Genomic DNA, 56,927 nt, shown 5'->3' with positions numbered 1-56,927 from the left:
CGTCATGGTCGCCGTCGCTGGGGTATGACTCGTGGGTGCGATTGATCCCGGCGCTTTCGTCGAGGCTGGCGCCGAGATTGAAACGGGTTCGCTCGTCCCCGCCGGATAAGCCTAGGCTGCGCTCCCAGGTCTGGTTGCTGCCAAACGCCGTGTGCAGGCGCGGTTGCAGGCCCTGTTCGCCGCCACGGCGGGTGAAGATCTGGATTACCCCGCCAATCGCATCGCTGCCATAAATCACCGAACGGGAGCCGCGCAGCACTTCCACGCGCTCGACCTGATCGATGTTGATGTGCTGCAGGTTGCTGTCGCCGGAGGTCGAGCTGCCGATGCGCTGACCGTCCACCAGTACCAGGCTCTGGGCTGATTGCGTGCCACGAATGTAAACCCCTGGCACACTGCCGCGCCCGCCGGCCTGCGAGACTTGCACGCCCGGTACACGGCGCAGCAGGTCGGTGACGCTATCGGGTTGCAGGCGATCGATGTCGTCGCGGGTGAATACGGTGTTGGCGGCGCTGCTGTCGTTGCGCGCTTCGACCTGGCGGTTGGCGCTGATCAGCACATCGGGCAGCTTCAGCGCTTGATCGCGTTCGAAGGTGTCGGCGAGGGCGTTTGCGATTGGCAGAAGAAACAGGGGCAGGACGAGGCGGGAGAACTTCATGGGTGGTCCGTTGGTGTTTCGTGGTGCACACAAATCAAATGTGGGAGCGGGCTTGCTCGCGAAGGCGTCGGTACAGCCAACATTGATGTTGGATATACCGGCCTCTTCGCGGGCAAGCCCGCTCCCACAGGGTTTTGCGTTTAGATGTTGAGCAGTTGCAGGCGCTCGCGGATCGAAGCCTCGATCCCGGCTTCATCCAGCCCGCACTCGGCCAGCATTTGCGCAGGCTTGGCGTGCTCGACGTAGATGTCCGGCAAGCCCAGGTGCAGCATCGACTTGAGGATGTTTTCCCGGGCGAGGAATTCGCTGACCGCGCCACCGGCGCCGCCCATGATCGCGTTTTCTTCGACAGTGACCAGCAGCTCGTGGCTGCCGGCGATTTCGCGCACCAGCGCTTCATCCAGCGGCTTGACGAAACGCATGTCGACCACGGTCGCATCCAGCGTCTCGGCGACTTTCAGGGCTTCGGCCAGTTGCACGCCGAACACCAGCAGGGCGACTTTGCTGCCCTGGCGGCGGACGACGCCTTTGCCGATCTCGATCGGTTCGAGGTCTTTCTCGATGGTCGCGTTCGGACCATTACCGCGTGGATAACGCACAGCCGCCGGGCCTTCGTACAGGTGACCGGTGGTGAGCATCTTGCGCAGCTCGTTTTCATCGCTCGGGGTCATCACCAGCATGCCGGGGATGCAGCGCAGGAACGACAAATCGAAGCTGCCGGCGTGGGTCGGACCGTCTTCGCCCACCAGGCCTGCACGGTCGATGGCGAACAGCACGTCGAGATTCTGCACGGCGACGTCATGCACCAGCTGGTCGTAGCCGCGCTGCAGGAAGGTTGAATAGATGGCCACTACGGGTTTGGCGCCTTCGCAGGCCATGCCGGCCGCGAGGGTCACGGCGTGTTGCTCGGCGATGGCCACGTCGAAGTAGCGCAGCGGGAAACGTTCGCTGAACGCGACCAGGTCAGAGCCTTCCTTCATTGCCGGGGTAATCCCGACCAGGCGCGGATCGGCAGCCGCCATGTCGCACAGCCATTCGCCGAACACACCTGAATATTTCGGCCCGCTGGCCTTTTTCGGCGCGGTGGCCGGGGCGTCCAGCGGTTCGAGTTTGGTGATGGCGTGGTAACCGATCGGGTCGACTTCCGCCGGGGCGAAACCTTTACCCTTCTTGGTGACGACGTGCAGGAACTGCGGACCTTTCAGGTCGCGCATGTTGCGCAGGGTGGCGATCAGGGTCGGCAGGTCGTGGCCATCGATCGGGCCGATGTAGTTCCAGCCCAGCTCTTCGAACAGCGTGCCGGGAACCAGCATGCCTTTGGCGTATTCTTCGGTGCGGCGAGCGATTTCCCAGGCACCGGGCAGGCGCGACAGCACTTTTTTGCTGCCTTCGCGCATGCTCGCGTAGGTGCGACTGGAAAGGATCTTTGCCAGATAGTTCGACAAGCCGCCGACGTTGCGCGAGATCGACATGTCGTTGTCGTTTAGGATCACCAACATGTTGGCGTCCACTTCCGGCGCGTGGTTCAGCGCTTCGAACGCCATGCCCGCGGTCAACGCGCCGTCGCCGATCACCGCGATGGCCTTGCGCTCGCTGTTCTGCAGACGGGCGGCAATCGCCATGCCCAGCGCGGCACTGATCGAGGTGCTGGAGTGGCCGACGCCAAAAGTATCGTATTCGCTCTCGGAACGGCGCGGGAAGGCAGCGACACCGTCCTTCTGGCGTAGGGTGCCCATGCGCTCGCGACGACCGGTGAGGATCTTGTGCGGATAAGCCTGATGCCCCACGTCCCACACCAGCCGGTCGTCCGGGGTGTCGAAGACGTAATGCAGCGCGATGGTCAGCTCGATCACGCCCAGGCCTGCACCGAAATGCCCACCGGTCTGACCGACCGTGTAGAGCAATTCCAGGCGCAACTCATCGGCCAGGGTTTCCAGCTCGGCTTCGCCTAACCGGCGCAGGCCGTCCGGCGTGTTCGCGCGGTCGAGCAGGGGCGTGGTCGGGCGCTTGCGGGGAATCTCATGAAACGTCGTGGGCATCAGGCGAATCGTTATAGGTATAAAAGATGCGGCAGTTTACCTGATGCTTCGCCCCCTGCCCACGCGTTGGTCTTTTTTGGCGGATTCGCCTTCAACTGCGGCGATCGACGATATACCGGGCCAGATCCCGCAACGGCTCGGCCGCCGCGTCAAACGGTCGCAGGGCGTGCAGGGCCTGGTCGCGCAACTCCAGGGCATAGGCCTTGGCGGCGTCGAGGCCGAGCAGGGCCGGGTAGGTCGGCTTGTCCCGGGCAATGTCCGCGCCCTGGCGTTTGCCGAGGGTGGCGGTATCGCTTTCGACGTCGAGAATGTCGTCCTGGACCTGGAATGCCAGGCCGATGGCCTGTGCATAAGTCTGCAGGGACTTGAGTTCGTCTTTCTCGGCACGACCGCTGGCCAGGGCGCCGAGTTTGACGCTGGCTTCGATCAGCGCACCGGTCTTGTGCCGGTGCATGTATTCCAGGGCTTTCTGGTCAAGCTTCAGGCCGACCGAACCGAGGTCGATGGCCTGACCGCCGACCATGCCTGCCGGGCCCGCCGCCAGTGCCAGGGCGCTGACCATTTGCAGGCGGATTTCGGCATCCGACGTGCTCAGGCGCGGGTCTAGCAGGGCGCTGAAGGCCAGGCTCTGCAAGCCGTCGCCGGCGAGAATCGCGCAGGCTTCATCGAATTTCTTGTGGGTGGTGGGCTGGCCGCGACGCAGATCGTCATCGTCCATGGCCGGCAAATCGTCATGCACCAGTGAATAGGCGTGGATCAGCTCCACCGCACAGGCGGCACCGTTGGCTTGCTCAGGCTTGCCGCCCAACGCTTCACACGCGGCGTAGGCCAGCAGGGGGCGCACGCGTTTGCCGCCATTCATCACGCTGTAGCGCATGGCTTCGTAAAGCCGCGCCAACTCGGGGCCTGGTGCCGTGAACAGGGTTTCCAGCGCCGCATTGACGCGGGCCTGGCTGGTGGCCGAGTACGCTGCAATCATTCTGGCTGATCCGCGTCGAAGGGTTCCTCGGCCAACTCGCCATCACGCTCGAGCAGTACCTGAACCTTTTGCTCGGCCTGGGCCAGCGCCGCCTGGCAATCGCGGGTCAGACCGATGCCTTGCTCGAAAGCGGCCAGCGAGTCCTCCAGCGACAATTCGCCATTCTCCAGACGCTCCACCAGCGTTTGCAGGTCGGCGAGGGACTGTTCGAAATCCAGTGCAGCTTTTTTGCGGGCCATGGCGGCGATTTCCGGTTGACGTTAAACCGGCGCGACACTAGCAGATAGGGGGTTTATGGGCAAACTCACAGACGACGCACGCCCCCGTAGGAGTTGCCGGGTTATCGTGATTCCCACCGCAATTTCGAAGCAATCCGATTGTTAAAAAACACCCGAATGGCTAACCTTCGAGCCCTATACGACCTGGCAGTCACGGGTCTTTCAGACGAAACGCAGTATTCCCATCTGTAACGCGCCCAGGATCAGGCGCAAGGTTTCGTCATGCATGGCAGGAGGCGTCGCATGCGCTTATTTCTTTTGCTGCTGATCGGGCTGTCTATCGCGCCCTCGATTCTGGCCGCGCCGAATGCCGGGTTGTCGGAACCGGTGGGCGGCTGGCGCTACAACGGTTTGCTGGATCGCACGGAAAACCCGCAAGTCGCCTATCCCACGCCGCCCATCGACCGGGGCGTGCAGCGCAATCGCACGATGATCGAAGGCCAACTCAAGGCCCTCGGCACTCAGCGTGGGCCGCACACGCTGGCGGTCAACGGCAATCCCTTGAATCTGTACACCGACGACCAGGGCCGTTTCGCCCGGCCCTATGCGTTCGGCGCCGGTTCCAACAGCGTCGAAGTGCGTAGCGTTGAAGGCCAGTCGCTCAAGCGCGTTCAATTCTATGAAGCCAACAACCTGCGGACCCCGGCGCGGATTCGTGTGGTGCTGGGCTGGGACGACCCGAAGGCCGAACTCGATTTGCACATCATTACCCCCGACGGCCAGCACGCTTTCTGGGCGCACTCGGCGCTGACCAATGGCGGCGGCCTCGACCCTGACGGCGTCGATGGCCCGGGTCCGGAGATGTTCACCATGACCGCGTCGCTGCGCGGCACCTATCTGGTTTACGTGAACTATTGGGGCAACTTCGGCAGCGGCGGCTATAACTTCGATGAGACCGGCAACCAGAACGAGGTGATTACCTCGCAGATCAACCTGGTGCTCAACGAAAACACCGTCGATGAAAAACGCGAGACCTTCATCGTGCCCCTGCGTGCAATCGGCGACCTGTTGCTGGTCAAGACTTTCAACTATTAAGCATCCCGCTCCACGGATGAACATCGGGTTTTGTGAACATGAGTGATAGCACTGTTACTCCGGCCGCTGGCGCACCCGCGGCCAAACCTTCCCTGCATTGGCCGACGCTGCTGATCGGAATATGCCTGGTCGCTGGCGTGGCCGGTGGGTTGGGGTGGCTCATGCACAAACCCAAGGCGCCGGCGCCTGAGTTGGCCAGTGACAAACTGGGTATGGGTCGCCCGGATGGTTTGCTGGAAACCCATTCCTTGAGCCAATTGCCCAAAGACCTGCTCGCGGTGCCCTTCCTCAAGGAAACCCTGACCGAAGATTTCGTCTTCTACTACGAAACCCACGCCGATCGCCTCGGCCTGATCGGCAGTCTGCGGCGGATCATCTACGAGCATGACCTGAAGTTGCAGGACACCCTGATCGAGCAACTGTTCGACCAGCCTGCCGACGTAGCGTTGTGGCGCGGGGCGGACGGGCGGCTCAAGGATTTCCTGCTGGTGATGGATCGCGGCGGACTGGCCAAGGTGCTGGAACCGTTGGCCAAAGTCGCGCTGGACGACTCGCAGCTGAGCAAGGTCGCTGAGGTGAAGGTTGGCAGTGAAGACGTGCCGCTCTATCAGCTCAGTTACAACGCCAGCAAGGCGCTGTTGTTCGCATCCCATGGCGACAAACTGGTGGTGCTGTCCAATCCGGCGAAACTCTACGATCCGCAAAGCGGTGCAATGGAGGAACCGGGCAGCGTATCGACCACGGCGGTTGCTGCGCTGCTCAATGGCGAAAAACTGTTTCCCGAAGCCTTCGGCCTGCCACCTCGTGCGCCGCAGGTGAAACAACGCCTGTCGGTGAATGCCAGCGTGCTGGCCATGGGTTACCAGCGCTTCATTCCGAACTTCGCCGGCCTGCGTTTCGACATGGACGACAAAGGCTGGCACAGCTTCCTGGCCATGGATGAACTGGAGAATCAGCCGGATTTCGATTTCAAGCCGATCTGGCAAGCCATGCCCATGGGGGCCAGCGCTTGCGTAGCGTTGCCACTGGCTGCCGAACAACAGAAACCGCTGCTGGTGAAACTCGGTGCCGAGGAGAAGGTGGCCCAGGCACTGACCGAACACATGGCCGGCGCGGCGGGGCTGTGCTGGTATGCCGATTCGCGGTTGTACACGCCCTTGCTGGTGGCCAGCCTCAACGATGACGACGGCGGCAAACTCGATGGGGATCTGGGCAAGCTGTTCGGCTCGATGGTCGGTGCGCACGAGAGCAATGTCGAGGACGGTGCCTTCCCGGTGGTGGAAAAACAGGAAGGCCAGAGCCATCAATGGCAACGTCAGGTCAGCTCCAGTTTCGGTCCCTATTCGGCCAGGGAAGCTCAAGATCCCGATGCCATCACCGGCAAGGCGTTCATGAAAGTCAGCCTGGCGCGGCATGGTTCTACGTTGCTGTTTTCCCTCGACGACAAGCTGGTGGACAAGGCTCTCGGCACCCTCGACAAACGCTTCCCGCCGATAGCCGACGTTGTGCCCAAGGATTTGCTGATGCCAGTCTATTTCGGTCCCGATTCCATGGCGCAACTGATGCAGCAGGAAACCCTCGACAGCCTGCCCCAGGACATGGAACCGGTGTTCTACAACGCCGCGCAAACCTTCCTGATTCCGAAGCTGCGCACGCTCGGTGGCTATGGCAAATACGCTCTGACCTTACCTGAAGGCAGCGAGCCAGACGGCCACTGGCAGTGGCTGCCGCTGGAGTGGAAAGCGCTGTGACGGCATTGATCCGCAGTCTCGGTCTGCTGGCGTTGTTGCTGAGCGCAGGTGCCCGCGCTGTCGAGGCACCATCGCTCGACCCGCAGCAATCCCAGGTGTTTCGTGCCTGGTTCGTGCGCATCGCCCAGGAGCAACTGAGCCAGGGCCCGAGCCCTCGCTGGTATCAGCAGGATTGCGCCGGGCTGGTGCGCTTCGCCGCCAATGAAGCGCTGAAAGTCCATGACGACAAATGGCTGCGCAGCAATGGCCTGTCCAATCGCTACCTGCCGCCGGAGCTGCAATTGAGCGACGCCCAGCGCGGTCTCGCCCAGCAATGGCAGCAGGGCGGCGGCAAGGTCGGGCCGTACGTCAACGCGATCAAATTGATCCAGTTCAACAGCCATCTGGTCAGCCGTGATGTGTCACAGGCACGCCCTGGCGACCTGATGTTTTTCGATCAGGGCGACGACCAGCACCTGATGATCTGGATGGGCCGCTACATCGCCTATCACACCGGCACCACCACACCCACCGACAACGGCATGCGTTCGGCAAGCCTGCAGCAACTCATGACATGGAAGGACACCCGATGGATACCCGACGCAGCCAACCCCAACTTCATCGGCGTCTATCGACTGAATTTTCTCTCCCAATGACCGGTGCCCGCATGCTGCGTTTTCTGTCTCTGATGTTGGTGTGGATGCTGCCACTCTCGGTGGTTAACGCCGATGACTCGGTCCCGGCCAGCGGCTATGCGCCTGTAGCCGGCGAGAGTTTTTTCCTGCTGGCCGACAGCAGTTTCGCCAGCGATGAGCCGGCGATGGTGCGCCTTGAAGCGCCGGGCCGCGACTATCGCCGGTTTCGCATGGAACCCTATGGCGGCGCGGACATTCGGGTGTATCGCATCGACAAGCCGCTGGACTTCCTCAAGCGCCAGAAGAATCTGCATCGGGTGGTCAGCGATGGCCAGTTCAAGGGTGAAGGTCTGTCCAACACCCTCGCGTACCTGTGGGACAACTGGTATCGCAAATCCCGCCGGGTGATGCAGCGGGCGTTTTCCTACGAGTCGCGTAAACAAGTCACCGAGGAAGTGCCGGAACTGAAGATGGGCAATGCGATGGCCACGCCAACGCCCTACGATGCACAGCCGCAATTCGCGTTGATACCGGGCTTGCCGGTGGTCAGCCAGTTCCGTTACCCGTTGTGGCAGGCCAAGCCGATCCAGCCACCGGCGGGGGTGAACCTGGCCGGATCTTCCAGCGAGTTTGTCAGTGTCGCACCGGGCAATGTGTACATCCCGTTGGGCACTCTCAAACCGGGTCTTTATCTGGTGGAAGCGCTGATCGGCAAGTACCGCGCGACCACCATGGTGTTCGTCTCCAACACCGTGGCGGTGAGCAAGATTGCCGGTGACGAATTGCTGGTGTGGGCCGCGCGCAAACACGAAGGCAGCTCGGTGCCGAAGGTCAATGTGCTGTGGACCGACGGCCTGGGTGTGATGAGCAGCGGCGCCACGGATAGCGACGGCTTGCTGCGCTTGAAACACGTCAGCCCCGAGCGTTCCTTCGTGATCGGCGAAGACGAAGAGGGCGGAGTGTTCGTCTCCGAGAACTTCTACTACGACAGCGAAATCTACGACACCAAGCTCTATGCCTTCACCGACCGGCCGCTGTATCGGCCGGGGGATTGGGTGTCGCTGAAAATCGTCGGACGTGAATTCAAGAACGCGCGGGACTCGGTGCAGCCAAGCGCTGCCGACGTCAATGTGAGCGTGCTCGATGCCACCGGCACGGCGCTGCAATCCCTCGATCTGAAGCTCGACTCCAGGGCCGGCACCCAAGGCCGCTTCCAGTTGCCGGACAATGCCGTGGCCGGTGGTTATGAACTGCGTTTCAGCTACAAGGACCAGACCTACAGCAGCGCCTTCCGCGTCGCTGAATACATCAAGCCGCACTTCGAGATTTCGCTCAATCTGGCCAAGCAGGATTACCGCACCGGCGAGCCGGTCAAGGGCAACCTGGTGCTGCTGTACCCGGACGGCAAACCGGTGGCCAATGCGAAATTGAGCCTGAGCCTGCGCGCCCAACAGCTGTCGATGGTCGACAACGAACTGCAATACCTCGGGCAATTTCCGGTGGAGCTGACCAGTACCGAACTGAGCACCGACGCCAAGGGTAATGCAACGCTCGACCTGCCCGCCGCCGACAAGCCGAGTCGCTACATGCTGACCGTATTCGCCAGCGACGGCGCGGGGTATCGGGTCAAGACCACCAAGGAAATCCTCATCGACCGTGGCGCGGCGAACTTCCGCTTGAGCGCGCCCCGACGCTTCAGCGCGGTGGGCGACAAGGTTGCGTTCAGCTACACCCGCGAAGGCGAGCAGGCGCAAGCCGTTACACCGGGCAGCTACGGCTGGGTACGTCTGGAAGACCAGAGCAGCGGCGAAGGCAAACTCACGGCAACCGACAAAGGTTTCACCCTGGCCTTTGACCGGCCAGGCACCTACAACCTGACACTCAAGGATGACCACGGTCGCGTGGTCGGCGCCACCGGGCATTCGGTCACCGGCGAAGGTGTCAAAGCCGTACCCGGTACCGTGGAAATCGTCCTCGACAAGCCCGAGTACATCACCGGCGATGAAGCGCTGGCGCTGATTACTTTCCCGGAACCGGTCAACGATGCCTTGTTGTCGCTGGAGCGGGACAAGGTCGAGGCGACCGCGCTGCTGTCCAGGGGCGGTGACTGGCTGAAGACGGAAAAACTCAGCGATACCCAATACCGTGCGCGCATCCCGGTGAAGGACGGCTTCGCGCCGAACCTGACCTTCTCGGTGCTGTACACCAAGGGCGGCCAGTACAGTTTCCAGAACGCCGGCATCAAGGTAGTAACGCCACAGATCGACGTGGCCATCGCCACCGATAAAGATACCTATCAGCCGGGCGAAACCGTTTCGGTGGACCTGACGACTCAATTTGCCGGTAAGCCGATCCCGGCGCACCTGACAGTCAGCGTGGTCGATGAAATGGTCTACGCGCTGCAACCGGAAGTGGCGCCGAGCATCGACCAGTTCTTCTATCACCCTCGGCGCAACAACGTGCGCACCAGCGCCAGTTTGTCGTTCATCAGTTATGACGTCGCCTTGCCGGGCAGCCCCGGTGCACCTGGCAAAGCCAATCGCAGTGAGCGCGGCGTGAAGGTGCTGGAGCGGCCGCGTCGCGAGGACGTCGACACGGCGACGTGGCAGCCAGAATTGCTGACCGACGCCAACGGCAAAACCCGTTTCACCTTCAAGATGCCCGACTCACTGACCCGCTGGCGCATCACCGCCAGGGCCATCGCCGATGACGGTCAGGTCGGGCAGAAGAAGCAATTCGTACGCTCGGAAAAACCGCTGTACCTGAAGTGGAGCGGGCCGAGCCGATTCCGCGTTGGCGACAAACCGGACCTCGGTGTGTTCGCCTTCAGTCAGGCCGAGAAACCGGTCAAGGCCGAACTGGTGACCCGTTACGCCGGCAACGAACAGCGCCTACCTGTCACCCTGAACAGCGGCATCAACTACATCCCGTTGCCGGCGTTTGAACTGGCCAATGGCGAGTGGAGCGCCGAGTTGGTGCAGGACGGCAAAACTGCTGACGCGTTGACGGTGCACCTGAGCGCGACCGGTGAAGGCTGGCGGGTGACGCAATCGCAGAGTCTCGATGTGAGCAGCGGCGATACACCACTGTCTCTGCCGGCAGACGCGACCGATATTCGCCTGCGCCTGGATGACAGTCCGCAAGCGTTGTTCCGTTCGGCCCTCGACGACCTGTTGAGCTACCCCTACGGTGGCGTCGAGCAGACCGCCAGTCGCCTGTTGCCGTTGAGCATTGCCTACCCGACGCTGGCGGCGAATCCGCAGATCCGCGATCGCTTGCGCCTGATCATGCAAAACAGTCGCCTGCGCCTGGTACAAATGGCCGGTCCTTCGGCGAGCTTCACCTGGTGGGGCATGGACGGCGAGCCGGACGCGTTTCTCACCGCCTACGCCTATTTCGCCGACTGGCACGCCAGCCGGGTGCTGGACCTGAGCCTGCCGCCGGAGCACTGGCAGCGGGTGCTGGAGGTCTACGCCAAACAGGCGAACAACACGCCGCTGCTGCAGCGGGCGCTGATCCTGTCGTTCGCCAGGCAGATGCAGTTGCCGGTCAACACCTTGCTCAGTGGCCTGATGGACGATCTGGCGAAAGCGGGTGAGGGCAGTGCCGCGAACCTGATGGAGGACGGTGAAGACAGCCTCGTCATGAGCGATCCGGACTCCGCATTGGGGCTGGCTGCCGCGCGAGTGCTGACGGCCTCGCTGGCCAGGCAGGCAAAGGTCGCTTTGCCGGATGCGTTCAACCGGCAACTGGCCGACGCGCAGCAACGTCTGGCGGTCAGTTCCCAGCCGTTTGCCGAAGCGCTGAACCTGTCGCTGCAACCCTTCGATCAGGCTCACGCACAGGCGTTGCTGCAACGCCTGTTGCCGCAGCAATCGACCCTGGAACGGGCATTGGCGCTCACCTGGCTGCAACGCAGCATCGAGCAGGCATCGCCCACCATTGCATTGGCCCCGGGTGAAGGCTGGAAGAAACAGTACGGGGTTTCTGGTGAGATGTATTGGACGTGGCAAGGGCCTGCGCCAGTGCCGGCGGTATTGACGCTGAACGGGGTTCAGGAGCGTCCGCTGCGCGCTGCATTGAGCTACCGGAGCCAGCAGCCGACGGTCGATCCGATGGCCGTGACCATCACCCGTCGCCTGTCGCGATTGGTGCCGGGGGATGAAGCGTTTACCTTCAAACTCGAAGCGGTCGGCAACGCGCCGCTGTCCAGCGACAGCCTCTATCTCGACGAAGTGATCGTCACTAGCAAAGCTACCAGACCGCTGCGCTACGGCCTGCTGGAAGTGCCGCTGCCACCGGGCGCCGATGTCGAGCGCACGACCTGGGGCATCAAGCTCTTGGGCAAGGCTGGCAGCGAACCGACATCGCTGGAGAAGGCGCGTTTCGAGCCGGGGCAAATGGCTTACGCCGTTCCGATCGATGCCTTGAGTGGCGAATTGCGCCTGCGGCATCTGCTACGTTTCTCACAGAAGGGGCAGTTCAACTTGCCGCCGGTGCGATTCACCCAGGTGTATGCGCCGCAGCATCAGGCAATGGAACAAAAGGCAGCCCTTGGCCAGGTCACGGTTCACTGACGTGCACAGGTTGCTGCTGGGGTGGCTGCTGTGTTTGATCCCTGTGCTGGCGACAGCACAGGACGAACTGCTGCGCCTGGCCTTCAAGGGCGATTTACTGTCGTTGAGCCGAACTCAGGTGATCGCCCGCGAGCCACTGCCGCAGACCTTGCAGACACCACTGGGCAGTGTGTGGAAGTTGTTCGTCTACGCCTGGCTGGTCGATACCGGTGCGCGTGAGCCGGCTTACGAATGTCGCGGCCACTCGAAGGAAGAAGTCTATTGCTGCACGGCGGGCGGCAGGATCGAGCGCGATCAGGCGTTGGTGAAGTCATGCGGTCTGTATTTCGAACCCGCGCGACTGGGCATCCGCGAGGCCGACTGGCGAGCCTATTGGCAGACACGGCAGGCGCCACCATGGTTGCTGGATTTGCCTTCGTTGCAACCGGCTACCCGGGTTTCGGTGGCGCAGCTGTTGAAGGTGTTGGCCGTGCTGCCGGCACAGGATCAAGCCCGACGTGTGTTGCTCGATGTGGTGCTCAATGCTGTTGATGGCCAAGTCGTCGGCGAACTCGGAAGCCGCCTGCGGGTGAAGACCTGGAGCTGGTTGGCGGATCAGGATGCCACGTCACGCCAGGGCGGATTTGCCGGTTGGACGGCGGATGGTGCACCGGTCTGGGCCGGGGGGCGGGGCACCAGTCAGCGGGTACTGCGTGATTACGCCCAGGCATTGTCCACGGTGATTCCTGTTGCCTGGCCTGCGGATGCAGGGAAGTGCGTAGAAGTTGATCTGTTCTCCCGCTATCCACTTCGGCGTGTGCTGTCACAGGGCAGTGTGGTGTCCTCCGGGGCGTTACAGGGTGACTACCGCGTCGAATTCGCCAACGGCAATGCGCTGGATATCCACAGCGATGGCGAACTCTTTCTGCTGAACGACAAGCTCGTCGCCCGGCTGGATCGCGAAGAGTACGTCGCCCGTGTGCTCCAGCGCGAAGCCACTGCCGAGCCGGTCGAGGCCGCCAAAGCCCTCGCGGTGGCCATCCGCACGTACCTGCTGCAAAACGCCACGCGCAGTGGTGATTGCCTGAGCATCGATGACAGCAGCAACCGTCAGCGGGTCGCGCCGCGTCCGGCATCGACCGGGTCACGCGACATCGCCGCATGGACCAGCGACCTGGTCCTGGCCGGCAGCACCGTTACCTATCATTCCGATCAACCCGGCCCGGACAAACTGTCCTGGCAGCAAGCCGTCGAACAGGCCCGTGCCGGCCAGCGCTACGACGCCATTCTGCTGCACGCCTACCCACGCGCCAGTCTCAGTCGCTGGGACAACCCGGTCGCGTCCTGCGAAGCGTTGCCCGCCGCACAAGACTGGCTGCAGAAACAACGGCGCGGCTGGCGTGTGCGGTTGGAAGGCGAGGTCGGCTACAACGAAGTCAGCACCTTCGCCGTATGCCGCCTGGCCTTCGGACGCCCCTATGTCGACCGCGAACGCCAGCGTATCTACGTGCGTGGCGTGCTGACGCTGCAAGACCGCCTCGACCTGACCCACGAATACCTGCACCTGGCCTTTGAGGCACACCCCAACGGCCAGGATGAAACCTACATCGAAGGGCTCGCCCGCCACCTCTTGCTGGAATAGGCCATGAAACTCCGTTATCCACAGGTCTTGCTGTGTCTCTGCTCGCTGCTGGCGTTGCCATCAGTGATGGCGGCGGACAGCGTCAAACTCGACACCCCCGCAGGCGGCTGGCGCACCGGCGCGCCCGAGGGCGAGGGGGAAAGCTTCCGGCAGGTCGTCAACTACCCGGCTTCGTCGGTCAACACCCCGGTAGGGCAGGCCAACACCGCACGCATCAGCGGCCAGATCAAAGCCACAGCGAAATCCACAGAGCCCGGCCGGCTGATCGTCAACGGGGTGAGCATGCCGCTGAAAATCGACCCGGCCGGCCGCTTCGATCGCCCGTTCTCATTCCCCAACGGCAGCAACAGCGTCGAAGTTCGCAACCCCGATGGCCAACAACGTCACCGCACGCAATTTCTCAACAGCAGCGGCGGTGCGACCCCGGCCAAGTTACGTGTGTTACTGGCATGGGACAGCGACAACACCGACCTCGACCTGCACCTCATCACCCCCGACGGCGCGCACATCTGGTACGGCGACCGCATCGTCCCCAACGGCGCAGCGCTCGACGTCGACGTCACGACCGGCTACGGCCCGGAAATCTTCGCCATGCCCGCACCGATCAAGGGCCAGTATCTGGTGTATGTGAACTACTTCGGTGGCGGCTACAGCAGTGATGAACAGGGGCAGGAAGACGCGGTGCAAGCACTGACCACCGCGCAGGTGACGGTGATTACCGAGGAGGGGACGCCGAGTGAAAAAATGGAGACGTTCCTGGTGCCGATGCGGGCGGTGGGGGAGTTGACGTTGGTGAAGTCGTTCAGCTATCCGTGAGGTCGAGGTACAACTTGCGCAGCGTTTGCACACGATTGCGCCCGTGATCCTTGGCGCCATACAGCGCTTCATTGGCCTGTGAAAGCAGGCTCGAAAGCTCGTAGCCCGACTCGCCGGTGGTGACGACGCCGATACTGACACTGAGCATCCCCGGCTCCAGCAGCGACAGCCGGGAAAACGCCTGGCGGATGCGTTCAGCAATCTGAACCGCCTCCTGCTCATCCGCCCCTTTGAGCAGGCAGGCAGCCTTGAACTTATCCTCCATGTGTAATCCACTTGACAGAGTCCATGCCCTTAGTAATATCGTTTTGATATTATCTCGGCATAGGGACTGCATGAGAACAGCCGAAAAAATTGCTGCTGATCCATTCTGAACAATGAGGTCGGGGTAGTCAGGCGTAGTGGAATGGAGTCAAAAAGCCTCTACGCCCCCCCAGCTTTCATCAGCCATCTGTGAACGGGCGCAGTAAATCCCCTTGGTTTCGTAGATACATCTAATAGTCGACTATTGATCGAACCTGGCTAGTCGCCAATGTCGGCTTTGGACTGTAACCACGCAAGTTGAGCCGGATTGAGAATAGTATGCGCACCGATTTTTTAAACCAAGCAAGAGTTTGACATGAGCATGTACGAGGATTGGTTGCGCCTCGAGTTACTGCTTGAAGTTTAGCCTGTGGCAGAAGCCGCTTTTTTAGCAGTAAAGACAGGAGAGTCTAAATGGCAACAGTTAATGGAAAAACGGTAACCGGGTCCACCATCTATGGAACCACCGGCTATGATATAATTTATGGCGCCAACATCGCCGAAGTTATTTATGGCGGAACGGGTGACGATAGCATTTATGGCAATGATGGTAACGATACGATCTATGGTGGCAGTGGGTCGGACGCCCTGGATGGCGGCAACGGCAACGATATCCTGGACGCGGGCACTAGCAGTAATAGCGTCCTTACAGGCGGCGCAGGGGCAGATACTTTCGTCATAAATCGTGGAGCCAGTTATATAGGGCAAACCATCACGGATTTTGACGTATCCGCAGACCGGCTGGATCTTCGTCAGGTCGGTATCTCCGACATCGAGACACTTAATCGCCTGTTTGAAGTCAACTACGATGACAAGCTTTTATTCACAATCAATACTAACGGTTATTATTCGAAGACCACGCTGAACAATCTTTGGGCCACCGGGATCGGGGAGTTGGACGCGTCCAATGTGCTTCTCAATACGACCGTCAAAGACGATACGCTGACCGCAACCTCCAGGAGCGACCTGTTCGGAGGGTTGGGTAATGACAGGCTTACAGGTTCCTCGTCCAGCGACCGCCTTTTTGGCGAAAGCGGCAATGACACCCTCTTCGGCATGAATGGGAATGACCTTTTGGTCGGTGGTGCCGGCAACGATACCCTGAACGGTGGCGCCGATGAAGATGTGCTCGAAGGCGGTAGTGGCAACGATATCCTGAACGGTGGCACTGGGAGGGATGAGCTCATCGGCGGGGCTGGTAGCGACGTATTCATCGCTCAGCGGGCGAGCAATTACTACGACTCGACCCGAGTCATCGATTTCAGTCTCGCGGAGCAGGACAAGCTCGATGTCCGCAGTTTCGGGATCAGTGATATCGAAAGCCTCAAGCGCTTGGTTGAGGCGGTGAACGACAAAGGTGGCGACGTCATCACAAATAGGTACGGCGGCTACTCGGCTGAGCTGGTGCTCACGGGAGTATCGGTTGCCGACCTGACAACGACCAATCTGCTCCTCAATACGAGCACGGCCAACACAAATCAGTTCGCCACCGGCAGTAGCGATTTGTTCGGCGGCCTTGGCAACAACCGTCTCGTTGGCTCCTCGTCCCACGATCGCCTGTTCGGCGAAGGCGGCGCTGACACCCTGGAGGGGGGCGATAGTTACGACCTGCTTGTGGGTGGCAGCGGTAACGATAGTTTGTTCGGTGGCAATGGTAACGACACACTGGAGGGCGGCATTGGCGACGACAAGCTCGATGGTGGCGACAACAATGACATCCTCAAGGGCGGCGTCGGTAACGATACGCTGAATGGCGGCCTGGGCGACGACGTGTTATCGGGCGGCACCGGTAATGACTTGCTGATCAGCAGCCTTGGCGACGACTTCCTGGACGGCGGTGAGGGCATCGATACCCTGTCCTACGCAGCAGAGGGATTGACGCTCAACGTCGATCTCAACCTCACGGGCGAGCAGCGTGTCCAGGCATCCCGTTACGAGGATGATCGAATTCTCAATATCGAAAACGTTATTGGCGGTTACGCGAACGATCGCCTGGTGGGCAATGCCTATAACAACAGCCTCGATGGTGGCAATGGCGACGATACACTCAGTGGTGGACTTGGTAATGACGTCCTGCGTGGTGCGGCTGGCAATGACACCATAAACGGGGGTAGCGGCGTGGACACGGCCACCTACGAGGGGGCAGCTTCCGGGGTCAAGGTCGATCTGAACATTAAGACTGCCTCCCAGAATACACTCGGTGCAGGAGTCGATCGCCTCCTCTCCATCGAAAATCTCACCGGATCCAGCTACGCCGATACGCTCAAAGGCGATGCGGCAGCCAACGTGTTAACGGGCGGACTAGGCAAGGACACCCTCACCGGCGGCGCTGGCAGCGATATTTTCGACTTCAATTCGTTGTTGGAGACAGGGACGATCAGCTCCACCTGGGATGTCATCAGCGACTTCGTGCGCGGTAGCGACAAGATTGACCTGTCGACGCTGGATGCCAACACCGCCACGACCGCCAATGACGCCTTTTACGCGATCATCGGTAGCACGACCGCCTTTACTGCTGCCGGGCAATTGAAGGTTGCCAATGGCGTGCTCTACGGCAACACGGATGCGGACAACACCGCCGAGTTCGCCATTCAGATCACCGGCGTCACGAGCCTCTCGACTTCGGACTTCATACTTTGAATGTGGGGGGCAAATAGCCCCTCATCGAGCCAAGGTTCTGAACGACCCTGACCATTTCATCAAAGCTGTTCAGTTATGGAAGTTTGAATCCTTGATCAGCAGAAAAATCCGGAGCCTCCTAACCAGGTTCCGGATTTTTTATGTACAAGTACCCGCCAGATCAAGCCGAGGAAGCGACTCAATTGATGCTCAATCGGGCGGAGACGCTCTGTGAGGCTGCCTGGCTATAGGCGTGAGCCATGGACGGCACAGATCGTTGGTGCCACACACACACACACCTACGTGGATTTCGGGCATTAAAAAGCCGGCTTGTGGCCGGCTTCTCGGGGACTGGCTTGGATCATTTTTGGTAAACCGCGCCAGCCTTCAAAACGTACACCCGGATCTTGCGTCCGGCTGTGGGACCTGGTGAGAAAGTCATCTGTCAGGTCAGCGCATCTGAGCCGCGGTGCGGGTGGATGCGCAAATGTGGGGCGCAGCATACGCAGGTTTGGCGCAAATTCCCAGCGGGAAGTGCCGTGCAGAGCTGTTCGGCCACCTGGGTGGATGGCCGATGGGCGTTGTGGCGCGTTTAAAGAAAGGGCACGGCCGGCCGCCGTTTGTTCAGGGTCGACCACCAGAACACCCAACCCAGTACCCTGATGTTCTGCTCCTCGATTTGTGCCGCCCGGAAGATTTCATCCGGGTACTCGGCGCGGTTGTGGCTGCGCAGTCGCAGGGAGTTGCCCGGTAGTCGGTGCAGGTACTTGATGCGCAGCATGCCGTCATGTTCGATGGCGTAAATCTCGCCATCGACAATCTGGGTCAGGCCACGGTCAATCGCCAGGGTTGAACCGTCTTCAATTTTTTCCCCCATGCTGTTGCCGCTCATGAAGGCGCAGATGGCGTCGGCGTGGTTGATTTCCAGTGAATCGAGATGGCTGCGGGGCAGGCGGATGGATGTCTCGGGATCTTCTATGACGTGGGTTTTGTTGGATCCCGGGGCGATGACAGCTTCTTTGTAGAAAGGCAGTTCGACGTCGACTGGCTCGATGACCGTATAGATACCGCGGATGGTCTGGGCGTCGAAGGTGTTGCCGGACTCCTCGATCAGACGCAGGTGCCGGGCGTCTTTCGAGCCTTCGCCGGTTTTCAGCCAGTCGCTGCTGACGGAGAGTTTTCGGGCGACTTCTTCCATGCAATGGGCAGGCACGCCGCGGGTGTACCAGTTATGTACATTTTGCGGAGCCGTACCCAGAAAGTCGGCAAATCCGGTGGTCGTGATGTTCGCTGCTTCGAGGAGCGCTTTAAAGCGTGGGCCGCTAGTGTTCTTTTTCATGAACGCGAGTCTACTGGCGGCTGGTAGGGGTTTGAATAAACGCCTCGTTCAAATTTCGTGGGTAATTTACGACCGGATGTAAGACGTTCTTGAGGAATTTTAAACAGGCAAAAACCAAGGCCGGACAAGGCTAAACGTCCTGTTTAAAGCCCTTATCAAGTGCCCACAAAAAACCCCGGATATACCGGGGTTTTTCTTGCAGTCTGTCGCTGGAAGCTCGCGGCTTCTCTTAACCTTTATAGGCTGCAACCGACTTGGTGATCGCGTCGCGGGCGGCGTCTGCACCGGCCCAGCCTTCGATCTTCACCCATTTGCCTTTTTCGAGATCTTTGTAGTTCGCGAAGAAGTGCTCGATCTGCTGGATCAGCAGTGCTGGCAGGTCGGTGTATTCCTTGACGTCGACGTACAGCTGGGACAGCTTGTCGTGCGGAACTGCGATGACTTTGGCATCGCCGCCGCCGTCGTCGGTCATGTTCAGGATGCCGACCGGGCGAGCGCGGATCACCGAACCAGGAGCAACCGGGTAAGGGGTCACGACCAGCACGTCGAGGGGATCACCGTCGTCAGCCAGGGTGTTCGGGATGTAACCGTAGTTGGCCGGGTAGAACATTGGGGTGGCCATGAAACGGTCAACGAACAGGCAATCGCTGTCTTTGTCGATTTCGTACTTGATCGGCGCGTGGTTGGCCGGAATCTCGATCGCGACGTAGATGTCGTTCGGCAGGTCTTTGCCAGCCGGAATCTTGCTGTAGCTCATTGGGCGTTGCCCCCGTTAGTTGACCAGAAACACTTGGCCGGATTGACCAAAAAGTGGCGGCGATTATAGGCATATTCCTGTGTCGACGCCATGTACCAGAAGTCGTATGGCGCTCACTGGTGTGCCTGATAGACAGGGTCATGCGCCTGAAGTTGCTTCAACCTCGTCAGCGGGTCCTGGCGATAGAACAGCTTCAGCTGCTGGTACACCCGTGGATAAGCCTCGTACAGCAAATCCGGGGCGCTGAAGAAGTATTCGCTGGTGACGGCGAAGAACTCGGCAGGGTTTTCGGCGGCGTACGGGTCGATGGCGGTTTCAGCGTCGGGATTGCGTTCCAGTTGCCGATCAAGGTCGTCGTAGGCCTCTTGCATGACCTTGGCCCAGTCGCTGACCCGCATGTCGGGGTGCAATGGCGGCAGGCCGTTGGCGTCACCGTTGAGCATGTCGAGTTTGTGCGCCAGTTCGTGGATCACCAGGTTGTAGCCTTCCCAGCCTCCGCTGGCCATGACGCCGGGCCAGGCGAGGATGATCGGGCCTTGCTGCCAGGCTTCACCGCTGTGCTCACCGTCCCATTCATGCTCGACGCCGCTGGCGTCGCGATGGCGTTGGGGGCTGAGGAAGTCATCGGGGTAGAGAATGATTTCGTGGAAGCCCTGATACCAGTTCAGGTCGCCGAGGTGAAGCAGCGGCAGTTGCGCCTGGGCAGCGAGCAGCAAGCGTTGCTCCTGATGCAGTTCGACACCGGGCAGGGCGCTCAGGTGCTTGTCTTCGAGGAACAGCACGCAGGCTTCGCGCAGCCATTGGTCTTCGGCGGCACTGATGCCATCGAGAAAGCTCAGGTGATGGCGCACCCGTTGCCACATGTCATCGGCAATCGGGTGCCTGGCCAGGGTGCGTCGGCGACGCCAGGCGCTCAGGGACCACATCGTGTCAGCGCGATTCGGCTTTGGAGCTCGAGCCGGCAAGGCGGCTACGCACCATGCCGATGATCATCGGCACCAGCGACAACAGGATGATGCCCACAATCAGCAGCGACAGGTTCTTCTTGATGAACGGTACGTTGCCGAAGAAATAACCGAGGGTCACCAGGCCACCGACCCACAGGATGGTGCCCAGCACGCTGAAGGCGAAGAAGCGCGGATAGGGCATTTTCCCCACACCGGCGACGAAGGGGGCAAAGGTCCGGATGATGGGCAGGAAGCGCGCCAAAGTCACGGTTTTGCCGCCATGCTTGTCGTAGAAGTCGTGGGTTTGTTGCAGGTAGTCGCGGCGGAAAATCTTCGAGTTCGGATTGCTGAACAGTTTTTCACCCGCCGTTCGTCCGATGATGTAGTTGGTGCTGTCGCCCAGAATCGCCGCCAGCATCAGCAGGCCGCCGAGCAGTACCGGGTCCATGCCGCCACCGGCCGCCACGGCGCCGGCGATGAACAGCAGGGAGTCGCCCGGCAGGAAGGGCATGACCACCAGGCCGGTTTCACAAAAGATCACCATGAACAGAATGGCGTAGATCCATGCCCCGTAGTTGGCTACAAGCATGTCGAGGTAGACGTCGAGATGCAGGACAATGTCGATCGGGTTGAAATCCATGGATAGCACCTGTGGTATTGGCCCGACTCTACAGGCCTGTGCGGATGACTTCGCGTAAGACTACGGATAGGGGTAGTTTTTCTTACAAGCCGGGAATATCGGAATTATACGAGGCGACTGGTGAAAATCGCGTCGAGATTGTACCGGGGAATGTCATGACAGGGCTGATGTTTGATAACGAACGGGAGGAGCGAGCCTGCTCGCGATGCCATCGCGAGCAGGGTGCAGGTGATTCAGAGTTCGTCGCTGATCGGCAGCACATAGTTCTTGAATTCGGTGTCTACCTTGAATCCGATGGACTCGTAGGTTTTCTGCGCGATTTCGTTGTTGCTGCTGGTGGAAACGCGCATGCGTACGGCATTGGTTTCCTTGGCCATTTTTTTCGCGGTACGGATCAGGTTGTCGGCCACCAACTGGCGGCGGGCGTCCTCTGCGACATAAATATCGTTGAGGATCCACACGCGTTTGAGTGACAGCGAGGAGAAGCTCGGATAAAGCTGACAGAAGCCCATCAGCTTGTTGCTGTCGTCATCGGACAGCGCCAGGTAGATCACCGACTCCTTGCGACGCAGGCGTTTTTCGAGGAACGCCCGGGACGAGTCCGGATACGGCAGGGAGCCATAAAACTCGCGATATTTGACGAACAACGGGGTCAGCAGGTCCAGGTGTTCGAGGGTCGCTTGAATAATCCGCATGGTAGGTCTCGTCTTCAAGTGGCTGTCTTACGTCTCTGACGGCGATGGGAAACCCTTGGCGGCCGTGCCACGATCCTGCCTTAAACTGGTACGAATGTGCAATGCGGAAGCGGTTCAGGCATTCGGCGGCCCAAGCAGGAAATTATCTTTCATGTCGGCTCCCGCATCCGACTCCAGGGTCTGAACCTGTGCTTCATCCTTCAGATTGACCCCCGACAACTGCCGTCGGCAGGCTTCGCGCATCAAATACAGCAAACGGTGTGCCGCCATGCCATAACTCAGGCCTTCGAGCCGCACGTTGGAGATGCAATTACGGTAGGCATCGGTAAGGCCGACCTTGGGATTGTAGGTGAAATATAATCCCAGGCTGTCCGGAGAGCTGAGGCCAGGGCGTTCGCCGATGAGGATGACGGTCATTTTCGCACCCAGTAACTCACCGATTTCGTCAGCGATCGCCACGCGCCCCTGTTCCACCAATATCACCGGCGCAACAGTCCAGCCTTCGGCTGCAATCTGTTCTTCGAGGCGTGCCAGAAAGGGCAGGGTGTGGCGATGAACGGCCAGTGCCGACAGGCCGTCGGCGATCACAATCACCAGATCGATCCCGCCAGGATGCGCCGCAGCGTAATCACGCAGGGTCTTTGCCGACTCGTCACTCAGCTTTCGTCCCAGGTCCGGGCGTTGCAGGTAACTGTTGCGGTCGATCGCTGCGCTGTGCAGCAAAAGGCTTTGGTGTCCGCGTTCGGCCAGTTGTGAGTTGAGTGCCGCGTGATCGAACGGCAAGTGCACCGCATCCCGTGCCTGGGCGTGAGCGTACTGGAAGTCCAGTTGCGCGCGGGTGGGAATGCTGGTGCCGGTTCGGCCCAGGGCAATTCGCGCCGGTGTCAGGCGTCGCAGTTCCAGCCATGGGTTGTGGGGATCGAAGGGTAGTTTATCCATGTCATTGCTCATCCCAATTGCGCCAAGGCCTGCCGAAAGGCCGGCGGCAGGCTGTCACCGAAGAGAATCCTGCCGTCCGATTGAGTGAAGATGCCCATTTTCGCCAGCCACTGCTCGAACTCCGGCGCGGGCTTCAACCCCAGGGTCTGCCTGGCGTAGAGCGCATCGTGGAACGAGGTGGTCTGGTAGTTGAGCATGATGTCGTCGGAACCCGGGATGCCCATGATGAAGTTGATCCCGGCGACACCCAGCAGGGTCAGCAGGGTGTCCATATCGTCCTGGTCAGCTTCGGCGTGGTTGGTGTAGCAGATGTCGCAACCCATGGGCACACCGAGCAATTTGCCGCAGAAGTGGTCCTCCAGGCCAGCGCGGATGATCTGTTTGCCGTTGTACAGGTATTCCGGACCGATAAAGCCGACAACGGTGTTGACCAGAAACGGGTTGAAGTGACGCGCGACGGCATAGGCGCGGGTTTCGCAGGTTTGTTGATCGACGCCATGGTGAGCATTGGCCGACAGCGCGCTGCCCTGGCCGGTTTCGAAATACATCAGGTTCTGGCCCAGGGTGCCGCGATTCAGGCTCAATCCGGCGTCATAGCCTTCCTTCAACACACTCAGGTTGATGCCAAAACTGGCATTGGCCGCTTCGGTGCCAGCGATCGACTGGAACACCAGGTCCAACGGGACGCCGCGATTGACCGCTTCGATCGACGTGGTGACATGGGTCAGCACACAAGCCTGGGTCGGGATTTCGTAGCGCTGGATGATTGCGTCAAGCATCTCCAGCATCGCGCAAATCGAGGCGATACTGTCGGTGGCCGGGTTGATGCCGATCATCGCGTCGCCATTGCCGTGCAGCAGGCCGTCGAGAATGCTCGCGGCGATGCCGGCCGGTTCGTCGGTGGGGTGGTTCGGTTGCAGTCGCGTGGACAGGCGCCCGCGCAGACCCAGGGTGCCGCGAAACTGCGTGACCACGCGGATTTTTTGTGCCACCAGCACCAGATCCTGCACACGCATGATCTTTGATACGGCGGCGGCCATTTCCGGCGTCAGGCCGGGTGCCAGGGCGCGCAGGACCTGTTCATCGGCGGCATCACTGAGCAGCCAGTCGCGAAAACCGCCGACGGTGAGGTGGCTGACGACCGCGAAGGCCTTTTTGTCGTGGGTGTCGATGATCAGGCGCGTCACTTCATCGGATTCGTAGGGAATCAGTGCTTCCTGCAGAAAGTGGCTTAGCGGAGTGTCGGCCAAAGCCATCTGCGCGGCCACCCGCTCGCCATCGTTGAGCGCGGCGACGCCGGCCAGAAAGTCTCCGGAGCGGGCCGGGCTGGCCTTGGCCATCACGTCCTTGAGGCTGTCGAAGCGGTAAGTCTGGGCGCCGACGGTATGGGCGAATGTGGCCATGGGGCGGTGTCCTCCAATAATTACTGCAATCTGCTCTTTCTGTGGGAGCTGCGTGCACTTCAATCATGCAGGCGCCGGGCAGCGGGCCCGGCACCGGTGCATCTAGATACCTTCGAGCATAGCGTCCGCCGGTGCTTCGGAGCGCTGCCGGGCGGTCAACTGGAAGTACAGGTAACCGGCGATCATGAACCCGAGGAAGATCAGGCCGATCAAGGTGTTGAACCACGCCATCGCCACCAGGCACACCACTGCCAGGAACAGCGCGATCCCCGGTACGATCGGATAGCCCGGCGCACGGAAGGTGCGTTCCAGGTTCGGCTCGGTTTTACGCAGTCTGAACAGGCTCAGCATACTGATGATGTACATCACGATGGCGCCGAATACCGACATGGTGATCATCGCCGCCGTCAGGGTCATGCCTTGCAGATTGACCAGTCCATCGCTGTAGATGGCCGCAATGCCGATCACGCCACCGGCCAGAATGGCCCGGTGCGGCGTCTGGAAGCGCGAGAGTTTGGCCAGGCCTTTGGGCAAGTAGCCGGCGCGAGCCAGGGCGAAGAACTGGCGTGAATAGCCAAGAATGATCCCGTGGAAACTCGCCACCAGGCCGAACAGCCCGATCCACACCAACATGTGCATCCAGGTCGAATTATTGCCAACCACGGCCTTCATTGCCTGGGGCAGCGGATCGTTGATGTTCGACAGTTGGCGCCAGTCGCCGACGCCGCCCGCCATCACCATCACTCCAATGGCCAGGAACACCAGGGTCAGAATGCCGCTGACGTAGGCCCTGGGGATGGTGCGTTTCGGGTCCTTGGCTTCCTCGGCGGCCATGGCTGCGCCTTCGATAGCGAGAAAGAACCAGATCGCGAAGGGAATGGCGGCGAAGATGCCAGGAATCGAGCCCATCGTGAACTCATTGGCACCCGACCAGCCGTTCAGTACGAAATTGCTGAAACTGAAGCCCGGGGCGACCACGCCCATGAACACCAGCAATTCAGCGACGGCCAGCACGGTGACCACAAGTTCGAAGGTGGCCGCGATGCTGACGCCGAGGATATTCAGGCCCATGAACACGAAATAGGCGCCAACGGCGGCGATCTTCGGGTCCAGTTCCGGGTATTGCACGTTGAGGTAGGCGCCGATGGCCATGGCGATGGCCGGTGGGGCAAAGACGAACTCGATCAGGGTAGCGATGCCGGCGATCAAACCGCCTTTTTCACCAAAGGCCCGACGACTATAGGCAAATGGCCCGCCGGCGTGGGGAATCGCCGTCGTCAGTTCGGTGAAGCTGAAAATGAAGCAGGTGTACATCGTCGCCACCATCAATGCGGTGACGAGAAAACCCAGGGTGCCTGCGGTGCCCCAGCCGTAACTCCAGCCGAAGTACTCGCCGGAAATCACCAGGCCGACGGCAATGCCCCATAGATGCAGGGTGCCGAGTGTGGGTTTGAGCTGTGTGGAAGAAGTAGTCATAAGTCCTCTCTATTTTTTATTGTTCGATCTTTTGGACTTTCGGGTGTGACGGCTTGGGTGAAACGCTGAATGACGGGTACGCAAGGCCCGTGCCAGAGCGGCCAGGCTTTGTGTGTTGGGTCATCACGGACGCCTTCGCGAGCAAGCCCGCTCCCACATTGGACTTGTGTCGGTTACCTGATGCGGGTTTACACAAAACCCCTGTGGGAGCGGGCTTGCTCGCGAAAGCGGTGGAAAGGGCGCCACAAAAACACCTGTAGCGCCCCGGTTTTTAGAAGAAGCCCAACGGATTGATGTCGTAGCTCACCAGCAGGTTTTTGGTCTGCTGATAGTGATCAAGCATCATCTTGTGGGTTTCACGGCCGACGCCGGACTTCTTGTACCCGCCGAACGCGGCGTGCGCCGGGTACAGGTGGTAGCAGTTGGTCCACACCCGACCGGCCTTGATGGCGCGGCCCATGCGGTAGGCGCGGTTGATGTCGCGGGTCCAGAGGCCGGCGCCGAGGCCGAACTCGGTGTCGTTGGCGATGGCCAGGGCTTCGGCTTCGTCCTTGAAGGTGGTGATGCTCACCACCGGGCCGAAGATTTCTTCCTGGAACACACGCATCTTGTTGGTGCCCTTGAGCAGCGTTGGCTGGATGTAATAGCCGCTCGCCAGGTTGCCCTCGAGTTTTTCCACCTTGCCGCCGGTCAGCAACTCGGCACCTTCGCCCTTGGCGATTTCCAGGTACGAAAGGATCTTGTCGAATTGCTGCTCGGACGCCTGGGCGCCGACCATGGTGTCGGTGTCCAGCGGGTCGCCGCGTTTGATTTGCAGGACCTTCTTCATCACGACGGCCATGAACTCGTCGTAGATCGACTCCTGCACCAGCGCGCGGGAAGGGCAGGTGCAGACTTCGCCCTGGTTGAAGAACGCCAGCACCAGGCCTTCGGCGGCTTTCTCGATGAAGGACGGTTCGGCCTTCATGATGTCTTCGAAGAAGATGTTCGGCGACTTGCCGCCCAGCTCCACGGTGGACGGGATGATGTTTTCGGCGGCGCATTTCATGATGTGCGAGCCGACCGGGGTCGAGCCGGTGAAGGCGATCTTGGCGATGCGTTTGCTGGTGGCCAGGGCTTCGCCGGCTTCTTTGCCGAAGCCTTGCACGATGTTCAGCACGCCCGGTGGCAGCAGGTCGCCGATCAGTTCGACCAGCACGGTGATGCCCAGCGGGGTCTGCTCGGCGGGTTTGAGCACCACGCAGTTACCGGCAGCCAGGGCCGGAGCGAGTTTCCACGCGGCCATCAGGATCGGGAAGTTCCACGGGATGATCTGGCCGACCACGCCGAGGGGTTCATGGATGTGATAGGCCACGGTGTTGCCGTCGATTTCGGCGGCGCTGCCTTCCTGGGCGCGGATGCAGCCGGCGAAGTAGCGGAAATGGTCGGCGGCCAGCGGGATGTCGGCGTTGAGGGTTTCGCGCACGGCCTTGCCGTTGTCCCAGGATTCGGTGATTGCCAGCAGTTCGAGGTTCTGTTCGATGCGGTCGGCGATTTTCAGCAGCACCAGCGAGCGCGCCTGGGCGGACGTGGCGCCCCAGGCGTCGGCGGCAGCGTGGGCAGCATCCAGGGCCTTGTCGATGTCTTCGGCCGTGGAGCGGGGGAATTCGGCAATCGGTTGGCCATTCACTGGCGAGGTATTGGTGAAGTACTGACCTTTGACAGGCGCGACGAACTCGCCGCCGATGTAGTTACCGTACTTGGCTTTGAACGAAACGATAGCGCCTTCAGTACCGGGGTGAGCGTAACGCATGGTGGTCTCTCCTTGCTTTTGTGCTTATAGGGAGTCGCGCATGTGCGCTTGCTATAAGCGTAGAGCAAGGGGCGGGCCAGTGCGTTGCAGCTCAGGCAAATCAAGGCCTTGCGCGTTTTTTGTCGGACGGATGGAGTGCGGCTGTGACGCTTTCGGTACAGCTGGCGTGACACTTTGTACCGATTCTGACACGACCTGTGACCGAGCGGTCTTGCCAGCATTGCAATGCTGGCCCGGCTGGAGGATGCTCGGGCAATCACAAGGACTGACGCGGCAGCTCCTACAGGGAGCGTGTAAACCTTTCGGGGGGAGAATAATAAGAAATGCACGACAACCATTTGAGTCGCCATGCCCAGCAAGTTCTGACCGTTACTCAGGGCAAGGCCCACCTGCATGGCCCTGGCAGTGATCCGTCCATCGCCCGCTCCTGGCTGCGCTGCCTTGAGGACTATCACCTCGACCCGGCGCTGAGCATCGCACCGACGGTGCTGGAACACGGTCGTGTCCTTGAAAGTCGCGAACGCTTGCAGCAAGTGCTGCACATCGCTGGCAATGAAATGACCAGCCTGCACCAGCAACTCTCCGGTGCCGGCCATGCAGTGCTGCTGACCGACGCCCGCGGCGTGATCCTCAATTGCGTCACCGCGCCTGCCGAACGACAGATTTTCGAGCGTGCCGGGCTCTGGCTCGGCGCCGACTGGAGCGAGGCCTGCGAAGGCACAAACGGTATCGGCACCTGCCTGGTGGAGCGTCAGTCGCTGACCATCCATCAGGACGAACACTTTCGCGGCCGCCACACCGGCCTGACCTGCTCGGCAAGCCCGGTCTTCGATCCCCATGGCGAATTGCTGGCGGTGCTCGACGTGTCGTCGGCGCGGCGCGATGTGTCGCGGCAAAGTCAGTTCCACACCATGGCGCTGGTCAATCTGTCGGCGAAGATGATCGAGAGCTGTTACTTCCTGCGCTGCTTCGACAACCAATGGCTGCTGCGTTTTCACTTGCAGGCCGAGTCCGTCGGTTTGTTCAGCGAAGGGTTGCTGGCGTTCGACGGGGAAGGGCGCATCTGCGCGGTCAATCAGAGTGCGCTGAACCTGCTGGGACATATTCGCGGCGGCTTGCTGGGTAAACCGGTGGAAGCGTTTTTCGATTGCTCGCTCGATGAGTTGCTGGGGCGGGCGAGTATCAATGCCGCAGCCAGTTGGCCATTGCGTACCCGTGATGGTCGCAAGCTGTTCGCGGTATTGCGCGGCGAGGCGCGGCGGTCGCTGCCGATTCCAATGGAGCCTGCTCCCAAGGCTGCACTGGCACCGCGCCTGTCGGGCATTTGCCTGGATGATGTGACCTTGCAGGCCGACTTTCGCAAGGCCTTGCGCGTCTACGAGCGCGACGTGCCGTTGCTGATCAACGGCGAAACAGGGTCCGGCAAGGAGGCCTTCGCCAAAGCGCTGCACCACGCCAGCCAGCGGGCGGAAAAGGCCTTCGTCGCCCTAAATTGCGCGGCCATTCCCGAGAGTCTGATCGAAAGCGAGCTGTTCGGTTACCGTGGCGGCAGCTTCACCGGTGCACGCAAGGAAGGCATGCGCGGCAAGTTGCAACAGGCCGACGGCGGGACCTTGTTCCTCGATGAAATCGGTGACATGCCACTGGCCCTGCAGACGCGATTGCTCAGGGTGCTGGAGGACCGGCAGGTGGTGCCGATCGGTGGCGAGCCGGAAGCGGTAAACGTGCGAATCATCAGTGCCACCCACCGTAATTTGCTGGATCGCGTGCAGGACGGCAGCTTCCGCGAGGATTTGTATTACCGCCTCAACGGACTTGAAGTCGCGCTGCCGGCTTTGCGTGATCGCAGTGATAAATCGCAGTTGCTCGACTTTTTACTGGCCGAAGAGGCGCACGCAGAAGCGGTGTGGATTGACGGGCCGGCACGCGAGGCTTTGTTGGGATTTGCCTGGCCGGGCAACGTACGCCAGCTGAGAAATGTGCTGCGTACGCTGGCAGCCCTGTGTGAGGACGGACGGATCGGTCTGGAAGATTTGCCGGCCATGATTCGTTCGGCCAGGCCGGCGATGGCGCAGGCTGTCGAGGAGCCATCGGAGCATCCGCTGGAGGATGCCGAGCGGCTGGCGTTACTCAGTGCGCTGGAGCAGACGCGCTGGCATATGACGCATACGGCGCAGCAGTTGGGGGTCAGTCGAAATACCCTTTATCGCAAGCTGCGCAAGCACGGGATTGCCCGGTAAGCTGCGTCGCCCCCAATCGCGGGCAAGCCCGCTCCCACAGGGTCTATGGGGTCTTTGTGGGAGCGAGCCTGCTCGCGAAGGCGTCTTTGGATCTGAAACATCAGGTGCGATTTTCCCCTCCCTAAGCTAACCTGCGACCAAGTTTTACGAGGTCGACTATGCACATTCATATTCTTGGTATCTGCGGCACTTTCATGGGGTCAATGGCGGTTCTGGCCAAAGAACTGGGCCATCACGTGACGGGCTCCGATGCCAACGTCTATCCGCCGATGAGCACTCAGTTGCAAGCCCAGGGCATCGAGTTGACACAAGGCTATGCCCCGGCGCAACTCGATCCGGCCCCTGATCTGGTGGTGATCGGCAACGCCATGTCCCGGGGCAACCCGGCGGTGGAGTACGTGCTGAACAAAGGCCTGCCGTACGTTTCCGGCCCGCAATGGCTGGCGGATCACGTGCTGCAAGGTCGTTGGGTGCTGGCCGTTGCCGGTACGCACGGCAAGACCACCACCAGCAGCATGCTGGCCTGGGTGCTGGAGCATGCAGGCATGGCCCCGGGCTTCCTGATCGGCGGCGTACCGCAAAACTTCTCGGTGTCGGCACGCCTGGGTAATACACCCTTCTTCGTCATCGAAGCCGACGAATACGACAGTGCGTTCTTCGACAAGCGCTCCAAGTTCGTACATTACCGCCCGCGCACGGCAATCCTGAACAACCTTGAGTTCGATCACGCGGACATTTTCCCGGACCTGCCGGCCATCGAGCGGCAGTTCCATCACCTGGTGCGGACCATCCCGAGCGAAGGCCTGGTGATTCATCCGACCACTGAGCCGGCGTTGCAGCGCGTCATCGAGATGGGCTGCTGGACTCCGGTGCAAACTACCGGTGCCGGCGGTCAGTGGCAGGTCAAGTTGCTCAGTGAAGATGGTTCGAAGTTCGAAGTGATGTTCGAAGGCGTCGCCCAGGGTGTGGTCGAATGGGACATGACCGGCCAGCACAACGTCGCCAACGCCCTGGCGACGCTGGCCGCCGCGCGCCACGTCGGTGTGGTGCCATCCATGGGCATCGCCGCGTTGAGCGCCTTCAAAAGCGTGAAACGCCGGATGGAGAAAGTCGCGGAAGTCCGTGGCATCACCATCTATGACGACTTCGCTCACCACCCGACCGCCATCGCCACCACGCTCGACGGCCTGCGCAAGCGCATCGCCGATGCACCGTTGATCGCGATCATCGAGCCACGTTCCAACTCCATGAAACTTGGCGCGCACCGTGACGGACTGCCGGAAAGCGTGGTCGATGCCGATCAGGTGATCTGGTACGCACCCGCCAACCTCGGCTGGGACCTGGCGGGCACTGCAGCGCTGTGCACTGTGCCGTCGATTGTCAGCGATTCCCTTGAGGGCATCATCGATCGTGTGAAGAGCCAGGCCCAACCCGGCACTCACGTGGTCATCATGAGCAACGGCGGCTTCGGCGGCCTTCACGGCAAGTTGGCCGAGGCACTCAAATGAACAACGGCCCGGACCGCATCACCCTGGCGATGACCGGTGCTTCAGGCGCCCAGTACGGTTTACGCCTGCTCGACTGCCTGGTGCGGGAAGATCGTGAAGTGCACTTCCTGATTTCCAGGGCGGCGCAGTTGGTGATGGCGACCGAAACCGACGTCACGCTGCCGTCCAAACCGCAGATGATGCAGGCATTCCTCACCGAATACACGGGGGCCGTCGCCGGGCAGATTCGGGTGTATGGCAGGGAAGACTGGATGTCGCCGGTGGCCTCGGGTTCCGGCGCGCCAGCGGCAATGGTGGTGGTGCCGTGCTCCACTGGCACGTTGTCGGCGATCGCAAGCGGCGCCTGCAACAACCTGATCGAGCGTGCCGCCGATGTGACGCTCAAAGAGCGTCGCCAACTGATTCTTGTGCCTCGCGAGGCGCCGTATTCGAGCATTCACCTGGAGCACATGCTCAAGTTGTCGAACATGGGCGTGACAATCCTGCCGGCATCACCGGGCTTTTATCATCAGCCGCAAACCATCGACGACCTGATCGATTTCGTCGTGGCACGGATCCTTAACCTGCTGAATATTCCTCAGGACATGCTGCCGCGTTGGGGTGAACATCATCTGACCAGCGATGAATAAGCTGCTGGTGATGGTGCTGGCGCTGCAATTGGCCGGGTGCGCCACGGTGCGTACCCTCGATGCGGCCAAGCCGGGGGCGCCGGTGGTGTACGCCGGGACGCGACTGGATTTGTATGCGATGAATGGCGGTTGTTGCGCGATGGACCGTTTCGGCGCGCAAGCGCCGAGCTATCCGGGCGTTGATCTGCCGGCCAGTGCGTTGCTCGACACACTGCTGTTGCCGCTGTCGTTGCTGACGGTGATCGGGGTGAGTTTTCAGGCAACGGGTGGGTTGTAAGGGCGTGGCGAGGGGGCTTGCCCCCGTTGGGCTGCGGAGCAGCCCCAAAACCGGCCATCTCCTTTTTTCTGATAAACCGCGAGTTCCATACTTACGACTGCTACGCAGTCGAACGGGGGCAAGCCCCCTCGCCACAGGTCCGCGGATTATTTGCCGAGTTTGCGCAACTCATCCGACTCGACAATCCGCACGCCGTCCTGCTCTTCGAGTGCAAGACGCCACATGGCGCGGGCCAGTTGGCAGGCTTCGATGCCGTGGTATTTGCCGGGAATCAGGCGTGACAAGGGGCCGGCGACTTTCTCGGCCAGGCGCGGCTCAGCGCGATCACCCAGTAACAGCGAAGGGCGGCAAATAGTCAGCTGCGGCCAGTCCTGCGCGCGCAATGCGTACTCCATTTCGCCTTTGACCCGGTTGTAGAAAATCGAGGATCTGCGATCGGCTCCCAGAGCACTGATTACGATCAGGTGTCGTGCGCCCATCTCCCGTGCGCGTTTGGCGAATGCCACCACCATGTCCAGATCCACTGCGCGAAACGCCTGCTCCGAGCCTGCCTGCTTGATCGTGGTACCCAGGCAGCAATAGGCAATATCGACCCGCCCGTTCAGTTGCGGCAGGAACGCCGTCGGGTCGCCGACCGGGTTTTCCAGGTGCGGGTGTTCGGCCAGTGGCCGGCGTGAGGGGGCCAATACCCGGGTGATCGTTGGCTCGCTGAGCAAGCGATCGAGCAGATGTTCACCCGTCAAACCGGTGGCTCCGGCGAGCAGCACGTGCTGAGGCGTCAAGTACATAGTGTTTCTCCCTTGATACTGTTCAGCTTAGTTGCTGTTTGCATCCTTGCTTTGCATGGATGAACTTTGCAGCGCTTTTCGTGCCTGTTGTTTGCGCAATAGTTGCCAGTGCGAGAGGACGGTTTTCGGTGCCCAGATCTGTGGTTCGGATGCTTCGAAGCCGTCCGCCAGCTCACGCTCGGCGACAGTGGCCTTGGCCCGTTTGAAGGCTTGTTCCAGATCATCGGTCTGGTTCAGAGCCTGGACGAACAGGGCATCGCCGAAGTAGGTGAAGTTGGCTTCCTCCGAGCAGCCGAAGGAGACTCGGTCGGCCCGCGAGGCCGTTATGATCAGGGTCCGTTCATCCTTGAGGGCGGGGATGAAACCGCCGGAGTAGCAGGACGAAATCACGATGATCTTGTCGCGGTTTTTCAGCGGGGCGAGAACAGCGGCCAATTCGTCGGCTGGCAGATCGGCCAGTTCCATGCGCGGCTGGTCCAGTACCAGTTCGTGTTCGCTGGTGCCATGGCTGGTCAGGTAGATGAAAATCAGGTCTTCCGGACCGCTGCGTTCGGCCAGCGCCAGGGTGGCGCGACGCAGGTTCTCCCGGGTAGCCATCGGGCGGTCGGCGAGGTGGTCACGATGGTTCACCAGGCGGATCTGGCCGAAGGCGCCGAAACGGGTGGAGAGCATATTGGCGACGTAGTCGGACTCGCGCAGAAACACGCTTTGCTTGCCATCACCGCCCAGGGTCAACGAATACAGCTCCACCGCCGGGGTCGAGGGCGGAATGTTGGCCAGCGCTGCGTCGAGCAAGCGCCCCTGTGCCAGCAGGCCGAGCTCGAGTGTATCCGGCAACAGTTTGCCCTCGGCGTCGCGCACGCGCTGGCCATTGATCCAGGTGCCGCTGAGCACAGTGCCATCGGTCAGCACCAGTGTGCCACGGCCCTGGTAACTGTCGTTGTCGAACTGGCCGGTGTAAAAGCTGCCGTCGGCGAGGTTCAGCCGGCCCTGGCCGGAAAAGCGCCAGTCGTTGAAGTGGCCGATGTAGTGGCTGCCGTCAGTGCCGATCAACTCGCCCTTGCCGTTCAGCGAACCTTCCTTGAACTGGCCCAGCCACACATCGCCGTCGGCGTTTTCGTAGCGGCCTTTGCCGTGCAGTTGATTGTTCTTGAAACCGCCGACATAGATGTCGCCATCGGCGCTGTTGAACGTGCCGTTGCCTTCCAGTTGGCCGTCGACAAAGTGCCCGGTGAACTGATTGCCGTTGCCGTCACTGCGCTGGCCTTCGCCGTTGGGTTTGCCGTGGGCGAACTGGCCCTGATAGGAGCTGCCGTCTTCGAGTTCGAGGCGACCCAGGCCGGCGTATTGATCGGCCTTGAATTCACCGCGGTAACTCATGCCGTTTTCTTTGAGCGTGCCTTCGCCGTCACGGCGGCCAGCCTTGAAGCCGCCGCTGTAGCTGTTGGCGTTGGTGGTCAGTGCTCCCTGGCCGTCGAACAGTCCCTGATTGAACTGCCCGCGATAGACTTCGCCATTGCTGCCATGCCATTCGCCCTGGCCCTGCCACTGGCCTTTGTCGAACTCGCCGGCGTACCAGCTGCCGTTCGGGTAGTCGATGCGACCCTTGCCTTGCAGCAAGCCATTGACCAGGTCACCGCGATAGCGTCCGCCGTCCGGCAGGCGTGCGTCGGGGGGCAAAGGAGATTCGCCGTCGCCGCAAGCGGTGAGCATCAGGGTCAAGGCAAGGAGTGCAAGTGGGCGCATAGCGGATTCCGGGCAATTAGGCGAAGGAGTATGCCGCAGCCATGGGTCCTTATATAGGGCGAGGTACCGCAAGAGGGCGCGAAACAGCAGGCGCTGCTTCGCATCCCGGAAGGTTTACACGAAGCACAGGGACAGGGGTTCGGCGATATACGCCGGCTTGTCCGAACCTTCGATTTCCAGGGTGGTGGTGGCCTTGAGCAGCCATTGGCCGGGTTTCTTCTCGATGACTTCGGTCAGGTCGACCTTCAGCCGTACCCGCGAATTGACCTTGACCGGCTGGATGAAGCGCACGCTGTCGAGGCCGTAGTTGACCACCATCTTCAAGCCTTCGGGCATGACGAGGATGTCTTCCATCAATTTCGGAATCAGCGACAACGACAGAAAGCCGTGAGCGATAGTGCTGCCAAATGGCGTTTGCGCGGCCTTGACCGGGTCGACATGGATGAACTGAAAATCCCCTGTGGCTTCGGCGAACAGGTTGATGCGGTCCTGATCGATGGTGAGCCATTCGGAACGTCCAAGTTCCTTGCCGACATAATCTTTGAGCTCTGCAACTGGAACATAGGGCATTGAGACTCTCCTTGGGTTCATCGGTTTTATAGTTTTGAGTTGGGGGGATTTGACCTCCCGGCTTACCACTTTAGATCAACATGGCTGAACGCTGCGGTCAACTGGCCATGCTTTTGGCGAATGCCGGTCCATAGCGCGAGCATGCTTATAATGCCAAGCCAATGCGGGTGATGGATTTTGCGGGAGATCTTTGATGCTGTTACGGGGCCTGACGTGGCTGGTGCTGTTCCAATTGCTCGGCACGGCGATCAATCATTTGTTTCTGCCTGTGCTGCCGGGGCCGATTGTGGGGTTGCTGCTGTTGCTGGTGTACCTCATCTGCCGCGGACAGGTCGGCGAGCCACTGAACCTGGCGGCCGGCAGCCTGCTGCGTTACCTGCCGCTGTTGCTGGTGCCGCCGGCCGTGGGCGTGATGGTGTATGCCGCTGACATCGCGGCGGACTTCTGGGCCATCGTCGGTGCGCTGGTGTTGTCGCTGTTGCTTTCGATGGCCTTCGCCGGGGTGCTGATGCAGCGCATGGTCAAGCGTCACGCTCACACCGAGGACAACCAATGATCTTCGACTGGCACGGCGCCTGGGCCTCGGTGATTCACCATCCATTATTCGGCATCGGTATCACCCTGGGTGCCTATCAACTCGTCCTTGCGGCATTCGAGAAAACCCGCTGGATCTTTTTGCAGCCGGTGCTGGTCTCCATGTTGCTGGTGATCGGCGTGCTGGTGGGTTGCGGCCTGACTTACGCCGAGTACCGCAAGAGCACCGAGATCCTGAGCATCCTGCTCGGTCCGGCCACTGTCGCGCTGGCGGTGCCGCTTTATCTCAACCTGCGACGGATTCGGCAGTTGTTCTGGCCGATATTTACTACGCTGGTGATAGGCGGGGTGGTGGCCACGGGGATGGGTGTGTTGCTGGGCTGGTGGTTCGGTGCCGAGCACATGATCCTGATGACCATGGCGCCGAAGTCGGTGACGTCGCCGATTGCGATGCTGGTGGCTGAACAGATCGGTGGGGTCGCGGCGCTGGCAGCGGTGTTCGTCCTGATTACCGGTGTGATAGGGGCGATTTTCGGCCCGGCCCTGTTGACTCGTCTCGGCGTGCACAGCCCGGAAGCCAGGGGCATGGCACTGGGCATGACGGCCCATGCGGTCGGCACGTCGGTGGCGTTGCAGGAAAGTGAAGAGTGCGGCGCCTTCGCGGCGCTGGCGATGAGCCTGATGGGTGTGGCCACGGCGGTTTTCCTGCCGCTGGCGGTGTCGATGGTCGTGTAAGGAAATGTCTATGAGTCTGCCGCTTTTTCCGTTGAACACAGTGCTGTTCCCAGGTTGCATCCTCGACTTGCAGATCTTCGAAGCGCGCTATCTGGACATGATAGGCCGCTGCATGAAGCAGGGTGGCGGGTTCGGCGTGGTGTGCATCCTCGATGGCGAAGAAGTCGGAATCGCCCCGGCCGGCTACGCGCTGGTGGGTTGTGAAGCGCTGATCACAGATTTCAAACAGCAGGACAACGGCCTGCTGGGGATTCGGGTGCAGGGCGGGCGGCGCTTTCACGTTTTGCGTACCGAAGTGCAACGGGATCAGTTGACCGTCGCCGAGGTCGAGTGGCTGGAAGACGAGCCGGAGCAACCGCTGCAGGACGAGGATGCCGATCTGGTGGCGTTGCTCAAGGCCCTGGCTGAACACCCGATGGTCGAAGCCTTGAACATGGGCACGGAGGCGACCGGGCAGCAATCGCTGGCTAATCAGTTGGCGTACCTGCTGCCTTTCGCCGAACTGGACAAGATCGACCTGCTGCAACTCGATGATCCACAGCAGCGACTGGATGCGATTCAGGCGTTGCTGGATGAATTGCAAGGTGAGTTGTTTGCTTAATTGTTTTGTTCTAATTTTAAAGGTTGGAGGTCTTGTAGTTGGGAGTTGTTCTATTTAAGTTCTCCGTGTGCCCCAGGTTTGGGGTTGTTAATAACAAGGAGAGTTTAAATTATGAACAATGATGTTGATGAGTTGGCTATGGTTCATCCCTCGCAGGAGAAAGAATCTTATTTGATTCGGTTCATTGTCTGGAGTCAAATGGCCGATGAGTTGCTTGAGGTCAATCCGGATGCCAGATATGTTGACGTCAAGGATAAGGTGGGAAAAGAGCTTGGTACGATATTTCGACAATATTATGGGCGTCTGGATAAGTATCTTGAGATCCGCGCTGAGAGCGTTATGAATGAGCTCCCACCTTTGAGTTAAATGTTTGTTGTTGCAGGTCGGTGGGTCGCTTCAAAGGTTAAAATCAAATGCCTGCTTGTAAAATAATCCCGGTCAGTGCGATCGGGATTGTTTTTTTGGAGGGGGTAAGTTGCTGTGCCGCGTAAGTAACGCGCTTAATAAGCATATCTCAACATCGTATGCGGCAAATGCCGCAACACGAAGAACCCGAACAATGCCACCAAGGCTGGGAGCACCAGCCACCAGACCTTGGGCGGCAAGACGTTGAGCGGTTCCTTGCGCTGGATCAGCCACAGACTGGCCCCGCAGACACACGCCGCCAGCATTGCGCCGGCCAATACATCCGTCGGCCAATGCGCACCGAGGTAGACGCGCGAAAGTGAAATCGCCAGTGCGGGCAGGCATCCCACCAATAACCAGGTCAGGCGCATCCGGGGCGGTTGCCTGCGGCCGGCCAGAACGGCGAGAGTGAGGAACAGCGCGAAAGACCCTGAAGCATGGCCGCTGGGCATGCTGTAGCTGGTGAGCGGATCGCTCAACACTTCGGGGCGCAAGCGGGCGAAAAAGTACTTGGTCGCGGTATTGGCCAGTGCCGTGAAGAGCAGTGTGCTGCCCGCGAAAATCGCGTGCCGCCATTGCCGCATCAGCAGTAGTAAACCGGTCAGCAGCGCACTGAACAACAACATGTTGCGGAATTCGCCGATCAGCGTGAAGACTACCGCCACTTCATCCAGCAACGGTTTACGATGTTCCTGCACCAGTGTCATCACGCCTTGATCGAGTGCGGACAGGTGCGAATATCCGATAAACAGCCCCGTCAGAATCAGAAGACTCATCCCTGTAATGAACAGCGTCGCGCGGCGATGTCGGCGCAGGCTGCTGGTCGCGCTCAAGCCAACCATCAGAGCAATGCTGCCGGCAACAACCCCGGCCTGGAGCCAGAAGCCTTCGGGCAACGGCAAGCGGATTGCCGCGCCCGTGGCCCAGCCAGGCATCAGATAAGCCACCGACCAGCCTGCGCCGGCCAACAGGCTGACGGCGAAGAAGCGCGGGAAAGGCATGTCGCACATTCCGGCCACCATCGGCAGCATTGGCCGCAGGGGCCCGATAAAGCGCCCAACCAGCAGGCTGGCGATGCCGTAGCGCTGGAAATATGACTCTGCCCCGGCGATCCATTCCGGATGATGGCGCAAGCCCGGCAGGCGCCGGATGTTCTGATGGAAGTGCCGCCCCAGAAAATACGAAACGACGTCACCCAGCACCCCGGCGACGAAACCCAGCAAGAGCGTCTCACTGAGTGTCAGCGCGCCACTGCCTGCCAGTACCGCCACGGCGAACAGCAACACCGTACCGGGAACGATCAGCCCGGCAATCGCCAGGCATTCCACAAAGGCTACGATGAATACCGCTGCTGCCAGCCATTGCGGGTTGAGCGCCAACCATTCGGTCACGCTATCGAGCCATGGGCCCATAAGAACCACTCCATCAAATGTTCAATTGCTTCCAGGGGATAAGTGCAACGTTGAATACGCCACTGACCCCCTGTGGGAGCGGGCTTGCTCGCGAATGGGACCCTCCAGGCAACATCATTGTCGCCTGACACACCGCCTTCGCGGGCAAGCCCGCTCCCACATGAGGTTCTGTTTGCATCAAGTCTGAGTCAATTTCAGGACAGCACAAAATAATCGCGACCTTCGACTTGCCCTCGACGCAGCGGGTTCCGCGTGCAGTAAGCCGCGTAGGTTCCGTCGACGAAGCGGTACATCAGGTGTTCATCGCGTCCGTGGGGGATGCCCAGACGTGTGGTCTGGATGATGTGGGCGGGCGTCTGGCCGACATGCTCCACCAGCAGCACTTCATGGTCGAAGCGTTTGGCGTCCCACACCGGCACTTTCAGACCCAGCGCCTTGCAGAGCAGGGTTTGCCCGGCGCAGAGCTTTTGTGACGGGCGAGGGTGACCCTGGGCGTCGGGATTGTTCAACAGCATCTGTGCCAGGCTCGCCGGCCCGCTCAATTCATCGACCCACGGATAGGCGGACTTGATCAGCACGGCGTTGCCGGGCCCCTGGGCGCTGAAATTAAGGGAATCTCCGCCCCGGGCGTAATACATATAGATGTGGCCGCCATCCAGAAACAAAGCCTTACGCTTTTCTGTGTAGCCGAGGGACGCGTGGCTGCCTTTTTCCGCGTAGTAATAGGCTTCGGTCTCGATGACCCGGGCGCTGAGCCACAGGTCGCCGACTCGATGGCGAATGATTTTGCCCAGTAAGTCCCGGGCCAGAATTTGCGCGTCACGGTCGAAAAACGCGTCCGGGAGGCCCGCGGGCAGGCCCACGGCGGACGCTCGAACAGTCAGGTTGGACATGATGACCGGCATTTGTCAGGGCTGAATGAGTCGTGATGATAACAATTTGAAGCTTAATCCCGGCTGAACGTCGGCAAATACCCCTCCATTTCGACCATCCGCCCGTCACCGCTGTTAGTCCCGGGACGCGACAGCTATAATCTGCCGCTTTACTCTTTACCAAGACCTTATCAAAGACCACGCCAGACCATGACTGAGTCCGTTCTTGATTACATGACCCGCCTGGGTTGCGCTGCCCGCGAAGCTTCCCGCGTGATCGGCCGCGCCAGCACCGCGCAGAAAAACCGCGCCCTGCTGGCCGCTGCCAATGCGCTGGACGCTGCCCGCACCGAACTGACGGCGGCCAATGAGCTGGATCTGGCCGCCGGTCGCGCCAATGGTCTGGAACCGGCCCTCCTTGAACGTCTGGCGCTGACACCTGCGCGTATTGACGGCATGATCGTCGGCCTGCGCCAGGTGGCGGCCCTGCCGGACCCGGTCGGCGCGATCCGCGACATGAGTTTCCGTCCGTCGGGTATTCAGGTCGGCAAGATGCGCGTGCCACTGGGCGTGATCGGGATCATCTACGAGTCGCGGCCGAACGTGACCATCGATGCCGCCAGTCTGTGCCTGAAGTCCGGCAACGCGACCATCCTGCGTGGCGGTTCAGAGGCCATTCATTCCAATCGGGCCATTGCCGCCTGCATCCAGCGCGGCCTGGCCGAAGCCGATCTGCCCGCCGCTGTGGTGCAAGTGGTCGAAACCACGGACCGCGCTGCCGTCGGTGCGTTGATCTCCATGCCTGAATACGTTGATGTCATCGTGCCCCGTGGTGGCCGAGGCCTGATCGAGCGCGTAAGTCGTGATGCCCGCGTGCCGGTGATCAAGCACCTGGACGGCATTTGCCACGTTTACGTGAGTGAGCACGCCGACCTGGCCAAGGCCCAGCGCATCGCGTTCAACGCCAAGACGTATCGTTATGGCATCTGCGGTGCCATGGAAACGCTGCTGGTGGATCAAACCGTCGCCAAGGATTTCCTGCCCGCGATGGCCGCCCAGTTCCGCGAAAAAGGCGTCGAGCTGCGCGGTTGCGAGCGTACCCGGGCGATCATCGATGCCGTGCCGGCCACCGAGGAAGACTGGAGCACCGAGTACCTGGCGCCGATTCTGTCGATCCGCGTGGTCGACGGTCTGGAACAGGCCATCGAGCACATCAACCGTTACGGCTCTCACCACACCGATTCGATTGTCAGCGAACACCAGGGCGACACCCGGCGTTTCGTGGCTGAAGTCGACTCGTCGTCGGTGATGATCAACACCCCGACATGCTTCGCCGATGGCTTCGAATACGGATTGGGTGCCGAGATCGGCATTTCTACTGATAAGCTGCACGCCCGTGGCCCGGTGGGCCTCGAAGGACTGACCTGCGAGAAGTACGTTGTGGTCGGCGACGGGCAACTGCGCGGACAGGAGCCGGTCTGACTTGGGCGACTTCGACCCGTCAGCCCCGGTCATTGTCAGCGAGCCAGCCCCTCGCCGCATTGGCGTGCTGGGCGGAACGTTCGATCCGGTGCACATCGGCCATTTGCGCGGTGCACTGGAAGTCGCCGAAACCCTGGCGCTCGATGAGCTGCGTCTGACACCCAGTGCCAGGCCGCCCCATCGGGACAAGCCGCAGGTGTCGGCAAAAGACCGTCTGGCGATGGTCGAGTGCGCGGTGGCCGGTGTGGCGCCGTTGGTGGTGGACGCCCGCGAATTGCAGCGGGACAAACCGTCCTACACCATTGATACCCTGGAACTGATGCGCGCCGAACTGGCCGTATCCGACCAGGTTTTTCTGCTTTTGGGCTGGGACGCTTTTTGCGGCCTGCCCACTTGGCACCGCTGGGAAGAGTTGCTCCAGCATTGCCATATCCTGGTGTTGCAACGCCCGGATGCCGACAGCGAACCGCCGGATGCCTTGCGCAACCTGCTGGCAGCGCGCTCGGTGAGCGACCCGCTGGCCCTCAAAGGGCCGAGCGGACAGATTGCATTCGTCTGGCAGACACCGCTCGCGGTATCCGCCACCCAGATCCGTCAACTGCTGGCCAGCGGTAAGTCGGTACGTTTCCTGGTGCCCGACGCGGTCCTGGCCTACATCGATGCGCACGGGCTCTACCGTGCGTCGAACTGAATAGGAGTGCCTCAAGGCACGTGGCAACAACGTGTATTGAAGCGCCCGAACAAACGAGCAAAACGAGTTTTATATGACGAGCAACAACGAAAGCAAAGTAAAACGCAAAGGCACATTCAAGAGCGCCCCGCTGCCGGAAAAGGTCCTCGCCGCCGAGCCGCCTAAGGGCGACGAGCTGGTCAAGATTGCCGTAGCCGCCCTGGAAGACGTCAAGGCCCAGGACGTGCTGGTGATCGATGTTCGCGACAAGCAGAGCATCACTGACTACATGATCATCGCCACCGGTACCTCCAACCGCCAGATCGGCGCGATGCTGGACAAGGTTCGCGAGGCCGTCAAAGCCCTGGGCATCAAGCCGCTGGGTGAAGAAGGCAAGGGCGACAGCGACTGGGTGCTGTTGGACATGGACGACGTGATCGTTCACATGATGACTTCCAACGCCCGTCAGTTCTACGACCTGGAGCGCCTCTGGAAGGGTGCCGAGCAGAGCCGTGCGGCCGATGGCAAGCACCACAGCCCTGAAGTTGGTCACGAGCACTTCAACAAGCTCAACAAAGACCAGGAATAAGGGACCGCTGTGCGACTGCGACTGATCGCCGTCGGTTCACGCATGCCCAAGTGGGTGGAAGAAGGCTGGCATGAATATGCCAAGCGTCTTCCGTCCGAACTGGCGCTGGAACTGGTGGAAATACCGCTCAATACCCGTGGCAAGAATGCCGACGTGGCCCGCTTCATCCGTCAGGAAGGCGAAGCCATGCTGGCCAAGGTCGGGCCGAACGAGCGCGTTGTCACCCTCGAAGTCCATGGCAAGCCCTGGAGCACCGAGCAACTGGCGGTCGAGCTCGATCGCTGGCGGCTGGACTCGCGCACCGTCAACTTCATGGTCGGCGGCCCCGAAGGGCTGGCGCCGGAAGTCTGTGCCCGGGCTGACCAGCGCTGGTCGTTGTCGCCGCTGACCTTGCCGCACCCGCTGGTGCGGATTCTGATCGGCGAACAGTTGTACCGTGCCTGGACCGTGCTGTCCGGTCACCCTTACCACAAGTAGTTCTGCCCTCTCATGACCCAGCCGATCCGCATCAAGGACCACGAAAAAGACGCCCGTCTGGTGCGTGGCCGCGTCGTGTTCGGGGCCATTGCAGTGGTGGCGCTGATTGGCGTGTTGATTGCGCGCCTGTATTTTCTGCAGGTGATCCAGTACGAGTACCACTCGACCCTGTCGGAAAACAACCGCGTCCATGTGCAGCCGATTCCGCCGACCCGCGGCTTGATCTTCGACCGCAATGGCGTGGTGATCGCCGATAACCGGCCCAGCTTCAGCCTGAGCATGACCCGCGAGCGGTCCGGCGACTGGCGGCAAGTGCTCGACGTGATCGTCGAAGTGCTGGAGCTGACGCCCGAGGATCGGGTGATCTTCGAGAAGCGCATGCGTCAGGGGCGCCGACCGTTCGAGCCAGTGCCGATCCTGTTCGAGCTGACCGAAGAGCAGATCGCCCGGATTGCCGTGAACCAGTTCCGCCTGCCTGGTGTGGAAGTAGTCGCGCAACTGGTTCGTCACTACCCGCAGGGCGCGCACTTTGCGCACTCGGTGGGTTACATGGGGCGGATCAACGAGAAAGAACTCAAGTCGCTGGACCCGGTCAACTACAGCGGCACCCACCACATCGGCAAAACCGGCATTGAGCGCTTCTACGAGCCCGAGCTGCACGGCCAGGTGGGTTACGAGGAAGTCGAGACCAACGCCCGGGGCCGCGTGCTGCGCGTGCTCAAGCGTACCGATCCGATTCCCGGCAAAGACATCGTCCTGAGCCTGGACATCAAATTGCAGGAGGCCGCCGAGGCTGCGCTGGGTGGTCGCCGTGGCGCGGTGGTCGCGTTGGACCCGAAAACCGGCGAAGTGCTGGCGATGGTCAGCCAACCGAGTTTCGACCCGAACCTGTTCGTCACCGGCATCAGTTTCAAGGCCTATTCCGAGCTGCGCGATTCCATCGATCGGCCGCTGTTCAACCGCGTGCTGCGTGGCCTGTACCCGCCGGGTTCCACCATCAAGCCCGCGGTGGCGATTGCCGGTCTGGATGCTGGCGTGGTGACAGCGTCGAGCCGAGTGTTCGACCCTGGTTACTACATGCTGCCCAACTACGATCACAAATACCGTAACTGGAACCGTACCGGCGACGGCTTTGTCGACCTCGACACAGCGATCATGCGTTCCAACGACACCTACTTCTATGATCTGGCGCACAAGCTGGGGATCGACCGGTTGTCGGCGTACATGACCAAGTTCGGCATTGGCCAGAAAGTCTCCCTGGACATGTTCGAAGAGTCGCCGGGGTTGATGCCGTCCCGCGAATGGAAACGTGCGACCCGTCGCCAGGCATGGTTCCCGGGCGAGACGCTGATTCTGGGGATCGGCCAGGGCTATATGCAGTCGACTCCGTTGCAGTTGGCCCAGGCCACCGCACTGGTGGCCAACAAAGGCATCTGGAATCGTCCGCACCTGGCCAAGACCATCGAGGGTGTGAAACCGGTGGATGAGAATCCGATGCCGGACATCATCCTGCGCGACCCGTCGGACTGGACCAAGGTCAACCACGGCATGCAGCAGGTTATGCATGGTGCCCGTGGTACGGCGCGCAAAGCCTCGATCGGCGCGCAATACCGAATCGCCGGCAAGTCGGGTACGGCCCAGGTGGTCGCGATCAAACAGGGTGAGAAGTATGACCGTTCCAAGGTTCAGGAGCGCCATCGCGACCACGCCTTGTTCGTCGGCTTCGCGCCGGCCGACGATCCGAAAATCGTGGTGTCGGTGATGGTCGAGAACGGCGAGTCCGGTTCCGGTGTCGCTGCGCCAGTGGTGCGTCAAGTCATGGATGCCTGGCTCCTGGACCAGGACGGTCGGTTGAAGCCCGAATACGCCAGCCCTATCAGTGCAGAGGCCACCGCCCGTGATGAATAACTTCGATCGCATGCTCTCCAGTGAGGATGTGATGCGTCGCCGTGCGACGCTGCTGCAACGCCTGCACATCGACGGCCCGCTGCTGATCCTGCTGCTGACCCTCGCCGCCGGCAGCCTGTTCGTGCTGTATTCGGCCAGCGGCAAGAGCTGGGATCTGCTGGGCAAGCAGGCCACTTCGTTCGGCATCGGCCTGGTGTCGATGATCGTCATCGCCCAGTTCGAGCCGCGCTTCATGGCGCGCTGGGTGCCGCTGGGCTACGTGGTCGGGGTGATGCTGTTGCTGGTGGTGGACATCATGGGGCACAACGCCATGGGCGCTACCCGCTGGATCAACATTCCCGGGGTGATCCGCTTCCAGCCCTCGGAGTTCATGAAGATCCTGATGCCGGCGACTATTGCCTGGTATTTGTCCAAGCGCACCTTGCCGCCCCAGCTCAAGCACGTGGGCGTCAGTCTGATGCTGATCGGCGTGCCGTTCATTCTGATCGTGCGGCAACCGGACCTTGGCACCTCGCTGCTGATCCTGGCCGGCGGCGCTTTCGTGCTGTTCATGGGTGGCTTGCGCTGGCGCTGGATCCTCACCGTGCTGGCTGCCGCCGTTCCTGTGGCGATTGCCATGTGGTTCTTCATCATGCACGACTACCAGAAGCAGCGAATCCTGACATTCCTCGACCCGGAGAGCGATCCGCTCGGTACGGGCTGGAACATCATCCAGTCCAAGGCAGCCATCGGCTCCGGTGGTGTGTTCGGCAAAGGGTGGTTGCTGGGCACCCAGTCGCACCTGGACTTCCTGCCGGAAAGCCATACCGATTTCATCATTGCCGTACTGGGTGAAGAGTTCGGCCTGGTGGGGATCTGTGCGTTGCTGCTGATCTACCTGCTGTTGATTGGCCGCGGTCTGGTGATTACCGCCCAGGCGCAGACATTGTTCGGCAAGTTGCTTGCGGGCAGCCTGACCATGACGTTTTTTGTTTATGTTTTCGTCAACATCGGTATGGTCAGTGGCCTGTTGCCAGTGGTGGGGGTGCCGTTGCCGTTCATTAGCTACGGAGGAACTTCGCTGGTGACGCTGCTGTCAGCGTTTGGGGTTTTGATGTCGATCCATACCCATCGCAAGTGGATCGCGCAGGTTTGAATAAGGTGAAATTTTCAATGCAAGTAATGCGTGGCTGGGCGACTCGATATGCGCCATGGGTCAGCCTGGTAAGCATCCTTGGCAGCGGGCAGGAAGCGTTGGCCGGCGACTACGAAGGTTCACCCCAGGTGGCCGAATTCGTCGGTGAAATGACCCGTGACTACGGTTTCGCCGGTGAACAATTGATGGGCGTGTTCCGCGAAGCCGAGCGCAAGCAGTCGATTCTGGACGCCATCTCGAAACCTGCCGAACGGGTCAAGCAGTGGAGCGAGTATCGCCCGATGTTCATCACCGATGCGCGCATAGCCCGCGGGGTGGACTTCTGGCGTCAGCACGAAGCGGTGCTGGCGCGTGCCGAGCAGGAGTACGGCGTGCCGGCCCAGGTAATTGTCTCGATCATCGGTGTTGAAACCTTTTTCGGCCGTAATACCGGAAATTTCCGGGTGATCGATGCCTTGTCGACACTGGGTTTCGACTATCCTCCCCGTGCCGAGTTTTTCCGCAAGGAATTGCGTGAGTTCCTTCTGCTGGCCCGCGAAGAGCAGGTCGATCCGTTGACGCTCAAAGGCTCCTACGCTGGCGCAATGGGGTTGCCGCAATTCATGCCGAGCAGTTTCCGCGCCTATGCGGTGGATTTCGACGGTGATGGCCATATCAATATCTGGACCAACCCGGACGATGCCATTGGCAGTGTCGCCAGTTACTTCAAGCGTCATGGCTGGGTCGCCGGCGAACCGGTGGTCAGCCGCGCCGATGTCCGTGGCGATCAGGTTGACGAAGGTTTGACCGCAGGAATCGAACCGACGAAAACCGTCGGGGAGTTGCGAGCCCTGGGGTGGTCAAGTCATGATGCGCTGCGCGATGATATGCCGGTTACTGCTTTCCGCCTGGAAGGCGACAATGGCCCCGAGTACTGGATGGGCCTGAAGAATTTTTACGCGATCACGCGTTATAACCGCAGCGTGATGTACGCCATGGCCGTACATCAACTGTCTGAACAGCTGGTCCAAGCACGGGGCGTCAAGTAATGCGGGCATTGCCTATCAATAAACCCCTGAAGCTGATGGCATGCGCCGCGTTGGCAGTGCTGGTCGCCAGTTGTTCGACCAGCCGCGCGCCGGCCCCGAAGTCCACCACCGCCGTACGCGCGACGCCGGGACTGGACATCAACCGTGCCCACAAGGATGGCGCGCCGTGGTGGGACGTCGATGTGTCGCGTATCCCGGACGCCACGCCGACCCTGCACACCGGCCCGTACAAGGCCGCCCCGTACTCGGTACTGGGCAAAACCTACTTTCCGCTGCAAGAGTCCAAGACCTACGTGCAGTCGGGTACGGCGTCCTGGTACGGCACCAAATTCCATGGCCAGAACACCGCCAATGGCGAAGTCTATGACCTGTACGGCATGAGTGCCGCTCACAAGACTTTGCCGCTGCCAAGTTACGTTCGGGTGACCAATCTGGACAACAACAAGACCGTGATCCTGCGGGTCAACGACCGTGGGCCGTTCTACTCCGACCGGATCATCGACTTGTCGTACGCAGCCGCCAAGAAGCTCGGCTACGCTGAAACCGGCACGGCGCGGGTCAAGGTCGAAGGCATCGATCCACAGCAATGGTGGGCTGCCAAGGGCCGTCCGGCACCATTAATGCTCAACGAACCGAAAGTCGCGCAGAATAGCGCCCCGGTCATTACGGCTTCGGCCGGCACCGTCGAGCAATGGACACCTCCGCCGCAGCAACACGCCGCCGCCGTCGTCCCTGTTCAACTTGCCGATGCAAAAAAAAACGCTTCTGCACCAGCCTCTGGCCAGTATCTGCAGGTGGGCGCGTTCGCCAACCCGGACGCTGCAGAACTGCTGAGGTCGAAGCTCAGCGGGATGGTGAGCGCTCCGGTGTTCATCAGCTCGATCGTGCGCAATCAGCAGACCCTGCATCGGGTGCGCATGGGACCGATCGGTTCGCCGGGTGAAATTGCCCAGGTACAGAACAGCGTGCGCCTGGCCAACCTTGGTTCGCCAAGCGTGGTCACGGAGTAAGCAACACGTAGAACTTGATTGACGATTCACCAGCGATTGGGGGGTGAATCAGGTTGTTGGCTCGTTGAAGAACAAAAGCCCGGCAAGGGTTACAGAGTGAGCAACTGAACACGCGATGACTCGTTAGAAAGTCATCTGATTAGTTTTGCCTTCGGGCAGTTTCCATTAGCGATTTCGAGAGACGGATGAACATCACCACCTTTGCCAAACGCCTGTGCCTTCTAGTCCCGCTGCTTCTCTCACCTGCCGCGTTCGCGGTCGAGATGATGCCGTCGCCACCGCAACTGGCCGCCAAGGCCTACGTGCTCATGGACGCCAGCAGCGGCAACGTGCTGGTCGAAAACAATGGTGACCAGCGTCTGCCGCCAGCCAGCCTGACCAAGCTGATGACCGCGTACATTGCGACCCTGGAAATCCGTCGTGGCCAGATCGGCGAAAACGATCCGGTGACCGTCAGCGAGAACGCCTGGCGCACTGGTGGTTCGCGGATGTTCATCAAGGTCGGCTCGCAGGTGACTGTCAGCGACCTGCTGCACGGCATCATCATCCAGTCGGGCAACGACGCCAGCGTCGCGCTCTCCGAGCACATCGCCGGCAGCGAAGACGCCTTCGCCGACATGATGAACAAGACCGTGGCTGACCTGGGCATGACCAACAGCCACTTCATGAACCCGACCGGTCTGCCGAATCCTGAGCACTATTCGTCGGCTCACGACATGGCTGTTCTGGCCCGCGCGATCATTCACGAAGACCCGGCTCACTACGCGATCTACTCGCAGAAAGAGTTCTTCTGGAACGGCATCAAGCAACCCAACCGTAACCTGCTGCTGTGGCGCGACAAGACTGTCGACGGCCTGAAGACCGGTCACACCGACGAAGCCGGCTACTGCATGGTGTCTTCGGCCGTACGTGACGGCATGCGCCTGATCGCCGTGGTGTTCGGCACCAACAGCGAAGTGGCCCGTGCCGCCGAAACCCAGAAGCTGCTGACCTACGGTTTCCGTTTCTTCGAAACCCAGACTTTCTACCAGAAGGGTACCGAGCTGGCCCAGGCACCTGTCTGGAAAGGCGCAACCAACCAGGTCAAGGCCGGTCTGGCTGAAGACCTGACCATGACCCTGCCAAAAGGCCAGCTGAAAAAACTCGCCGCCAGCATGACCATGAACCCGCAACTGATTGCGCCAATCGCCAAGGGCGACGTGATCGGTAAAGTCGAAGTCAAACTGGAAGACAAGGTGGTGCACAGCGCCGACCTGATCGCTCTGGATGGCGTCGAAGAGGGTGGTATCTTCCGTCGCATGTGGGATAGCATCCGTCTATTCTTCTACGGCTTGTTCAACTGATAGTGTGCTCCTGCAAAACCCCGTGCTGATCCGGCGCGGGGCTTTGCCGTCGCCACGGCTTACGCTTACGAGGCCGTTACGCCATGACCGATACCGAAGTAAAGGCGCCAAAGATCGAATTCCCTGCCACTGATTATCCAGTCAAGGTGATCAGCGACACCGGCGTGGGCAACAAGGACAGAATCATCGACATCGTCAGCAAGCACGCCAAGATCAACGACGAGCGTATTGACGAGCGCCAGAGCAGCAACGGCAAATACACCACCATTCAGTTGCACATCGTCGCGACCGACCAGGATCAGCTGTACAACATCAACAGCGAACTGCGGGCCACCGGTTTCGTGCACATGGTGTTGTGATGTCCGGCACGCTGGGCTTTCGCGAGCTCGGCCAGATGGCTTACGAGCCGGTCTGGCATGCCATGCAACGCTTTACCAACGAACGCGGCACCGATGTTGCCGACGAGGTCTGGCTGGTGGAGCACCCGGCGGTGTTCACCCAGGGCCAGGCCGGCAAGGCCGAACACCTGCTGCTTCCCGGTGACATTCCGGTGGTGCAGGTCGACCGTGGGGGGCAGGTGACCTACCACGGCCCTGGCCAGTTGGTGGCTTATCTGCTGCTGGACGTACGCAGGCTCGGGTTTGGCGTGCGCGATCTGGTCAGCCGGATGGAGCAATGCCTGATCGAGCTACTGGCCAGTTATGGTGTCACCGCCGCGGCCAAGCCCGATGCACCAGGTGTCTATGTCGACGGGGCGAAAATCGCCTCCCTGGGTCTGCGGATCCGCCATGGCTGTTCCTTTCATGGCCTGGCCTTGAACGTGGACATGAATCTGGAACCGTTTCGACGGATTAATCCCTGCGGCTACGCCGGGCTGGCGATGACCCAGCTGAGCGATCACGCAGGATCGATTGAATTTGCCGAGGTAAGTGCCCGGCTGCGCGCGCAGCTCGTCAAACACCTCGACTATGCTGAGCAGACGACCCTCACGGGCGGAATCGACTGATATGACTACTGATGCAGTGCAAACCATGATCCCGACGCTCGATGTCACCGAGCGCCCGGCCCCGCGTCCCAAGGTTGAAGCCGGCGTCAAGCTGCGCGGCGCCGAAAAGGTTGCACGCATCCCGGTGAAGATCATTCCGACCACCGAACTGCCGAAGAAGCCGGACTGGATTCGTGTGCGCATCCCGGTTTCGCCGGAAGTCGACCGCATCAAGGCCCTGCTGCGCAAGCACAAGCTGCACAGCGTGTGCGAAGAGGCTTCCTGCCCGAACCTGGGCGAGTGCTTCTCGGGCGGCACAGCGACCTTCATGATCATGGGTGACATCTGCACCCGTCGTTGCCCGTTCTGCGACGTCGGCCACGGCCGTCCGAAGCCACTGGACGTCAACGAACCGGAAAGCCTGGCCATCGCCATTGCCGACCTGCGCCTGAAGTACGTGGTGATCACCTCGGTGGACCGCGACGACCTGCGCGACGGTGGCGCCCAGCACTTTGCCGACTGCATCCGGGAAATCCGCAAGCTGTCGCCGAACGTGCAGCTCGAAACCCTGGTTCCGGACTACCGTGGCCGCATGGACATCGCCCTGGAAATCACTGCCGCCGAGCCGCCGGATGTGTTCAACCACAACCTGGAAACCGTGCCGCGCCTGTACAAGGCTGCGCGTCCGGGTTCGGACTACCAGTGGTCGTTGACCCTGCTGCAACGCTTCAAGCAGATGATGCCGCACATTCCGACCAAGTCCGGGCTGATGCTGGGCCTGGGCGAGACCGACGAAGAAGTCATCGAAGTCATGAAGCGCATGCGCGAGCACGACATCGACATGCTGACCCTGGGCCAGTACCTGCAACCGTCCCGCAGCCACTTACCGGTGCAACGCTTCGTGCACCCGGACACCTTCGCCTGGTTCGCCGAGGAAGGTTACAAGATGGGCTTCAAGAACGTTGCCTCGGGTCCGTTGGTACGCTCCTCGTATCACGCCGACGAGCAGGCCAAGCTGGTCAAGGCCGAGCTGATGTCGTCCTGATCTGCGCACGCAAATGAAAAACGCCCGCAACGGTATTCAGCCTTGCGGGCGTTTTTTTGCCTGGACTACGGCGCTGGTCGCTTATTCCTGCAACCTGCGGGGCGATTGACCCTCTTCAGTTTGTCCCCGTTCCTGACTACTGTGTGCTGACGTGTTCACGCAGGGAGATTCACGAATGACCGCTCGACCGATCCACACCCTTTGCCCTCATGCTCCCGTCCCGGCACTGCCGTCGGAAGGCATGATCGGCGTTATCGCACCCGCCGGTCCCGCGACGCTGGACACCGACAAGGCGGTGCAATGGATGTGTGCCCGAGGCTACTCACTGAAAGTGTTTCCCGGGGTCTACGAGAAAGACGGCTACCTGGCCGGCAGCGACGACGTGCGACTCAATGACCTGCACGCTGCGTTCGCGGATCGTGAAGTCGATGCCATCATCTGCCTGCGCGGAGGTTACGGCACGCCCCGGCTGCTTGATCGCATCGATTTCCAATTGCTGCGCGACAATGCCAAGCCATTCATCGGTTACAGCGACATCACTGCCGTGCATTTGGCGATCAGTCGTTATGCCGGTTTCGTGACATTTCATGGTCCATTGCTCAATGCCGACCTGCTGGGTGGCAAGCAAATACCAACGGAGTCTTCCTTTTTCAACATGCTGCGCGGGCAGGTGAGGGCGGGCTCGGTGCTGGCGCATCCGGTGGCCTACCCGCTGACCACGATCGAACCGGGCGTGGCTCATGGGCGCTTGCTCGGAGGCAATCTGGCCATGATCGCCGCGACCATGGGCACGCCCTACGAGATTGATGCCGAGGGCGTCATTCTGTTGATCGAGGACATCAACGAGCCGCTGTATCGCATCGACCGGTTGCTGACCCAACTGCGCCTGGCGGGTACGTTGCACAAACTGCGCGGTGTGTTGGTCGGAGATGTGGCGGGAGTGGAGGTGGCCGCGCTGGACAGGTTGCTCAAGCAGACCTTCGCGCCATTGAAGATTCCGGTGTTGTCCGGGTGGCGAAGCGGACATTGCGACCCGAATCTGACGCTGCCCATGGGGGCGTTGGTGCGCTTGGATGCCGGGAACAAGGAGTTGATGCTGGAGCAGGATGTGGTGACCAAACGTTAGATGTTCGTTGCCTGGTACTCAGTCTTCGCGAGCAAGCCCGCTCCCACATTTGATCTGTGAGCGCCACAAAATCAATGTGGGAGCGGGCTTGCTCGCGAAAGCGGCTCCAGCCATACGACAAACTATCGGTTACGCAACCCTTCCAGCAACTTGTGCGTCGGATAGCCATCCGCTGGCCAGCCAAACGACTGCTGGGCGCTGCGAATCGCCTTGCGGGTGTTGGCGCCAATGATCCCGTCGGCGGTGCCAGCGTCGTAGTTTTGCGCGCTCAACAGGTTTTGCAGCTCGATCCGCTCGGTACGGCTCAGCGGCAGGTCATCCTTCGGCCATGTGCCACTGATCAAGCCCGCACCATTGAAGCGTTCGGACAACAGGCTCACCCCCAGGGCGTAGGATGACGAGTTGTTGTACTTGAGGATCGCCCGGAAGTTATCGAGCACCAGGAACGCCGGGCCACGGTAACCAGCCGGCAGCAGCAGGGCTGCGGACAATTGCTCGGAGCCGGCCGGGACCTGGCTACCGTTGGGCAGGGTAATGCCAAGTTGCCGCCATTCGGCGACGCTCTTGCGAATCGTGCCGTCGGCCAGCAGGTAGTTGAACCCGCTCGGCAGCTGGACTTCAAAGCCCCATGGCTGGCCTCTCTGCCAGCCAGAGCTCTGCAGGTAGTGCGCGGTAGAAGCCAGGGCGTCGGCCGAACTGCTCCAGATATCGCGCCGCCCGTCACCATCGAAGTCCACGGCATGGGTGTTGTAGGTGGTCGGGATGAACTGGGTCTGGCCCATGGCGCCGGCCCAGGATCCCAGCATCTTCTCGGGCTCGATATCGCCTTGTTGCAGGATTTGCAGGGCGGCGATCAATTGCGCGTGGGCGAAACCTGGGCGACGGCCCTCATAGGCCAGGGTCGCCAGTGAGTTGATCACCGACTTGCTGCCCTGGAACTGGCCAAAGTTGCTTTCCATGCCCCACACAGCCACCAGCGCCTGACGATCAACGCCATAACGCTGCTCGATGCTTTGCAGGATGTCCGCGTACTGGTTGACCAGCGACTGGCCTTTACGTACCCGCAGCGGCGACAGGGCGCCATCGAGGTATTCCCACACCGGCTTTGCGAATTCCGGTTGGCTGCGGTCGGCACGAATCACACTGGGGTCGAAGCTGACATTGGCGAAAGCGCGATCAAACAGATCGGCGCGGATACCCGCGGCCAGGGCATCCTTGCGGAAACCCGCCTGCCATTCGGCGAAGGTCTGGGTTGGCTGGATGTCGAGGTTCTCACCCGTCGGAACCACAGGCGGAACAACCGCCGGGGCGGTGGCGACAGGAAGCGTCTGAAGCGGCTGAGCGTCGGCTGCGGTCGGTTTTTCCGCACAGGCGACAAGCAAAACAAGGCTGGAGGCAGCGATCAGTTGGCGTAGGTGCCAACGACGGGGAAGACAAAAGGGCATGCACGGGTCCAGGGAGTACGAATCAGGTACAGACCTTAACATGTTGAAGGGGTGTTCTGCTTTACGCAGCCAGAAAGTAAGAAGCCTCCCAGTTGTCAGACTGGAAGGCTTCGCGGCGATAACTGCCTTTGCCCTTGGCGGGACGTTCCTGGCGGCTGCGGAACAATGGCTGGGCGATGATGGATTTGGCCTTGTTGGGGCCATGCGTTGATGGCTTTTTGCTCATGATGATTTCTCGCAAGTGAGTGGATTTTGCGGGGCAAATCATCGGCCGAAGTCGGGGTTCTGTCTATAGGGCGAGTCGTCAGAAAATACGCCGCACCCTGTAGGAGCGAGCTTGATCGCGAAGCGTCTAAGGGCGCAACGCCAAATCAGACAGTCTGCGTTATCGTTAACGACCATCGCGAGCAAGCTCGCTCCTACAAAGGGCGGTGTTACTCGGCAGGCAGGGTTAGACGCTGACCGGCCATCAACAACGTCAACCGGCTCAAGCTCATCCACGGCGAACCCGCCGCCTGGCCCTTGATCTGCGCGTCGATGCGTTGCGCTTCCAGCAGCAGTTGCGCCCAGCGTTGTGCCGAGTAGCGTTGCAGGGCTTTGCTCATCAGCGGTTTACGTTTGTCCCAGACTGGCGGTTTGGCCTGGCTGAAGGCCTTGTCCAGCGGCGTCCCCTGGCTGTATTGCAGGGAAATATTGGCCAGCAGGCGAAGCTCCCGGGCCAGGGCCCAGAGAATCACCGGCGGCTCGACGCCTTCGCCGCGCAAGCCTTCGAGCATGCGCAACGCATGGGCCGCTTCACCATTGAGCACCGCATCGGTCAGGCCAAAGACGTCGAAGCGCGCACTGTCGGCCACCGCCGCCTGCACCGTTTCAACGGTGATCTGACCCCCTTCGGCCATCAGTTTGAGCTTTTCGATTTCCTGCGCAGCGGCCAGCAGGTTGCCCTCGACCCGTGCTGCAATCAGCTCAACCGCGTCCTGGCTGGCGGATAGCCCGGCCTGGGACAGGCGTTGGCGGATCCAGCTGGGCAACTGGGCGACATCGACTGGCCAGATCTGCACGAACTGGGTCTGCTGTCCTTCGACCAGCGCTTTGCCCCACTTGGTTTTCTGTGCGCTGCCATCGAGTTTCGGCAAGCTGATCAGCAGCACGGTGTCGTCCGCCGGGCGCGAGCAATACTCGATAAGCGCGGCGGCACCTTTGTCGCCGGGTTTGCCGGAAGGCAGGCGCAGTTCCAGCAGGCGCTTTTCGGCGAATAACGACATGCTGGCACCGGCTTGCAGCAAGGTCCCCCAGTCGAAATTGGCGTCGGCGGCAAACACCTGGCGCTCATCGAATCCCTGCTGACGGGCAGCAGTGCGGATGGCGTCGGCCGCTTCCTGGCACAGCAGCGGGTCATCGCCGCTGATGATGTAGACGGGCGCAAGGGTGCCTTGCAGGTGTTTGGCGAGTTGGGCGGGGGCGAGCTTCATAGGAGAGGGCGAACGGGGCGCCAGAGCGCCCCGTAAGTCTTACTGCTGCGGCAGTTCGACAGGCGACTGGCGCGGGGTGTCCGCTTCAGCCTTTTGTGCCGCTTCCAGTGCCGCGGCGTCAGCCTTGGCCTTGGCTTCGGCAGTCTGCTGCAACTGATCCAGTTGGCCCGGGGTCAGTTGCTCCAGGCGCAGCATCATGCGTTGAACCATCTCTCGACGGCCTTCTGCACGGGCTGTTTGGGCTTCCTGGTCGGACCCCACCAGGTTGCTGCCGTCGTGCATAAAGACTTTCTGCACTTCAAGCTTGTCGCTCAACAATGGCAGATCACCGCGACCACGGATGTCGTAGCTCAGCACGGTGGTGAGCTGGTACTCGCCCGTACTGCTGGCGCCTGCGTAGCTGAGGATGCGCTGGCTTTCCTGCTCATTGGTCAGCACCAGTTTGTACGGTGCGCCGGTATAGACTTTGACGCCGCTACCTTCCAGTACTCGACGCAACTGGGTCACGGTTTCGCCATAAGCGTTACGGGCGCTCAGGTCGAGTTCCTTGATCGCCAGTTGGTTGGTGCCGGTGCCGCGCAGCTGGAAACCGCAGGCGCTCAGCAGAACCGCGAGGCCCATCACCAGCAGATTGCGTTTGATCATCTTGTTGCTCCCCTTGAAACCATGTGGGCCGATCAAGCGGCCCGAAAGGTTTTACTCGGCGCCAGGCTCACCTGGCGCCTGATCCAATTAGCTGGCGACGATATTGACCAGTTTCCCGGGCACTACGATCACTTTACGAATGGTCAGACCGTCGACGAAACGCAGTACGTTCTCGTTGGCACGGGCGGCGGCTTCGACTTCTTCACGGCTGGCGCTGGCCGGCATTTCGATGTGACCACGCAGCTTGCCGTTGACCTGAATTACCAGTTGCAGACTGTCCTGTACCAAGGCGCTGTCATCCACCACCGGCCAACCGGCGTCGATCACAGGATCAGCGTGGCCCAGTCGATGCCACAACTCGTGGCTGATGTGCGGCGTGATCGGGGCGAGCAGCAGGGTCACGGTTTCCAGGCCTTCCTGAACCAGCGCGCGATCCTGTTCGGTGCCTTGTGCGGCTTTCTCCAGTACGTTCATCAGCGTCATCACCTGGGCGATGGCGGTGTTGAATTTGTGGTTCTGGCCGACGTCCTGGCTGGCCTGCTTGATGGCCAGGTGGATCGAGCGACGAACGGCTTTCTGCTCTTCATTCAGGCTGGCGACGTCCAGTTTGCCCGGCAGGCCCTGAGTGACGTGTGCTTGAGCCAGACGCCAGACGCGCTTGAGGAATCGGTGCGAGCCCTCTACGCCGGAGTCGGACCATTCCGCGCTCATGTCAGGTGGCGAGGCGAACATCATGAACAGGCGGCAGGTGTCTGCACCGAACTGGTCAATCATCGACTGTGGGTCGACGCCGTTGTTCTTCGACTTGGCCATCTTCTCGGTGCCGCCGATTTCCACTGGCAGGCCGTCAGCTTTTAATTTGGCGCTGATAACCTTGGCCTTGCTGTCACGCTCGAGCTCGACGTCCGCCGGGTTGAACCAGGTGTAGGCACCATTGGCTTCACGGCGATAGTAAGTCTCGGCGATCACCAT

Annotated in this window: 52 protein-coding genes (2 of these 52 running past the window's edge); 28 read left to right on the top strand and 24 right to left on the bottom strand. The window is 60.7% G+C overall.

Going from position 1 to position 56,927, the window contains the following annotated elements; translation table 11 throughout:
- From ACXX83_RS21520 to ACXX83_RS21505, 4 genes are all read right to left on the bottom strand, one after another.
- On the bottom strand, positions 1 to 658 hold the 5' portion of the coding sequence (locus tag ACXX83_RS21520; protein ID WP_458549526.1) for a TonB-dependent receptor domain-containing protein. Its footprint begins 1,226 nt before the window's first position; only the first 658 of its 1,884 coding nucleotides appear in the window; it begins with the start codon at positions 656 to 658; the stop codon falls past the left edge of the window.
- A 140-nt stretch (positions 659 to 798) separates the two neighbouring features.
- Positions 799 to 2,697, bottom strand: a complete 1,899-nt coding sequence (gene dxs, locus ACXX83_RS21515; protein ID WP_217836478.1) for a 1-deoxy-D-xylulose-5-phosphate synthase — start codon at positions 2,695 to 2,697, stop codon at positions 799 to 801.
- Between the two features lie 91 nt (positions 2,698 to 2,788).
- Entirely contained in the window at positions 2,789 to 3,676 is an 888-nt protein-coding gene (gene ispA / locus ACXX83_RS21510) for a (2E,6E)-farnesyl diphosphate synthase (protein ID WP_095965746.1), read from the bottom strand.
- Complete coding sequence (locus ACXX83_RS21505; protein WP_007970180.1) at positions 3,673 to 3,915, bottom strand: exodeoxyribonuclease VII small subunit; 243 nt, start codon at positions 3,913 to 3,915, stop codon at positions 3,673 to 3,675. The genes ispA and ACXX83_RS21505 overlap by 4 nt, the downstream gene beginning before the upstream one ends.
- Positions 3,916 to 4,197: 282 nt before the next feature.
- On the opposite strand from ACXX83_RS21505, the gene ACXX83_RS21500 reads away from it, so the two are divergent.
- From ACXX83_RS21500 to ACXX83_RS21475, 6 genes are read left to right on the top strand one after another with little or no spacing between them, the layout of a single operon-like run.
- Positions 4,198 to 4,989, top strand: a complete 792-nt coding sequence (locus ACXX83_RS21500) for a YfaP family protein (protein ID WP_458549525.1) — start codon at positions 4,198 to 4,200, stop codon at positions 4,987 to 4,989.
- 38 nt (positions 4,990 to 5,027) lie between these two features.
- Positions 5,028 to 6,740 carry a DUF2138 domain-containing protein gene (locus ACXX83_RS21495; RefSeq protein WP_458549524.1) on the top strand — a complete coding sequence of 571 codons (1,713 nt, stop codon included), beginning with the start codon at positions 5,028 to 5,030 and terminating at the stop codon, positions 6,738 to 6,740.
- On the top strand, positions 6,737 to 7,375 hold the full coding sequence (locus ACXX83_RS21490) for a DUF1175 domain-containing protein (RefSeq protein WP_104451308.1): 639 nt from the start codon (positions 6,737 to 6,739) through the stop codon (positions 7,373 to 7,375). The genes ACXX83_RS21495 and ACXX83_RS21490 overlap by 4 nt, the downstream gene beginning before the upstream one ends.
- Entirely contained in the window at positions 7,372 to 11,931 is a 4,560-nt protein-coding gene (locus ACXX83_RS21485) for an alpha-2-macroglobulin family protein (RefSeq protein ID WP_458549523.1), read from the top strand. The genes ACXX83_RS21490 and ACXX83_RS21485 overlap by 4 nt, the downstream gene beginning before the upstream one ends.
- Position 11,932: 1 nt before the next feature.
- Positions 11,933 to 13,552 carry a DUF2300 domain-containing protein gene (locus tag ACXX83_RS21480; protein ID WP_458549522.1) on the top strand — a complete coding sequence of 540 codons (1,620 nt, stop codon included), beginning with the start codon at positions 11,933 to 11,935 and terminating at the stop codon, positions 13,550 to 13,552.
- 3 nt (positions 13,553 to 13,555) lie between these two features.
- On the top strand, positions 13,556 to 14,368 hold the full coding sequence (locus ACXX83_RS21475) for a YfaP family protein (protein ID WP_458549521.1): 813 nt from the start codon (positions 13,556 to 13,558) through the stop codon (positions 14,366 to 14,368).
- Here ACXX83_RS21475 and ACXX83_RS21470 read toward each other — a convergent pair.
- Positions 14,355 to 14,633, bottom strand: a complete 279-nt coding sequence (locus ACXX83_RS21470; RefSeq protein ID WP_458549520.1) for a diguanylate cyclase — start codon at positions 14,631 to 14,633, stop codon at positions 14,355 to 14,357. The two genes, ACXX83_RS21475 and ACXX83_RS21470, sit on opposite strands and share 14 nt — an antisense overlap.
- 452 nt (positions 14,634 to 15,085) lie before the next feature.
- Between ACXX83_RS21470 and ACXX83_RS21465 the strand changes: the two genes are divergently transcribed.
- Entirely contained in the window at positions 15,086 to 17,311 is a 2,226-nt protein-coding gene (locus ACXX83_RS21465; protein ID WP_217836471.1) for a calcium-binding protein, read from the top strand.
- A 571-nt stretch (positions 17,312 to 17,882) separates the two neighbouring features.
- Here ACXX83_RS21465 and ACXX83_RS21460 read toward each other — a convergent pair.
- The 9 genes from ACXX83_RS21460 to exaC form a co-directional block, all read right to left on the bottom strand.
- Positions 17,883 to 18,629, bottom strand: coding sequence for a S24 family peptidase (locus ACXX83_RS21460; protein ID WP_458549519.1), 747 nt, complete (start codon positions 18,627 to 18,629; stop codon positions 17,883 to 17,885).
- A 229-nt stretch (positions 18,630 to 18,858) separates the two neighbouring features.
- On the bottom strand, positions 18,859 to 19,386 hold the full coding sequence (gene ppa, locus ACXX83_RS21455; protein WP_007894323.1) for an inorganic diphosphatase: 528 nt from the start codon (positions 19,384 to 19,386) through the stop codon (positions 18,859 to 18,861).
- Positions 19,387 to 19,499: 113 nt separating this feature from the next.
- Positions 19,500 to 20,312: a M90 family metallopeptidase gene (locus ACXX83_RS21450; RefSeq protein WP_458549518.1), complete on the bottom strand. Its 813-nt coding sequence runs from the start codon at positions 20,310 to 20,312 to the stop codon at positions 19,500 to 19,502.
- 4 nt (positions 20,313 to 20,316) lie between these two features.
- Positions 20,317 to 20,973, bottom strand: coding sequence for a DedA family protein (locus tag ACXX83_RS21445; protein WP_095965734.1), 657 nt, complete (start codon positions 20,971 to 20,973; stop codon positions 20,317 to 20,319).
- 233 nt (positions 20,974 to 21,206) lie between these two features.
- Positions 21,207 to 21,668 (bottom strand): GNAT family N-acetyltransferase, encoded by a 462-nt coding sequence (locus tag ACXX83_RS21440; protein WP_015096995.1) that lies wholly within the window; start codon positions 21,666 to 21,668, stop codon positions 21,207 to 21,209.
- 114 nt (positions 21,669 to 21,782) lie between these two features.
- On the bottom strand, positions 21,783 to 22,619 hold the full coding sequence (gene eutC, locus ACXX83_RS21435) for an ethanolamine ammonia-lyase subunit EutC (RefSeq protein WP_458549517.1): 837 nt from the start codon (positions 22,617 to 22,619) through the stop codon (positions 21,783 to 21,785).
- Positions 22,616 to 24,010, bottom strand: a complete 1,395-nt coding sequence (locus tag ACXX83_RS21430) for an ethanolamine ammonia-lyase subunit EutB (protein ID WP_217836467.1) — start codon at positions 24,008 to 24,010, stop codon at positions 22,616 to 22,618. The genes eutC and ACXX83_RS21430 overlap by 4 nt, the downstream gene beginning before the upstream one ends.
- 102 nt (positions 24,011 to 24,112) lie before the next feature.
- A complete protein-coding gene (eat, locus tag ACXX83_RS21425) occupies positions 24,113 to 25,486 on the bottom strand; it encodes an ethanolamine permease (protein ID WP_015096992.1) in 1,374 nt (457 codons plus the stop codon).
- A gap of 271 nt (positions 25,487 to 25,757) precedes the next feature.
- Positions 25,758 to 27,278, bottom strand: coding sequence for an acetaldehyde dehydrogenase ExaC (exaC, locus tag ACXX83_RS21420; protein ID WP_034148108.1), 1,521 nt, complete (start codon positions 27,276 to 27,278; stop codon positions 25,758 to 25,760).
- Between the two features lie 323 nt (positions 27,279 to 27,601).
- Between exaC and ACXX83_RS21415 the strand changes: the two genes are divergently transcribed.
- From ACXX83_RS21415 to ACXX83_RS21400, 4 genes are all read left to right on the top strand, one after another.
- A complete protein-coding gene (locus ACXX83_RS21415) occupies positions 27,602 to 29,518 on the top strand; it encodes a sigma-54-dependent Fis family transcriptional regulator (protein ID WP_458549516.1) in 1,917 nt (638 codons plus the stop codon).
- Positions 29,519 to 29,676: 158 nt separating this feature from the next.
- On the top strand, positions 29,677 to 31,026 hold the full coding sequence (mpl, locus tag ACXX83_RS21410) for a UDP-N-acetylmuramate:L-alanyl-gamma-D-glutamyl-meso-diaminopimelate ligase (protein ID WP_458549515.1): 1,350 nt from the start codon (positions 29,677 to 29,679) through the stop codon (positions 31,024 to 31,026).
- Positions 31,023 to 31,655, top strand: a complete 633-nt coding sequence (gene ubiX, locus ACXX83_RS21405; RefSeq protein ID WP_015096988.1) for a flavin prenyltransferase UbiX — start codon at positions 31,023 to 31,025, stop codon at positions 31,653 to 31,655. The genes mpl and ubiX overlap by 4 nt, the downstream gene beginning before the upstream one ends.
- Positions 31,648 to 31,932 (top strand): YceK/YidQ family lipoprotein, encoded by a 285-nt coding sequence (locus tag ACXX83_RS21400; protein WP_217836464.1) that lies wholly within the window; start codon positions 31,648 to 31,650, stop codon positions 31,930 to 31,932. Before ubiX ends, ACXX83_RS21400 begins: the two co-directional genes overlap by 8 nt.
- A gap of 146 nt (positions 31,933 to 32,078) precedes the next feature.
- Here the strand turns inward: ACXX83_RS21400 and ACXX83_RS21395 are convergent, their stop codons facing one another.
- From ACXX83_RS21395 to ACXX83_RS21385, 3 genes are all read right to left on the bottom strand, one after another.
- Positions 32,079 to 32,720, bottom strand: coding sequence for an oxidoreductase (locus tag ACXX83_RS21395; protein ID WP_015096986.1), 642 nt, complete (start codon positions 32,718 to 32,720; stop codon positions 32,079 to 32,081).
- A gap of 27 nt (positions 32,721 to 32,747) precedes the next feature.
- A complete protein-coding gene (locus ACXX83_RS21390) occupies positions 32,748 to 34,466 on the bottom strand; it encodes a C13 family peptidase (protein ID WP_458549514.1) in 1,719 nt (572 codons plus the stop codon).
- 114 nt (positions 34,467 to 34,580) lie between these two features.
- Entirely contained in the window at positions 34,581 to 35,036 is a 456-nt protein-coding gene (locus ACXX83_RS21385) for a MaoC family dehydratase (protein WP_008001099.1), read from the bottom strand.
- 193 nt (positions 35,037 to 35,229) lie between these two features.
- Here ACXX83_RS21385 and ACXX83_RS21380 point away from each other — a divergent pair, with 193 nt between their 5' ends.
- The 4 genes from ACXX83_RS21380 (at position 35,230) to ACXX83_RS21365 (ending at position 37,272) form a co-directional block, all read left to right on the top strand.
- Positions 35,230 to 35,592 carry a CidA/LrgA family protein gene (locus ACXX83_RS21380; RefSeq protein WP_126047748.1) on the top strand — a complete coding sequence of 121 codons (363 nt, stop codon included), beginning with the start codon at positions 35,230 to 35,232 and terminating at the stop codon, positions 35,590 to 35,592.
- A complete protein-coding gene (locus ACXX83_RS21375; protein ID WP_007975911.1) occupies positions 35,589 to 36,305 on the top strand; it encodes an LrgB family protein in 717 nt (238 codons plus the stop codon). Before ACXX83_RS21380 ends, ACXX83_RS21375 begins: the two co-directional genes overlap by 4 nt.
- 10 nt (positions 36,306 to 36,315) lie before the next feature.
- Positions 36,316 to 36,906, top strand: a complete 591-nt coding sequence (locus tag ACXX83_RS21370; RefSeq protein WP_007998442.1) for an LON peptidase substrate-binding domain-containing protein — start codon at positions 36,316 to 36,318, stop codon at positions 36,904 to 36,906.
- Positions 36,907 to 37,017: 111 nt separating this feature from the next.
- Positions 37,018 to 37,272, top strand: a complete 255-nt coding sequence (locus tag ACXX83_RS21365) for a hypothetical protein (protein WP_217836462.1) — start codon at positions 37,018 to 37,020, stop codon at positions 37,270 to 37,272.
- A 134-nt stretch (positions 37,273 to 37,406) separates the two neighbouring features.
- Here ACXX83_RS21365 and ACXX83_RS21360 read toward each other — a convergent pair whose 3' ends face one another.
- Positions 37,407 to 38,723, bottom strand: coding sequence for a bifunctional DedA family/phosphatase PAP2 family protein (locus tag ACXX83_RS21360; RefSeq protein WP_458549513.1), 1,317 nt, complete (start codon positions 38,721 to 38,723; stop codon positions 37,407 to 37,409).
- A gap of 194 nt (positions 38,724 to 38,917) precedes the next feature.
- Positions 38,918 to 39,616, bottom strand: a complete 699-nt coding sequence (locus ACXX83_RS21355) for a DNA-3-methyladenine glycosylase (RefSeq protein WP_458549512.1) — start codon at positions 39,614 to 39,616, stop codon at positions 38,918 to 38,920.
- 189 nt (positions 39,617 to 39,805) lie between these two features.
- Here ACXX83_RS21355 and ACXX83_RS21350 point away from each other — a divergent pair, with 189 nt between their 5' ends.
- From ACXX83_RS21350 to ACXX83_RS21290, 13 genes are all read left to right on the top strand, one after another.
- Positions 39,806 to 41,077 carry a glutamate-5-semialdehyde dehydrogenase gene (locus ACXX83_RS21350; protein ID WP_217836460.1) on the top strand — a complete coding sequence of 424 codons (1,272 nt, stop codon included), beginning with the start codon at positions 39,806 to 39,808 and terminating at the stop codon, positions 41,075 to 41,077.
- Between the two features lies 1 nt (position 41,078).
- The gene (gene nadD / locus ACXX83_RS21345) at positions 41,079 to 41,768 is read left to right on the top strand and encodes a nicotinate-nucleotide adenylyltransferase (RefSeq protein WP_095965721.1); all 690 of its coding nucleotides are present in this window, start codon (positions 41,079 to 41,081) and stop codon (positions 41,766 to 41,768) included.
- 73 nt (positions 41,769 to 41,841) lie between these two features.
- A complete protein-coding gene (rsfS, locus tag ACXX83_RS21340) occupies positions 41,842 to 42,336 on the top strand; it encodes a ribosome silencing factor (protein WP_007975896.1) in 495 nt (164 codons plus the stop codon).
- A gap of 9 nt (positions 42,337 to 42,345) precedes the next feature.
- A complete protein-coding gene (gene rlmH, locus ACXX83_RS21335) occupies positions 42,346 to 42,813 on the top strand; it encodes a 23S rRNA (pseudouridine(1915)-N(3))-methyltransferase RlmH (protein ID WP_007937439.1) in 468 nt (155 codons plus the stop codon).
- Between the two features lie 12 nt (positions 42,814 to 42,825).
- Positions 42,826 to 44,721: a penicillin-binding protein 2 gene (mrdA, locus tag ACXX83_RS21330; RefSeq protein WP_015096978.1), complete on the top strand. Its 1,896-nt coding sequence runs from the start codon at positions 42,826 to 42,828 to the stop codon at positions 44,719 to 44,721.
- Between the two features lie 31 nt (positions 44,722 to 44,752).
- On the top strand, positions 44,753 to 45,856 hold the full coding sequence (gene rodA / locus ACXX83_RS21325; RefSeq protein WP_049810841.1) for a rod shape-determining protein RodA: 1,104 nt from the start codon (positions 44,753 to 44,755) through the stop codon (positions 45,854 to 45,856).
- Positions 45,857 to 45,873: 17 nt separating this feature from the next.
- Positions 45,874 to 46,884, top strand: a complete 1,011-nt coding sequence (gene mltB / locus ACXX83_RS21320; RefSeq protein WP_095965719.1) for a lytic murein transglycosylase B — start codon at positions 45,874 to 45,876, stop codon at positions 46,882 to 46,884.
- A complete protein-coding gene (locus ACXX83_RS21315) occupies positions 46,884 to 47,894 on the top strand; it encodes a septal ring lytic transglycosylase RlpA family protein (RefSeq protein ID WP_015096975.1) in 1,011 nt (336 codons plus the stop codon). The genes mltB and ACXX83_RS21315 overlap by 1 nt, the downstream gene beginning before the upstream one ends.
- A 185-nt stretch (positions 47,895 to 48,079) precedes the next feature.
- Complete coding sequence (locus ACXX83_RS21310; protein ID WP_046815843.1) at positions 48,080 to 49,237, top strand: D-alanyl-D-alanine carboxypeptidase family protein; 1,158 nt, start codon at positions 48,080 to 48,082, stop codon at positions 49,235 to 49,237.
- 83 nt (positions 49,238 to 49,320) lie between these two features.
- Positions 49,321 to 49,596 (top strand): DUF493 domain-containing protein, encoded by a 276-nt coding sequence (locus ACXX83_RS21305; protein ID WP_007975882.1) that lies wholly within the window; start codon positions 49,321 to 49,323, stop codon positions 49,594 to 49,596.
- The gene (gene lipB, locus ACXX83_RS21300; RefSeq protein WP_007975880.1) at positions 49,596 to 50,243 is read left to right on the top strand and encodes a lipoyl(octanoyl) transferase LipB; all 648 of its coding nucleotides are present in this window, start codon (positions 49,596 to 49,598) and stop codon (positions 50,241 to 50,243) included. The genes ACXX83_RS21305 and lipB overlap by 1 nt, the downstream gene beginning before the upstream one ends.
- A 25-nt stretch (positions 50,244 to 50,268) precedes the next feature.
- The gene (gene lipA / locus ACXX83_RS21295) at positions 50,269 to 51,267 is read left to right on the top strand and encodes a lipoyl synthase (protein ID WP_162130289.1); all 999 of its coding nucleotides are present in this window, start codon (positions 50,269 to 50,271) and stop codon (positions 51,265 to 51,267) included.
- A gap of 175 nt (positions 51,268 to 51,442) precedes the next feature.
- Positions 51,443 to 52,393 carry a S66 peptidase family protein gene (locus ACXX83_RS21290; protein WP_458373863.1) on the top strand — a complete coding sequence of 317 codons (951 nt, stop codon included), beginning with the start codon at positions 51,443 to 51,445 and terminating at the stop codon, positions 52,391 to 52,393.
- Between the two features lie 122 nt (positions 52,394 to 52,515).
- Here the strand turns inward: ACXX83_RS21290 and ACXX83_RS21285 are convergent, their stop codons facing one another.
- From ACXX83_RS21285 to leuS, 5 genes are all read right to left on the bottom strand, one after another.
- Entirely contained in the window at positions 52,516 to 53,838 is a 1,323-nt protein-coding gene (locus ACXX83_RS21285; RefSeq protein WP_458549511.1) for a lytic murein transglycosylase, read from the bottom strand.
- A gap of 61 nt (positions 53,839 to 53,899) precedes the next feature.
- Positions 53,900 to 54,064 carry an alternative ribosome rescue factor ArfA gene (arfA, locus tag ACXX83_RS21280; RefSeq protein ID WP_015096971.1) on the bottom strand — a complete coding sequence of 55 codons (165 nt, stop codon included), beginning with the start codon at positions 54,062 to 54,064 and terminating at the stop codon, positions 53,900 to 53,902.
- 208 nt (positions 54,065 to 54,272) lie between these two features.
- Positions 54,273 to 55,310: a DNA polymerase III subunit delta gene (holA, locus tag ACXX83_RS21275; RefSeq protein WP_217836457.1), complete on the bottom strand. Its 1,038-nt coding sequence runs from the start codon at positions 55,308 to 55,310 to the stop codon at positions 54,273 to 54,275.
- 39 nt (positions 55,311 to 55,349) lie between these two features.
- Positions 55,350 to 55,955, bottom strand: a complete 606-nt coding sequence (locus ACXX83_RS21270) for an LPS-assembly lipoprotein LptE (protein ID WP_458549510.1) — start codon at positions 55,953 to 55,955, stop codon at positions 55,350 to 55,352.
- Between the two features lie 87 nt (positions 55,956 to 56,042).
- A protein-coding gene (leuS, locus tag ACXX83_RS21265; protein WP_458549509.1) for a leucine--tRNA ligase crosses the window boundary here: on the bottom strand, positions 56,043 to 56,927 show its 3' portion. 1,722 nt of this gene lie beyond the right edge of the window; 885 of the gene's 2,607 nt are visible here — the last part of the coding sequence; its start codon lies off the right edge, out of view — the gene reads right to left on this strand; it ends in the stop codon at positions 56,043 to 56,045.

The organism is Pseudomonas sp. GNP012 (assembly GCF_054343835.1).
This window is presented reverse-complemented; position numbering and strand designations above follow the sequence as displayed.

What these genes read in the sequence shown, in the direction of transcription:
- dxs (WP_217836478.1), bottom strand. Translation starts at nt 2,697, where the DNA reads ATGCCCACGACGTTTCATGAGATTCCCCGCAAGCGCCCGACCACGCCC.
- ispA (WP_095965746.1), bottom strand. Translation starts at nt 3,676, where the DNA reads ATGATTGCAGCGTACTCGGCCACCAGCCAGGCCCGCGTCAATGCGGCG.
- ACXX83_RS21505 (WP_007970180.1), bottom strand. Translation starts at nt 3,915, where the DNA reads ATGGCCCGCAAAAAAGCTGCACTGGATTTCGAACAGTCCCTCGCCGAC.
- ACXX83_RS21500 (WP_458549525.1), top strand. Translation starts at nt 4,198, where the DNA reads ATGCGCTTATTTCTTTTGCTGCTGATCGGGCTGTCTATCGCGCCCTCG.
- ACXX83_RS21495 (WP_458549524.1), top strand. Translation starts at nt 5,028, where the DNA reads ATGAGTGATAGCACTGTTACTCCGGCCGCTGGCGCACCCGCGGCCAAA.
- ACXX83_RS21485 (WP_458549523.1), top strand. Translation starts at nt 7,372, where the DNA reads ATGACCGGTGCCCGCATGCTGCGTTTTCTGTCTCTGATGTTGGTGTGG.
- ACXX83_RS21475 (WP_458549521.1), top strand. Translation starts at nt 13,556, where the DNA reads ATGAAACTCCGTTATCCACAGGTCTTGCTGTGTCTCTGCTCGCTGCTG.
- ACXX83_RS21470 (WP_458549520.1), bottom strand. Translation starts at nt 14,633, where the DNA reads ATGGAGGATAAGTTCAAGGCTGCCTGCCTGCTCAAAGGGGCGGATGAG.
- ACXX83_RS21465 (WP_217836471.1), top strand. Translation starts at nt 15,086, where the DNA reads ATGGCAACAGTTAATGGAAAAACGGTAACCGGGTCCACCATCTATGGA.
- ACXX83_RS21460 (WP_458549519.1), bottom strand. Translation starts at nt 18,629, where the DNA reads ATGAAAAAGAACACTAGCGGCCCACGCTTTAAAGCGCTCCTCGAAGCA.
- ppa (WP_007894323.1), bottom strand. Translation starts at nt 19,386, where the DNA reads ATGAGCTACAGCAAGATTCCGGCTGGCAAAGACCTGCCGAACGACATC.
- ACXX83_RS21450 (WP_458549518.1), bottom strand. Translation starts at nt 20,312, where the DNA reads ATGTGGTCCCTGAGCGCCTGGCGTCGCCGACGCACCCTGGCCAGGCAC.
- ACXX83_RS21445 (WP_095965734.1), bottom strand. Translation starts at nt 20,973, where the DNA reads ATGGATTTCAACCCGATCGACATTGTCCTGCATCTCGACGTCTACCTC.
- ACXX83_RS21440 (WP_015096995.1), bottom strand. Translation starts at nt 21,668, where the DNA reads ATGCGGATTATTCAAGCGACCCTCGAACACCTGGACCTGCTGACCCCG.
- eutC (WP_458549517.1), bottom strand. Translation starts at nt 22,619, where the DNA reads ATGAGCAATGACATGGATAAACTACCCTTCGATCCCCACAACCCATGG.
- ACXX83_RS21430 (WP_217836467.1), bottom strand. Translation starts at nt 24,010, where the DNA reads ATGGCCACATTCGCCCATACCGTCGGCGCCCAGACTTACCGCTTCGAC.
- eat (WP_015096992.1), bottom strand. Translation starts at nt 25,486, where the DNA reads ATGACTACTTCTTCCACACAGCTCAAACCCACACTCGGCACCCTGCAT.
- exaC (WP_034148108.1), bottom strand. Translation starts at nt 27,278, where the DNA reads ATGCGTTACGCTCACCCCGGTACTGAAGGCGCTATCGTTTCGTTCAAA.
- ACXX83_RS21415 (WP_458549516.1), top strand. Translation starts at nt 27,602, where the DNA reads ATGCACGACAACCATTTGAGTCGCCATGCCCAGCAAGTTCTGACCGTT.
- mpl (WP_458549515.1), top strand. Translation starts at nt 29,677, where the DNA reads ATGCACATTCATATTCTTGGTATCTGCGGCACTTTCATGGGGTCAATG.
- ubiX (WP_015096988.1), top strand. Translation starts at nt 31,023, where the DNA reads ATGAACAACGGCCCGGACCGCATCACCCTGGCGATGACCGGTGCTTCA.
- ACXX83_RS21400 (WP_217836464.1), top strand. Translation starts at nt 31,648, where the DNA reads ATGAATAAGCTGCTGGTGATGGTGCTGGCGCTGCAATTGGCCGGGTGC.
- ACXX83_RS21395 (WP_015096986.1), bottom strand. Translation starts at nt 32,720, where the DNA reads ATGTACTTGACGCCTCAGCACGTGCTGCTCGCCGGAGCCACCGGTTTG.
- ACXX83_RS21390 (WP_458549514.1), bottom strand. Translation starts at nt 34,466, where the DNA reads ATGCGCCCACTTGCACTCCTTGCCTTGACCCTGATGCTCACCGCTTGC.
- ACXX83_RS21385 (WP_008001099.1), bottom strand. Translation starts at nt 35,036, where the DNA reads ATGCCCTATGTTCCAGTTGCAGAGCTCAAAGATTATGTCGGCAAGGAA.
- ACXX83_RS21380 (WP_126047748.1), top strand. Translation starts at nt 35,230, where the DNA reads ATGCTGTTACGGGGCCTGACGTGGCTGGTGCTGTTCCAATTGCTCGGC.
- ACXX83_RS21375 (WP_007975911.1), top strand. Translation starts at nt 35,589, where the DNA reads ATGATCTTCGACTGGCACGGCGCCTGGGCCTCGGTGATTCACCATCCA.
- ACXX83_RS21370 (WP_007998442.1), top strand. Translation starts at nt 36,316, where the DNA reads ATGAGTCTGCCGCTTTTTCCGTTGAACACAGTGCTGTTCCCAGGTTGC.
- ACXX83_RS21365 (WP_217836462.1), top strand. Translation starts at nt 37,018, where the DNA reads ATGAACAATGATGTTGATGAGTTGGCTATGGTTCATCCCTCGCAGGAG.
- ACXX83_RS21360 (WP_458549513.1), bottom strand. Translation starts at nt 38,723, where the DNA reads ATGGGCCCATGGCTCGATAGCGTGACCGAATGGTTGGCGCTCAACCCG.
- ACXX83_RS21355 (WP_458549512.1), bottom strand. Translation starts at nt 39,616, where the DNA reads ATGTCCAACCTGACTGTTCGAGCGTCCGCCGTGGGCCTGCCCGCGGGC.
- ACXX83_RS21350 (WP_217836460.1), top strand. Translation starts at nt 39,806, where the DNA reads ATGACTGAGTCCGTTCTTGATTACATGACCCGCCTGGGTTGCGCTGCC.
- rsfS (WP_007975896.1), top strand. Translation starts at nt 41,842, where the DNA reads ATGACGAGCAACAACGAAAGCAAAGTAAAACGCAAAGGCACATTCAAG.
- mrdA (WP_015096978.1), top strand. Translation starts at nt 42,826, where the DNA reads ATGACCCAGCCGATCCGCATCAAGGACCACGAAAAAGACGCCCGTCTG.
- rodA (WP_049810841.1), top strand. Translation starts at nt 44,753, where the DNA reads ATGCGTCGCCGTGCGACGCTGCTGCAACGCCTGCACATCGACGGCCCG.
- mltB (WP_095965719.1), top strand. Translation starts at nt 45,874, where the DNA reads ATGCAAGTAATGCGTGGCTGGGCGACTCGATATGCGCCATGGGTCAGC.
- ACXX83_RS21315 (WP_015096975.1), top strand. Translation starts at nt 46,884, where the DNA reads ATGCGGGCATTGCCTATCAATAAACCCCTGAAGCTGATGGCATGCGCC.
- ACXX83_RS21310 (WP_046815843.1), top strand. Translation starts at nt 48,080, where the DNA reads ATGAACATCACCACCTTTGCCAAACGCCTGTGCCTTCTAGTCCCGCTG.
- ACXX83_RS21305 (WP_007975882.1), top strand. Translation starts at nt 49,321, where the DNA reads ATGACCGATACCGAAGTAAAGGCGCCAAAGATCGAATTCCCTGCCACT.
- lipB (WP_007975880.1), top strand. Translation starts at nt 49,596, where the DNA reads ATGTCCGGCACGCTGGGCTTTCGCGAGCTCGGCCAGATGGCTTACGAG.
- lipA (WP_162130289.1), top strand. Translation starts at nt 50,269, where the DNA reads ATGATCCCGACGCTCGATGTCACCGAGCGCCCGGCCCCGCGTCCCAAG.
- ACXX83_RS21290 (WP_458373863.1), top strand. Translation starts at nt 51,443, where the DNA reads ATGACCGCTCGACCGATCCACACCCTTTGCCCTCATGCTCCCGTCCCG.
- ACXX83_RS21285 (WP_458549511.1), bottom strand. Translation starts at nt 53,838, where the DNA reads ATGCCCTTTTGTCTTCCCCGTCGTTGGCACCTACGCCAACTGATCGCT.
- arfA (WP_015096971.1), bottom strand. Translation starts at nt 54,064, where the DNA reads ATGAGCAAAAAGCCATCAACGCATGGCCCCAACAAGGCCAAATCCATC.
- holA (WP_217836457.1), bottom strand. Translation starts at nt 55,310, where the DNA reads ATGAAGCTCGCCCCCGCCCAACTCGCCAAACACCTGCAAGGCACCCTT.
- ACXX83_RS21270 (WP_458549510.1), bottom strand. Translation starts at nt 55,955, where the DNA reads ATGATCAAACGCAATCTGCTGGTGATGGGCCTCGCGGTTCTGCTGAGC.